General features: G+C 72.3%; 49 protein-coding genes and 1 tRNA gene (1 of these 50 only partly in view). 21 read left to right on the top strand and 29 right to left on the bottom strand.

Translation table 11 applies throughout. The features are described 5' to 3' along the window. Positions 1 to 1,785, top strand: partial view of a S41 family peptidase gene (locus ACFZAX_RS08220; protein ID WP_390960163.1) — the 3' portion only. 1,818 nt of this gene lie to the left of the window's left edge; 1,785 of the gene's 3,603 nt are visible here — the last part of the coding sequence; its start codon lies beyond the left edge, outside the window; the stop codon is at positions 1,783 to 1,785. 150 nt (positions 1,786 to 1,935) lie between these two features. Here ACFZAX_RS08220 and ACFZAX_RS08215 read toward each other — a convergent pair whose 3' ends face one another. From ACFZAX_RS08215 to ACFZAX_RS08200, 4 genes are all read right to left on the bottom strand, one after another. Continuing rightward, positions 1,936 to 2,124, bottom strand: a complete 189-nt coding sequence (locus ACFZAX_RS08215; protein WP_390960162.1) for a hypothetical protein — start codon at positions 2,122 to 2,124, stop codon at positions 1,936 to 1,938. A 142-nt stretch (positions 2,125 to 2,266) separates the two neighbouring features. After that, positions 2,267 to 3,151, bottom strand: coding sequence for a short-chain dehydrogenase/reductase (locus ACFZAX_RS08210; protein ID WP_390960161.1), 885 nt, complete (start codon positions 3,149 to 3,151; stop codon positions 2,267 to 2,269). Continuing rightward, the gene (locus ACFZAX_RS08205) at positions 3,148 to 4,086 is read right to left on the bottom strand and encodes an alpha/beta fold hydrolase (protein WP_390960160.1); all 939 of its coding nucleotides are present in this window, start codon (positions 4,084 to 4,086) and stop codon (positions 3,148 to 3,150) included. The genes ACFZAX_RS08210 and ACFZAX_RS08205 overlap by 4 nt, the downstream gene beginning before the upstream one ends. Then, complete coding sequence (locus tag ACFZAX_RS08200) at positions 4,083 to 5,699, bottom strand: NAD(P)-binding domain-containing protein (protein ID WP_390960159.1); 1,617 nt, start codon at positions 5,697 to 5,699, stop codon at positions 4,083 to 4,085. The genes ACFZAX_RS08205 and ACFZAX_RS08200 overlap by 4 nt, the downstream gene beginning before the upstream one ends. 259 nt (positions 5,700 to 5,958) lie before the next feature. Here ACFZAX_RS08200 and ACFZAX_RS08195 point away from each other — a divergent pair, with 259 nt between their 5' ends. Beyond that, on the top strand, positions 5,959 to 6,612 hold the full coding sequence (locus ACFZAX_RS08195) for a MerR family transcriptional regulator (protein ID WP_390960501.1): 654 nt from the start codon (positions 5,959 to 5,961) through the stop codon (positions 6,610 to 6,612). Positions 6,613 to 6,817: 205 nt separating this feature from the next. On the opposite strand, the gene ACFZAX_RS08190 is transcribed toward ACFZAX_RS08195, so the two are convergent. Beyond that, positions 6,818 to 7,633 carry an exodeoxyribonuclease III gene (locus ACFZAX_RS08190; protein WP_390960158.1) on the bottom strand — a complete coding sequence of 272 codons (816 nt, stop codon included), beginning with the start codon at positions 7,631 to 7,633 and terminating at the stop codon, positions 6,818 to 6,820. A gap of 49 nt (positions 7,634 to 7,682) precedes the next feature. On the opposite strand from ACFZAX_RS08190, the gene ACFZAX_RS08185 reads away from it, so the two are divergent. Then, positions 7,683 to 8,168, top strand: a complete 486-nt coding sequence (locus tag ACFZAX_RS08185; protein ID WP_390960157.1) for a GNAT family N-acetyltransferase — start codon at positions 7,683 to 7,685, stop codon at positions 8,166 to 8,168. Between the two features lie 307 nt (positions 8,169 to 8,475). On the opposite strand, the gene ACFZAX_RS08180 is transcribed toward ACFZAX_RS08185, so the two are convergent. The 8 genes from ACFZAX_RS08180 to galU all read right to left on the bottom strand — a co-directional run bounded on the left by ACFZAX_RS08180 (position 8,476) and on the right by galU (position 14,923). Further along, complete coding sequence (locus ACFZAX_RS08180) at positions 8,476 to 8,691, bottom strand: hypothetical protein (RefSeq protein WP_390960156.1); 216 nt, start codon at positions 8,689 to 8,691, stop codon at positions 8,476 to 8,478. A gap of 598 nt (positions 8,692 to 9,289) precedes the next feature. Next, positions 9,290 to 9,363, bottom strand: a tRNA-Ala gene (locus tag ACFZAX_RS08175). A 128-nt stretch (positions 9,364 to 9,491) separates the two neighbouring features. Next, on the bottom strand, positions 9,492 to 10,796 hold the full coding sequence (gene glpR / locus ACFZAX_RS08170) for a gephyrin-like molybdotransferase receptor GlpR (RefSeq protein WP_390960155.1): 1,305 nt from the start codon (positions 10,794 to 10,796) through the stop codon (positions 9,492 to 9,494). A 132-nt stretch (positions 10,797 to 10,928) separates the two neighbouring features. Then, positions 10,929 to 11,540 carry a GNAT family N-acetyltransferase gene (locus ACFZAX_RS08165; protein WP_390960154.1) on the bottom strand — a complete coding sequence of 204 codons (612 nt, stop codon included), beginning with the start codon at positions 11,538 to 11,540 and terminating at the stop codon, positions 10,929 to 10,931. Positions 11,541 to 11,557: 17 nt separating this feature from the next. Then, entirely contained in the window at positions 11,558 to 12,085 is a 528-nt protein-coding gene (locus tag ACFZAX_RS08160) for a molybdenum cofactor synthesis domain-containing protein (RefSeq protein WP_390960153.1), read from the bottom strand. Further along, a complete protein-coding gene (gene moaC / locus ACFZAX_RS08155; protein ID WP_390960152.1) occupies positions 12,082 to 12,582 on the bottom strand; it encodes a cyclic pyranopterin monophosphate synthase MoaC in 501 nt (166 codons plus the stop codon). Before moaC ends, ACFZAX_RS08160 begins: the two co-directional genes overlap by 4 nt. A 123-nt stretch (positions 12,583 to 12,705) precedes the next feature. Continuing rightward, a complete protein-coding gene (gene glp, locus ACFZAX_RS08150) occupies positions 12,706 to 14,016 on the bottom strand; it encodes a gephyrin-like molybdotransferase Glp (RefSeq protein ID WP_390960151.1) in 1,311 nt (436 codons plus the stop codon). Between the two features lie 4 nt (positions 14,017 to 14,020). Continuing rightward, a complete protein-coding gene (gene galU / locus ACFZAX_RS08145; protein WP_390960150.1) occupies positions 14,021 to 14,923 on the bottom strand; it encodes a UTP--glucose-1-phosphate uridylyltransferase GalU in 903 nt (300 codons plus the stop codon). Between the two features lie 94 nt (positions 14,924 to 15,017). On the opposite strand from galU, the gene ACFZAX_RS08140 reads away from it, so the two are divergent. Continuing rightward, on the top strand, positions 15,018 to 15,683 hold the full coding sequence (locus tag ACFZAX_RS08140) for a 5-formyltetrahydrofolate cyclo-ligase (RefSeq protein WP_390960149.1): 666 nt from the start codon (positions 15,018 to 15,020) through the stop codon (positions 15,681 to 15,683). 27 nt (positions 15,684 to 15,710) lie between these two features. Here ACFZAX_RS08140 and ACFZAX_RS08135 read toward each other — a convergent pair whose 3' ends face one another. Continuing rightward, positions 15,711 to 18,470, bottom strand: a complete 2,760-nt coding sequence (locus ACFZAX_RS08135; protein ID WP_390960148.1) for a penicillin acylase family protein — start codon at positions 18,468 to 18,470, stop codon at positions 15,711 to 15,713. A 278-nt stretch (positions 18,471 to 18,748) separates the two neighbouring features. Here ACFZAX_RS08135 and ACFZAX_RS08130 point away from each other — a divergent pair, with 278 nt between their 5' ends. The 5 genes from ACFZAX_RS08130 (at position 18,749) to ACFZAX_RS08110 (ending at position 24,852) form a co-directional block, all read left to right on the top strand. Then, positions 18,749 to 20,641: a potassium/proton antiporter gene (locus ACFZAX_RS08130; protein WP_390960147.1), complete on the top strand. Its 1,893-nt coding sequence runs from the start codon at positions 18,749 to 18,751 to the stop codon at positions 20,639 to 20,641. 404 nt (positions 20,642 to 21,045) lie between these two features. Further along, positions 21,046 to 22,326 (top strand): MFS transporter, encoded by a 1,281-nt coding sequence (locus ACFZAX_RS08125; protein ID WP_390960146.1) that lies wholly within the window; start codon positions 21,046 to 21,048, stop codon positions 22,324 to 22,326. 66 nt (positions 22,327 to 22,392) lie between these two features. Then, the gene (locus ACFZAX_RS08120; protein ID WP_390960145.1) at positions 22,393 to 22,740 is read left to right on the top strand and encodes an FmdB family zinc ribbon protein; all 348 of its coding nucleotides are present in this window, start codon (positions 22,393 to 22,395) and stop codon (positions 22,738 to 22,740) included. Positions 22,741 to 22,981: 241 nt separating this feature from the next. Beyond that, positions 22,982 to 23,872: an S-methyl-5'-thioadenosine phosphorylase gene (locus ACFZAX_RS08115; RefSeq protein WP_390960144.1), complete on the top strand. Its 891-nt coding sequence runs from the start codon at positions 22,982 to 22,984 to the stop codon at positions 23,870 to 23,872. A 455-nt stretch (positions 23,873 to 24,327) separates the two neighbouring features. Next, complete coding sequence (locus ACFZAX_RS08110; protein WP_390960143.1) at positions 24,328 to 24,852, top strand: hypothetical protein; 525 nt, start codon at positions 24,328 to 24,330, stop codon at positions 24,850 to 24,852. 74 nt (positions 24,853 to 24,926) lie between these two features. Here ACFZAX_RS08110 and ACFZAX_RS08105 read toward each other — a convergent pair whose 3' ends face one another. From ACFZAX_RS08105 to ACFZAX_RS08080, 6 genes are all read right to left on the bottom strand, one after another. Beyond that, positions 24,927 to 25,220, bottom strand: a complete 294-nt coding sequence (locus ACFZAX_RS08105) for a hypothetical protein (RefSeq protein WP_390960142.1) — start codon at positions 25,218 to 25,220, stop codon at positions 24,927 to 24,929. A gap of 83 nt (positions 25,221 to 25,303) precedes the next feature. Continuing rightward, complete coding sequence (locus ACFZAX_RS08100; RefSeq protein ID WP_390960141.1) at positions 25,304 to 25,684, bottom strand: hypothetical protein; 381 nt, start codon at positions 25,682 to 25,684, stop codon at positions 25,304 to 25,306. Beyond that, on the bottom strand, positions 25,681 to 26,556 hold the full coding sequence (locus ACFZAX_RS08095; RefSeq protein ID WP_390960140.1) for a Rieske 2Fe-2S domain-containing protein: 876 nt from the start codon (positions 26,554 to 26,556) through the stop codon (positions 25,681 to 25,683). The genes ACFZAX_RS08100 and ACFZAX_RS08095 overlap by 4 nt, the downstream gene beginning before the upstream one ends. Next, positions 26,553 to 27,155: a 4Fe-4S dicluster domain-containing protein gene (locus ACFZAX_RS08090; protein ID WP_390960139.1), complete on the bottom strand. Its 603-nt coding sequence runs from the start codon at positions 27,153 to 27,155 to the stop codon at positions 26,553 to 26,555. Before ACFZAX_RS08090 ends, ACFZAX_RS08095 begins: the two co-directional genes overlap by 4 nt. 6 nt (positions 27,156 to 27,161) lie before the next feature. Continuing rightward, positions 27,162 to 29,519, bottom strand: coding sequence for a molybdopterin-dependent oxidoreductase (locus ACFZAX_RS08085; protein WP_390960138.1), 2,358 nt, complete (start codon positions 29,517 to 29,519; stop codon positions 27,162 to 27,164). Beyond that, complete coding sequence (locus tag ACFZAX_RS08080; RefSeq protein WP_390960137.1) at positions 29,516 to 30,685, bottom strand: MFS transporter; 1,170 nt, start codon at positions 30,683 to 30,685, stop codon at positions 29,516 to 29,518. Before ACFZAX_RS08080 ends, ACFZAX_RS08085 begins: the two co-directional genes overlap by 4 nt. A gap of 458 nt (positions 30,686 to 31,143) precedes the next feature. Here ACFZAX_RS08080 and ACFZAX_RS08075 point away from each other — a divergent pair, with 458 nt between their 5' ends. Next, the gene (locus tag ACFZAX_RS08075) at positions 31,144 to 31,887 is read left to right on the top strand and encodes a DUF6227 family protein (RefSeq protein ID WP_390960136.1); all 744 of its coding nucleotides are present in this window, start codon (positions 31,144 to 31,146) and stop codon (positions 31,885 to 31,887) included. Positions 31,888 to 32,154: 267 nt separating this feature from the next. Here the strand turns inward: ACFZAX_RS08075 and ACFZAX_RS08070 are convergent, their stop codons facing one another. Further along, entirely contained in the window at positions 32,155 to 33,153 is a 999-nt protein-coding gene (locus tag ACFZAX_RS08070) for a sigma-70 family RNA polymerase sigma factor (protein WP_327177369.1), read from the bottom strand. A 148-nt stretch (positions 33,154 to 33,301) separates the two neighbouring features. Between ACFZAX_RS08070 and ACFZAX_RS08065 the strand changes: the two genes are divergently transcribed. Continuing rightward, the gene (locus ACFZAX_RS08065) at positions 33,302 to 33,835 is read left to right on the top strand and encodes a GNAT family N-acetyltransferase (protein WP_390960135.1); all 534 of its coding nucleotides are present in this window, start codon (positions 33,302 to 33,304) and stop codon (positions 33,833 to 33,835) included. 67 nt (positions 33,836 to 33,902) lie between these two features. Here the strand turns inward: ACFZAX_RS08065 and ACFZAX_RS08060 are convergent, their stop codons facing one another. Next, positions 33,903 to 34,685: a dioxygenase gene (locus ACFZAX_RS08060; RefSeq protein ID WP_390960134.1), complete on the bottom strand. Its 783-nt coding sequence runs from the start codon at positions 34,683 to 34,685 to the stop codon at positions 33,903 to 33,905. Between the two features lie 91 nt (positions 34,686 to 34,776). Here ACFZAX_RS08060 and ACFZAX_RS08055 point away from each other — a divergent pair, with 91 nt between their 5' ends. Continuing rightward, on the top strand, positions 34,777 to 35,280 hold the full coding sequence (locus tag ACFZAX_RS08055; RefSeq protein WP_390960133.1) for a MarR family transcriptional regulator: 504 nt from the start codon (positions 34,777 to 34,779) through the stop codon (positions 35,278 to 35,280). A gap of 217 nt (positions 35,281 to 35,497) precedes the next feature. On the opposite strand, the gene ACFZAX_RS08050 is transcribed toward ACFZAX_RS08055, so the two are convergent. Then, on the bottom strand, positions 35,498 to 37,033 hold the full coding sequence (locus ACFZAX_RS08050) for a DHA2 family efflux MFS transporter permease subunit (protein WP_390960132.1): 1,536 nt from the start codon (positions 37,031 to 37,033) through the stop codon (positions 35,498 to 35,500). A 466-nt stretch (positions 37,034 to 37,499) separates the two neighbouring features. After that, positions 37,500 to 38,156, bottom strand: a complete 657-nt coding sequence (locus tag ACFZAX_RS08045) for a TetR family transcriptional regulator (RefSeq protein WP_390960131.1) — start codon at positions 38,154 to 38,156, stop codon at positions 37,500 to 37,502. A 265-nt stretch (positions 38,157 to 38,421) separates the two neighbouring features. Between ACFZAX_RS08045 and ACFZAX_RS08040 the strand changes: the two genes are divergently transcribed. Continuing rightward, positions 38,422 to 39,699 (top strand): M6 family metalloprotease domain-containing protein, encoded by a 1,278-nt coding sequence (locus ACFZAX_RS08040; RefSeq protein WP_390960130.1) that lies wholly within the window; start codon positions 38,422 to 38,424, stop codon positions 39,697 to 39,699. 64 nt (positions 39,700 to 39,763) lie between these two features. On the opposite strand, the gene ACFZAX_RS08035 is transcribed toward ACFZAX_RS08040, so the two are convergent. Then, complete coding sequence (locus ACFZAX_RS08035; RefSeq protein ID WP_390960129.1) at positions 39,764 to 40,414, bottom strand: FCD domain-containing protein; 651 nt, start codon at positions 40,412 to 40,414, stop codon at positions 39,764 to 39,766. A 266-nt stretch (positions 40,415 to 40,680) separates the two neighbouring features. Between ACFZAX_RS08035 and ACFZAX_RS08030 the strand changes: the two genes are divergently transcribed. From ACFZAX_RS08030 to ACFZAX_RS08020, 3 genes are all read left to right on the top strand, one after another. Beyond that, the gene (locus ACFZAX_RS08030) at positions 40,681 to 40,899 is read left to right on the top strand and encodes a hypothetical protein (RefSeq protein ID WP_390960128.1); all 219 of its coding nucleotides are present in this window, start codon (positions 40,681 to 40,683) and stop codon (positions 40,897 to 40,899) included. Continuing rightward, positions 40,860 to 42,002, top strand: coding sequence for a glycosyltransferase (locus tag ACFZAX_RS08025; protein ID WP_390960127.1), 1,143 nt, complete (start codon positions 40,860 to 40,862; stop codon positions 42,000 to 42,002). Before ACFZAX_RS08030 ends, ACFZAX_RS08025 begins: the two co-directional genes overlap by 40 nt. Positions 42,003 to 42,149: 147 nt before the next feature. Further along, positions 42,150 to 42,806, top strand: a complete 657-nt coding sequence (locus ACFZAX_RS08020) for a GPP34 family phosphoprotein (protein ID WP_390960126.1) — start codon at positions 42,150 to 42,152, stop codon at positions 42,804 to 42,806. Between the two features lie 206 nt (positions 42,807 to 43,012). Here the strand turns inward: ACFZAX_RS08020 and ACFZAX_RS08015 are convergent, their stop codons facing one another. After that, positions 43,013 to 43,774 carry an SDR family NAD(P)-dependent oxidoreductase gene (locus tag ACFZAX_RS08015; protein ID WP_390960125.1) on the bottom strand — a complete coding sequence of 254 codons (762 nt, stop codon included), beginning with the start codon at positions 43,772 to 43,774 and terminating at the stop codon, positions 43,013 to 43,015. A gap of 199 nt (positions 43,775 to 43,973) precedes the next feature. Between ACFZAX_RS08015 and ACFZAX_RS08010 the strand changes: the two genes are divergently transcribed. Next, on the top strand, positions 43,974 to 44,885 hold the full coding sequence (locus ACFZAX_RS08010; RefSeq protein WP_390960124.1) for a helix-turn-helix domain-containing protein: 912 nt from the start codon (positions 43,974 to 43,976) through the stop codon (positions 44,883 to 44,885). 579 nt (positions 44,886 to 45,464) lie between these two features. Here ACFZAX_RS08010 and ACFZAX_RS08005 read toward each other — a convergent pair. Next, positions 45,465 to 46,883, bottom strand: a complete 1,419-nt coding sequence (locus ACFZAX_RS08005; protein ID WP_390960123.1) for an MFS transporter — start codon at positions 46,881 to 46,883, stop codon at positions 45,465 to 45,467. 172 nt (positions 46,884 to 47,055) lie between these two features. Here ACFZAX_RS08005 and ACFZAX_RS08000 point away from each other — a divergent pair, with 172 nt between their 5' ends. Both ACFZAX_RS08000 and ACFZAX_RS07995 read left to right on the top strand, forming a co-directional pair. Continuing rightward, complete coding sequence (locus ACFZAX_RS08000) at positions 47,056 to 47,976, top strand: helix-turn-helix domain-containing protein (protein ID WP_390960122.1); 921 nt, start codon at positions 47,056 to 47,058, stop codon at positions 47,974 to 47,976. Between the two features lie 209 nt (positions 47,977 to 48,185). Continuing rightward, the gene (locus ACFZAX_RS07995; RefSeq protein WP_390960121.1) at positions 48,186 to 48,536 is read left to right on the top strand and encodes a hypothetical protein; all 351 of its coding nucleotides are present in this window, start codon (positions 48,186 to 48,188) and stop codon (positions 48,534 to 48,536) included. Positions 48,537 to 48,615: 79 nt separating this feature from the next. Here the strand turns inward: ACFZAX_RS07995 and ACFZAX_RS07990 are convergent, their stop codons facing one another. Next, a complete protein-coding gene (locus tag ACFZAX_RS07990) occupies positions 48,616 to 50,217 on the bottom strand; it encodes a hypothetical protein (protein ID WP_390960120.1) in 1,602 nt (533 codons plus the stop codon). Positions 50,218 to 50,571: 354 nt separating this feature from the next. On the opposite strand from ACFZAX_RS07990, the gene ACFZAX_RS07985 reads away from it, so the two are divergent. Beyond that, on the top strand, positions 50,572 to 53,916 hold the full coding sequence (locus ACFZAX_RS07985; protein ID WP_390960119.1) for a BTAD domain-containing putative transcriptional regulator: 3,345 nt from the start codon (positions 50,572 to 50,574) through the stop codon (positions 53,914 to 53,916). Positions 53,917 to 53,919: 3 nt separating this feature from the next. On the opposite strand, the gene ACFZAX_RS07980 is transcribed toward ACFZAX_RS07985, so the two are convergent. Continuing rightward, complete coding sequence (locus ACFZAX_RS07980; RefSeq protein WP_390960118.1) at positions 53,920 to 54,924, bottom strand: beta-ketoacyl-ACP synthase 3; 1,005 nt, start codon at positions 54,922 to 54,924, stop codon at positions 53,920 to 53,922. Positions 54,925 to 55,111: 187 nt separating this feature from the next. Between ACFZAX_RS07980 and ACFZAX_RS07975 the strand changes: the two genes are divergently transcribed. Then, positions 55,112 to 56,626 (top strand): DHA2 family efflux MFS transporter permease subunit, encoded by a 1,515-nt coding sequence (locus ACFZAX_RS07975; RefSeq protein ID WP_390960117.1) that lies wholly within the window; start codon positions 55,112 to 55,114, stop codon positions 56,624 to 56,626. Positions 56,627 to 56,802 lie beyond the last annotated feature (176 nt).

Raw genomic sequence — 56,802 nt, 5'->3', positions numbered from 1 at the left:
GGCTTCGACCCGGTGTACGACGTGCACACCGGCGACCTCTCCTTCCCGCTGGGCTGCCGCCCGTACCTGGTGCCCCTCTCCTCCGCCACCCCGTCGCCGTTCGCGCTCTCGCCGGACGGCCGCCCTGCGGCGGGCGGGCTCGACCCGCTGGACCTGCCGGACACCACGACGAACGAGGGCACCGCCCCGGTCACCGTCGAGTTCGAGGGGCTGGAGAACCGGGTGGCACCGTTCCCGGTCGCCGCGTCGAAGTACTCCGCGCTGCGCCCGGTCAGCGGGGGCGGACTGGTCTGGCTGCGGTGGCCCATCTCCGGGGCGCTCGGCGAGACCTTCGCCAACCCGTCGGACATGTCGGGCCGCCCGACACTGGAGCACTTCAACATCGCGAAGGCCCGCAAGACCGAACTCGTCGACCACCTCGACTGGTTCGCGGTCAGCGGCGACGCGACCCGGCTGGTCGTCATGGACGACGGGGAGCTGCGGGCCGTCCCGTCCAACGAGTCCGGCGACACCGACTCCACCACCTATCTCGACCTGCGGCGCATCCTGCACGAGGTGGACCCGGCGGCCGAGTGGCGGCAGGCGTACGACGAGGCGGGGCGCATCATCCGCTCGTACTTCTGGGAGCCGGACATGTGCGGGATCGACTGGCCGGGAGTGCTCGACCAGTACCGTCCGCTCCTCGAACGCGTCTCCTCCCCCGACGAGTTCGCCGATCTGCTCCGCGAGGTCCTGGGCGAACTGGGTACCTCGCACGCGTACGTCTCCCCCGCCCGCCGCAACGAGGGCCCCCCGCACTACCAGCGCGCGATCGGCCTGCTCGGCGCCAACCTCGTCTGCCGGGACGGGGCCTGGACCATCCAGCGGGTCCTGCCCGGCGACTCCTCCGACTCCAAGGCCCGTTCCCCGCTCGCCGGTTCGGGCATCCGGGAGGGCGCGGTCCTCACCCACGTCGACGGCCGCCCGGTCGACCCGGTCACCGGCCCGTACCCGCTGCTGACGGCGGCGGGCGGCACGACGGTCGAGCTGACCTTCCTCCCGCCGGGCGGGCAGGGCCGCCCGCGCCGCGTCGCGATCATGCCGCTGGTGGACGAACGCCCGCTGCGCTACCAGGACTGGGTGGCCAAACGGCGCGAGGTCGTACGGGAGTTGAGCGGCGGCAAGTGCGGCTATCTGCACATCCCGGATCTCGGCGGCTCCGGCTGGGCGCAGTTCAACCGCGACCTGCGGATGGAGGTGTCCCGGCCCGCGCTCATCGTGGACGTACGCGGCAACGCGGGCGGCCACATCAGCGAGCTGGTGGTGGAGAAGCTGACCCGCAGGATCCTCGGCTGGGACCTGACCCGCAACGCGCAGGCCGTCTCGTACGCCTCGAACGCACCGCGCGGTCCGGTCGTGGCGCTCGCGGACGAGGCCACCTCCTCCGACGGCGACATGATCACCGCCGCGTTCCGGCTGCTGAAGCTGGGCCCGGTGGTCGGTCAGCGCACCTGGGGCGGGGTGGTCGGCATGACCGGGCGCCACCGGCTGGGCGACGGCACGGTGATCACGGTGCCGATGAACGCGGCCTGGTTCGACACGTACGGCTGGTCGGTCGAGAACCACGGGGTCGAGCCGGACATCGAGGCCCTGCGCACCCCGCTCGACTGGGCGGAGGGCCGGCACGCGGTACTGGACGACGCGGTGCGGCTCGCGCTGGAGCTGCTGGACAAGCACCCCGCGGCGACCCCGCCGACGTACGACGCGGTGCCGGACCTGCGCAGGCCCCCGCTGCCCCCGAGGTAGGCCCCCGGGTCACCCGAGACCGGGTCACCCGAGACCCCGAGGCGGGGGGCAAGGCTGCGGAAGAAGGCGCGCGGAAGAGGCGCATCCTGTCGTCCGGATGCGCCTCTTCCCACGTGCCCACCGGCCGGGGCCGGTCAGGACCTCAGGCCGTCAACGGTCAAAGCGCTCGCGGGCCTTGTCGGCCGCGTCGTCGGCACGGTCCTTCAGGCCCGACGTGTCGTCGCGGTCCCCGGCGTCCTTGGCGCGGTCGCGCGCGGCATCCTCACCCTCGCCCGACTTCTGCTTGGCCTGGTCGGCGAGTTCCTGCGCCTTGTCCTTGAACTGGTCTGCGATACCCATGCTGTTCACTCCTGTGGGGTGCGTGGGGTCTGGGGAGTCCGCCCCGTGAGGGGCGCCTCACCCAGGCTCGCACGGTCGGACAAACCGCGCATTTTGATCATTGGCGCAGCGTGCCGACCGGCGTGTCACCCCTGCGGACCGGTCAACGACGGGGCGTGCGCGCCTCCGTGTCCGCCGCTCCACCGGCTCCCACCAGCCCCTTGGGGATGGCGTCGAGCCGTGAGGCGAACCGTTTCATCTCTCGCGCCCCGACCGTACCGATGAGGGTGGGCAGGTAACCCCGCACCGACTGCATGCCGCGCAGCCACCACTGGGCGTAGACGTGCGAGGAGCGCCGTTCGATACCGGACACGATCCGGTCGACCGCCGGGCCCAGCGGGTAGGTCCGGTTGGCGGGCCAGGGCAGCCGGCCCCGCAGCTCCCGCATGACCTCGTCCTGGTCCGCGCCGCGCACCATGTCGGTGTCGGTCCAGGAGAGGTAGCCGACGCCCACCCGTACGCCCCGGTAGCCGACCTCGGCCCGCAGGCTGTGGGCGAACGCCTCGACGCCCGACTTCGAGGCGCAGTACGCGCTCATCATCGGCGCCGGGGTGATCGCGGCGAGTGACGCTATCTGAAGGAAGTAGCCGCGGCTCTCCATCAGTACGGGCAGGAACGCCCGGCCGGTCACCGCGCTGCCGATCAGGTTGACCTCGATGACCCGGCGCCAGGCCACCGGGTCGGAGTCGACGAACGGCCCCCCGGTGGCGACCCCGGCGTTGGCGACGACCACGTCCACCTTGCCGAAGCGGGCCTTCACCTCCTGGGCCACCTGCTCCATCGCCTCGTGGTCGGTGACGTCCGCGTACCAGTGGGCGCTCTCGCCGTACAGCCGCTCCGAGACCTGCTTCAGCTCCTCGGGCTCCAGGCCGACCAGGGCCAGCGTGGCGCCGCGCGCCGACAGCTTGCGGGCGAGCAGCTCGCCCACACCGCGGGCCGCGCCGGTGACGACGACGACCTGTCCTTCGAGGCTCCGTCCGGCGCTCATACGGCGTCCTCCTTCTCGTTCGTGGCGGTTCCGGTGAGGTGACCGGCGACAAGTTCGCGAATCTTCGCGGTGACGGCTTCCGGCGCTTCGAGCGGCGTCATGTGCCCCATGCCGGGCAGCTCGGTGAGGCCCAGGCACTCCGGCAGGGCCGCCGCGAGCGCGCGGGCGTGCGAGGGCGGGGTCATCCGGTCCTCCAGGCCCACCAGTACGGCGGCCGGCACCCGCAACTCCGCCACGTCCAGGTCCAGATCGAGCTCCGAGAGCACGCGCCCCCAGGACGCACGGGCCTGCCGGGGGCAGGCGTGCACGATGCGCGCGCAGGTGTCGACCCGCTCGGGCGACGAGCCGGGGCCCATCGTGGCGTACTTGAGCAGGCCCCGGGTGACGGGCGTGACCGGTCCCAGCGGGAGGGCCGCCAGCAGGAGGGCCCGGGTCCCGCCGGTCCGCACGGCCTTCGGCCCGGCGAACACCCGTGCCTCGTCGGCCAGTCGCCCGCTGCCGGTGCTGCACAGCAGGACGGCGGCGGCGTGCTCCCGGAACCGGGGGCGGCGGGCGGCGGCCATCAGGGTCATCCCGCCCATGGAGTGCCCCGCGAGCACGGCCTTACGGCCGGGCGCGAGGGTCGCGGCGAGCACCGCCTCCAGGTCGTCGGCGAGGGCGTCCGTACTGTGCCCGCCGGGCCCGACGTCGGGGCTGCCGCCGTGTCCGCGCTGGTCGTAGGCGATGACCCGGTGGTCGGTGGCGAGGTCGGCGATCTGGGCGGCCCAGAACCGGGTGCTGCACGTCCAGCCGTGCGCGAGGACGACGGCGGGCGCCTCCTCGGGGCCGTGCAGCTCGACGTGGACGCGGGAGCCGTCGGCGGAGACGGCGAAGAGCGTCCGCGCGGGTACGGGCACGAGGTTCCCGGAACGCCGCCGTGCGGGTCGTGCACTCATCGGGCCGCCTCCTCTGTCACGGGCCGGTCCGGCCCGGCGGGCTTCGTGTCCTGTGCTGCCGTCGGTGCCTTGGGAGCCCGGGAGGGCTTCCCGGAGCCGCCGGACCTCTGGGCGACCACCGTAGGGGGCCGTGCGGTCGCGGGGGCGCGGATCACGTCGTACTCCGCCAGATCGACTGACCTGGTGGCGCGGCGGAAGTCCGCCGTGGTACCGGGCCAGACGGTGGTGTTGCGGCCGTTCTCGTCCAGGTACCAGCTGGTGCAGCCGCCCGTGTTCCACACGGTGCGCTCCATCCGCCGCTGGACGCGGTCGTTCCATCCGTCGACCGCGGCGGGGCGCGCGGCGAGCGCGGTGCCGGTGCCGAGCACCTCCAACTGCCGCAGGTAGTCGGCCATGTAGTTCAGCTGGGACTCGATCATGAGGATCATCGAGGAGTTGCCGAGCCCGGTGTTCGGGCCGATGATGGTCATCCAGTTGGGGAACCCGGCGGCGGTGGCGCCGCGCAGCGAGCGCATGCCGGTCTTCCAGCTCTCGGCGAGGGTGATGCCCTCGGCGCCGACGACCCGTTCGGCGATCGGCATGTCGGTGACGTGGAAGCCGGTGCCGAAGATGATGGCGTCGACCTCGGTCTCCGTACCGTCGGAGGCGACGAGCGTCGACCCGCGCACCTCGGCGAGGCCGGAGGCCACCACGTCGACGTTGGGGCGGGCGAGCGCCGGGTAGTAGGTGCTGGAGAGCAGGATGCGCTTGCACCCGATGCGGTACGACGGGGTGAGCTTGGCGCGCAGCGCCGGGTCCTTGATGGCCCGCGCCATGCCCGCCTTCGCCAGGGACTCGATCAGACCGAGCCCGTCCGGGTACTTCGTGAAGGCGCTGACCTGCAACTCCCTTATTCCCCAGAGCAGTCCGCGCCGCGCGGTGCCGGTGGCGGGGACGGTGCGGTGCAGCCATCGCTCGGCCTTCCCGATGGCCCGGTCGACGCGCGGCATCACCCAGGGCGGTGTCCGCTGGAAGAGCGTCAGGCGTCCCACTTTCGGCTGGATCGCGGGCACTATCTGGATGGCCGAGGCGCCGGTGCCGATCATCGCGACGCGCTTGCCGGCCAGGTCGTAGTCGTGGTTCCAGCGGGCGGAGTGGAAGACCTCGCCCGGGAAGGTGCCGAGCCCGGGGACGTCCGGCACCTTCGGGTCGGAGAGCGGCCCGGTCGCGGAGACGACGACGTCGGCGACGATCGTCGTCCCGTTGGCGCACTCGATCACCCAGTTGAGCGCTTCGGTGTCCCAACGCATCACCTCTACCTCGTGGTTGAGCCGGAGGTGCGGCCGGATGCCGAAGGTGTCGGCCACCCGCTCCAGGTACGCGCGTATGTGCTCCTGGCCGGAGAAGGTGCGCGGCCACTCGGAGTTGGGGGCGAAGGAGAAGGAGTACAGGTGCGAGGGCACGTCGCAGGCGCACCCGGGGTAGGTGTTGTCGCGCCAGGTGCCTCCCACGGACCCGGCCCGCTCCAGGACGACGAAATCGGTGATGCCTTCGCGGCGCAGCCGGACCGCGGCCCCGAGGCCCCCGAATCCGGATCCGATCACCGCCACCCGTACGTGCTCGTGCTGGGCCATGCTGCCGCCTCCCGCGGTACGTCACACGACACTGCCAGCAATCACTGGCACCTTTCGGAGGGTAGAGCAGGCGCGTACTGATGGGTAGAGGGCAGAGCAAGGAAGTTACCGGCGGTAGAACACGGCGCCGGAGCGCACGCCCGCGCCCGCGCCACCGCCCGCGCCGCCGTCACGGAGCACTGCCGGCCCTGCTCACCATCGGGTGCGAAGTCGTAAGGTTCGCTCTGTGGCCGAAGGACATGAGCAACGCGAATACCGCATGGAGGAGCTGGCCGAGGAGGCCGGCATCACCGTGCGGACCCTGCGCTTCTACCGCGAGCGCGGTCTCATCCCACCGCCCCGCCGCGAGGGGCGCATCACCTGGTACGACAGCCACCACTTGGCACGACTGCGCACCATCACCGGCCTGTTGGAGCGCGGCCACACCCTCAACGGCATCGCCGACCTCGCCGCCACCTTCGAGAGCGGCCGCGACGTCGCCGAAGTACTGGGCCTGGGCGAGCCCACCGAGGAGACCCCGGTCCGGCTGACACCGGAACAGCTCGCCGACTACTTCGAGGGCGAGGTCACCCCGGAGAACCTCGCCACCGCCCTCGATCTCGGCTATCTCGCCACCGACGGCGACGAGATCGTCCACATCAGCCGTCGCCTGTTGGAGGTATCGGCCGAACTGGTTCGCGAAGGCGTCCCGTTGGCCACCGTGCTCTCCACCGGCCGTCGCATTCGCGAGCACGCCGAGGCGCTGGCCGAGATCTTCGTCCGCGTCATCCAGGTGCACGCGGCGGACAGCCCCATCGAGAAACTCCGCCCACTGGCCCGCGCGGTCGTGGACGCGGAGCTCTCGATGGCCCTGGACCGGCGGCTGCGCGAGGAGGACGAGGACGAGCGGCGGCCCGGCGCCGCGCCGGAGTAGCCATCGCCACCACGGCCGTGGGACAGGCTCGCCCGACGACCTGCGACATGTCGCTCGTGCGGGTGGAGCCGGGCCCGACACTCCAGGGAGCGTCCGGCCCCTCTGACACCGACGGCAGCACCGTGCGGGCACACCCGATCTTTTTCCCCGAGAAGGTGCCGGAGTCCGATCCTGCCCTGCCGGCGTCGGCGGCGGGATCCCGCGCTCAGCGCTCGTACACCACCGTCACCGGCGCGTGGTCGCTCCACCGCTCCGGGTGGGCCCCGGCGCGCTCGACCCAGGCCTTGACCGCGCGGGCCGCGAGGCCGGGCGTCGCCACCTGGTAGTCGATCCGCCAGCCGGCGTCGTTGTCGAAGGCGCGACCCCGGTAGGACCACCAGGAGTAGGGGCCCTCCTGGTCCGGGTGGAGGGCGCGCACCACGTCCACGTACGCGGCCTCCTGGAAGACCCGGGTCAGCCACTCCCGCTCCTCCGGGAGGAAGCCGGAGTTCTTCCGGTTCGACTTCCAGTTCTTCAGGTCGGCCTCCTGGTGGGCGATGTTCCAGTCGCCGCAGACGACGACCTCGCGCCCCTCGGCGGCGGCCCGGGCCTTGAGCCCGACCAGGTAGGGGAGGAAGGCCGCCATGAAGCGCTCCTTCTCGTCCTGCCGCTCGGTGCCGACCTCGCCGGAGGGCAGGTACAGGCTCGCGACGGTGACGCCCGGGAGGTCGATCTCGGCGTACCGGCCGCTCGGGTCGAACTCCTCGGCGCCCTCGATCCCGAACCCGCCGAAGCCGATCTGTACGCGCTCCGGCGCACGCCGTGAGTAGAGGGAGACGCCCGCGCGGCCCTTCGCGGCGGCCGGCGCGTGCACGACGTGCCAGCCCTCGGGCTGCCGCACCTCCTCGGGGAGCTGGGCCGCCTCGGCGCGTACTTCCTGGAGGCACACGACGTCGGCCCCGGTCTCCGCGAGCCAGGGGACGAAGCCCTTCTTCGCGGCGGCGCGGAGCCCGTTCACGTTGACAGAGGTGACGGTAAGCACCAAGGAACAGTACCCAAACACAGCCCCGTACATATGTACGCTTAACCGCGTGAATATCCAGCGCCGGTCGTACGACCACCCTGACGCCGTCAAGCTCAACGACGAGGTCCAGCTCGAATACATCGAGCGGTACCAGGACGGCGGCGACCAGACCCACCTCGATCCCACCATGTTCGAGCCCCCCAACGGCCTGTACCTGCTCGCCTACGACGAGCGGGAGCGCCCGGTGGCGACCGGCGGCTGGCGCGCCATGGAGCGGGACGAGGAGGGCTACTCCGACGGCGACGCCGAGGTCAAGCGGATGTTCGTCATACGCGAGGGACGTGGCCAAGGTCTCGCTCGCCGCATCCTCGGCCTGCTGGAGGAGGACGCCCGCACCGCCGGCCGCACGCGCATGGTCCTGGAGACCGGCGACAAGCAGCCCGAGGCCATCGCGCTGTACACGTCGAGCGGGTACACGGTCTGCGAGAAGTTCGGCCACTACCGGACGTACGAGAACAGCATCTGCATGGCCAAGCCGCTCCAGGAGTCCTGACCACCACGCCCGCCCCGCGCTTTCGGCCACGGGGCCGGAACGGCCGGTCCGGCAGGGGCACCCGCCCCAGTCTGTCGGGGTTGCGGACGCCCCGGATGCCCACGGCGCCGTCCGGGCCCGTCTCCAGCACGAGGACGTCGTCGGTGACCCCCGCCACGGTGATCCAGCGGTCCTGGCTCTCCGTTCACGTCGACCCGGTGGTACCCCGTGTCGGGCAGCGGCGCGGACATCACGCCGAGGAGCCGGCGGCCCATCTCGTCCGCGCCCCGGACCGGCCGCAACGCCGGTGATCCCGTCCGCGACCCGGTCACCTCCCCCGTCCCCCCAAGGCCCCTCCGCTCTCCCGGCAGTGCTGCTCCGCCACCATCGCGTCGTACTCCTCGTCGGACATGATGACCGTCCCCGGCTCGTCCTCCGGAGGACCGATCGGTGGAGCGGCCTGCGCGCCCTGTGCGGAGAGCAGAACGACCACGATCGCCCAGCCGACCGCCGGACAGAGGCGAGCCCTGTGGAACTTTCGCACCAGAACCTCCCGAACATCGAGTGACCGACCACGCTGGCAGAGACTTCCGCCTCCCTCGGGTCCGACTCGCCGGACCTCGCTCCGGCGAGTCGGCACGGACGCCGGAATGCCGCCCGGGCTCCAGACCGGACGGGATCCGGTGACGTTCACGAGAGCTACTCGCGCGCTGTCGTCCGGGGGGCGTTCACGGGTGGGGGCCGAGCTGGAAGCACGGGGACGTCCACGGAGGCTTCCAAGGTCGAGAAGGTCTCCGAGAAGGTCTTCTCCCAGCCGGCTGCACGGCACATGCGGTGGCCCACGCCCCGCAGACCGGCCCGGCAGTCATCACGTGCGTTGCGACGCCCGACGCCCATGGCCAACAGCGCGGCACGAGCACCGCCACAACTCCACACCGCTTCTTCCCGCCGCCAGTACCGCCACAGGGCTCCTGGTTGCCGAGGTCGAGGCCGGTGGTCGCGCTCCGCTTGCTCGCGGCCAGGCGCTGCTGGAGCTCCTCGATCGTGTGGAGCACGACGGTCAAACGCCAAGATCCCGCCCGGTCTTCCGACCGGACGGGATCTTGTGACGTTCACGAGAGCTACTCGCGAACTGTCGTCTGTGGACCTGTGGGGATTTGAACCCCAGACCCCCTCGATGCGAACGAGGTGCGCTACCAGACTGCGCCACAGGCCCTTGCGACGAGTGAAACTCTAGCACCCTCCAGGGGGTGCTAGGAAATCCGTTCCCCGCTGGTCAGGGGTGTCGGGCTTCCAGGACCTCGGGCCCGGGCACCCCCGGGCCCAACTCCCGTGCCGCGGCCGTCATTCGTTGGCGGCACGGGGTCGGTCCTCCTCGTCGTCGTACTGGTCGAAGAGAGGGGTACGGCCCCGGTCGCGGGTGCGACGGGCGTCGGGCCGGCGGTGCGGGGTCTGGTCCACGTCGGGGACGGCCGGGTCCGGCAGGGCGGGCTCGGCCGTGCTGGAGCGGGCGGCACTCCACGTCTCCGGGTCGTTGACCTCGACGCCGCCGGAGGCGCGCGGGGCGACCGGGGCGGTGACGTAGGTCGGCAGCGGCACGGGGACCGGCTCCCAGCTGTCGCCCTGGACCCGGCCGCGTTCGCGCTGCTGGTCCACCCACTCCGCGTGGTCCGTCTGCTCGACGAGCGCCCGGCGGCCGGCCTCCTGCGGAGACACGGTCGGTACGGGGACCGGGTCGGCCGGGTGGTGCGCTTCGGGCTCCTCGTCGGGCTCCACCGTGGGCGCCGCCGGCTGCTGATGGCGGCGCGGGCGGTTCTCGCGCAGCCGCTGCGCCGCGTCCTCGGCCCGGCGGCGGTCCATGGTGAAGGCGAACCGCCTCCGCTCCTGGACACGCAGGTGCACGATGTAGGCGCTGAGCATCACGGCCGGTGCGGCGGGCGCCCAGAGGAAGGCGAGGCCGCCGACCGCCGCGACGATCGCGCCGGCGGTGAAGACGAGGAAGAGCACGCTGGTGGTGCGCCTGCGCCGGGCCAGTACCTGGGATCGCTGGGCGCGGCGGACGCGCTCGGCGTCCTCGGCGCCGCCCCGGGCGCGCTGCCCGGAAGGCGCAGCACGCTGCTCCGGGGGCCGCCCGGCGGACGGGCGTTGCGCCGCGGCACGGTTCCGGGGGTCGCTCCGCTCGTGGCCCGGATGTGCCGAGTGGCCCGGATGTACCGAGTGGTTCGGATGTGCCGGGTGGTTCGGATGTGCCGGGTGGGCCGAGTGCTCCACCGCCGGGCGTCCGGACGCGCGCTCGTGGGCGTGCGCCGGATCGAGAATCCTGGCTTCGGTGTGCGCTCCGGGCGCGGCGAAGGCCCGGACGTCGACGGAGTCCATTCGGTCCGTCTCGGCGTCCGGGTCGACGACCGGTCCCGCCTCCTCGGCGCCGCGTTCCCGCAGCTCCTTGGCGTAACGACGCTCCATCGCCGCCCGTCCGGACAGCAGCCGGATGGCGGTGCTGAAGCGTTCCGTCGGACGGGCTTCGTTGAGTTCGTCCTGCCTTCGGAGCCACATCGGCACCAAGTAGGCGGCCCAGGCCCCGACGATGACTGCGTAGATGAGGCCGCTGCTGCTCACGCTCACACCGTAGAGGGGTTTGCACGGCGGCATCCGCCAATTGCCACGGTGTGTCGCACGATCAGGCTGATATCGCGGGCCTTTTTTGTGATTGTTCAGACCAACGAGTGACGCCACAGGTGCTTAATGCGACGACGGAGCGCTTAATTCGAACACGCATATGATTTATGGAGGCGGGGGGTTCGATCCCGGCCGCGACCTGCGCCAGCGCCGGAGCAGACCGTCCATGGCCTCCTCCGACGTGAGGGCGTAGATGAGGTGGTCCCGCCAGGCGCCGTCGATGTGCAGATAGCGCGGCCTCAGCCCTTCCTCACGGAATCCGAGTTTCTCCACGACCCGGCGGCTCGGCCGGTTCTCGGGGCGAATGCAGATCTCGATGCGGTGCAGCCCGACCCGGTGGAAACAATGGTCGGCGGCGAGTGCGACGGCGGTGGGCATGACGCCCCGGCCGGCCACTTCCCGGTCGACCCAGTAACCGATGTGCGCCGAACACATCGAGCCCCAGGTGATGCCCGCGACGGTCAACTGGCCGACGAGACGGCCCTCGTACTCGATCGCGAAGGGCAGCATCCGGCCGGCTCTCGCCTCGGAGCGCAGGTGGCGGACCATCTGCCGGTACGTGGGCCTGCGGATCACCGGCCCTCCGGGGACGGGCGGCGGGACGGTGGCCTCCCAGGGGCGGAGCCAGTCGCGGTTGCGGCGGTTGACCTCGCGCCAGACGTTCTGGTCCCGCAGCCGTATCGGCCGCAGCGTCACCTCGCCGTCCTTCAGGAGCACCGGCCAGAGGGGCGCGTTCAGGACGGGCTCCCGGGACGGGGGTGGTCGCCGCCGCGCAGCTGGTCGACGGCGTGCACCAGGATCCGGCCGAGGACGGCGAGCCCGTCGCGCACCCCGCCGGTCGAACCGGGCAGGTTGACGACGAGCGTGCGCCCCGCGACGCCGGCGAGGCCCCGGGAGAGCGCGGCGGTCGGTACGGCGGCGCGGTTCTCGGCGCGGATCGCCTCGGGGATTCCGGGCACCTCGTGGTCCAGCACCCGGCGGGTCATCTCAGGCGTGAGGTCGGTGGGCGAGATGCCGGTGCCCCCGGTGGTCAGGACGACGTCGTAGCCACGGGCGATCCCGTCCCGCAGGGCCTGCTCCACCGGCTCGCCGTCCGGCACGACCTGCGGGCCTTCGGTGGCGAAGCCGAGGGCGGTGAGCCCGTCCACGAGGATCGGTCCGCCCTTGTCGGCGTAGACGCCCGCGGCAGCGCGGTTGGACGCGGTGACGACGAGTGCGGTGTACGGGGCCGGACGCCCCTCACCACCGGTGACGGCACTCATGCGTCCGCTCCCGCCCGCTCCGGGCGCTCCCAGTCGCCGGACTTGCCGCCGGACTTGGCCTCGACCCGTACGTCGGTGATGACGGCGGCCTTGTCGACCGCCTTGACCATGTCGATCACCGTGAGCGCGGCGACGGTGACCGCCGTCAGCGCCTCCATCTCGACGCCGGTCCGGTCCGTGGTCCTGACCGTGGCGCTGATCTCGACCGCGTCGTCGGCCACGCGCAGGTCCACCTCGACGCCGGAGACGGCGAGCGGGTGGCAGAGCGGGATGAGGTCGGGGGTGCGCTTGGCCCCCATGATCCCCGCGATACGGGCGGTGGCGAGGGCGTCGCCCTTGGGTACTCCCTCGCCCCGCAGCAGCTCGATCACCCGCGGCGAGACGAGGACCCGGCCGCCGGCCCGGGCGACGCGCGCCGTGACGTCCTTCGCCGACACGTCGACCATGCGGGCCGCGCCCGCCTCGTCGATGTGCGTCAGCCTGTTCTGCGTACTCAACTCACTCCGCCTAGCGGTAGGGCGCCGGTCGCCCGCACGGTCCGCACCGGGGTGCGGGCCGGGGGCCCGGGGTACGTCCCCCGGTGAGGCAGCGGCAGATACCGTACCGCCACCGTGCGTGTCTCAGCGGAGCAGGACCACTTCGGTCTCCGTGCCGGGCTCCATGGAGGTGACGTCCTCGGGGATCACGATCAGCGCGTCCGCCCGTGCCAGGGCGCCGATCAGGTGCGAGCCGGAGCCGCCCACCGGGACGACGGTGCCCGACACCTCGTCGTACGTGCCGCGCAGGAACTGGCGCTTGCCCGCCGGTGAGGAGAGCGCCCCGGTGGTGGTGAGGGCGGCGCGGACGGTGGGCCGGTGCACCTCTTCGAGACCCATCAGCGCGCGGATCGCGGGGCGGACGAAGAGTTCGAAGGAGACGTAGGCGGAGACCGGGTTGCCCGGGAGGGCCAGCAGCGGGGTGTGATCGGGGCCGATGGAGCCGAACCCCTGGGGCTTGCCGGGCTGCATGGCGAGGGTGCGGAAGTCGATGCCGCCGCCGGGCTCGTCCTCGTCGCCGACCGAGGAGAGCGCCTCCTTGACGACGTCGTACGCGCCGACGCTGACACCTCCGGTGGTGACCACCAGGTCGGCCCGGATGAGCTGGTCCTCGATCGTGGCCCGGAGGGTCTCGGCGTCGTCGGTGACCGCGCCGACGCGGTAGGAGATGGCTCCGGCGTCCCGGGCGGCGGCGGTGAGCGCGAAGCTGTTGGAGTCGTAGATCTGCCCGCCGGTCAGCTCCTCGCCGGGCTGGACGAGTTCGCTGCCCGTGGAGACGACGACGACGCGGGGACGGGGGCGGACCTTGACCGTGGCGCGGCCGATCGCGGCGAGCAGGCCGATCTGCGGCGGGCCGACGACCGATCCGGCAGCGAGGGCCAGGTCCCCCGGCTTCACGTCGCTGCCCGCGGCCCGGACGTGGGCGCGGGCCCCGGGGGCGCGGTAGATCCTGACCTCGCCGCTCGCACCCTCCGGTGCGTCCCGGTGGGCGCGCATGGTGGCGGCGGGGCCCTCGCCGGCGCCGCCGTCCGTCCACTCGACGGGGACGACGGCCTCGGCGCCCTCGGGCAGCGGAGCGCCGGTCATGATGCGGGCGGCCTGGCCGGGGCCGACCTTCCCGCCGTCGGGGAGTCCGTCGCTGCCGGCGGCCACGTCGCCGACGACGGTGAGCACCGAGGGGAACTCCTCGCTCGCCCCGGTGACGTCGGCGACCCGGACCGCGTAGCCGTCCATGGAGCTGTTGTCGAAGGGAGGCAGCGCGATCCGCACCACGACGTCCTCGACCAGGACGCACCCCTGGGCGTCGGGCAGTTGCAGCTCGATGGGTTCGAGCGGCCTCACCGCGTCCAGGATGTCGGCGAGGTGCTCGTCGACCGACCAGATCTCGCTGCTCAAGGTGTTACATCTCCTCGGTGACGTAACGGTGGAGCCAGGTACGGAAGTCCGGGCCGAGGTCCTCGCGCTCGCAGGCGAGGCGGACGATGGCCCGGAGGTAGTCGCCCCGGTCACCGGTGTCGTAGCGGCGGCCCTTGAAGACGACGCCGTGCACGGGGCCGCCGGTCTTCTCGTCGGCGGCGAGCAGTTGGAGGGCGTCGGTGAGCTGGATCTCGCCGCCCCGGCCGGGCTCGGTCCGGCGCAGTATGTCGAAGACGGCGGGGTCGAGGACGTACCGGCCGATGATGGCGAGGTTGCTGGGGGCTTCGGCCGGTTCGGGCTTCTCCACCAGGCCGGTGATGCGGACGACCCCGTCGTCGGCGGTGTCGTCCACCGCGGCGCAGCCGTACAGGTGGATCTGCGACGGGTCGACCTCCATCAGCGCGATGACGCTGCCGCCCTCGCGCTCCTGGACCTCCACCATCCGCGAGAGCAGCGCGTCGCGCGGGTCGATCAGGTCGTCGCCGAGGAGGACCGCGAAGGGCTGGTCGCCGACGTGCGGGGCCGCGCAGAGCACGGCGTGGCCGAGGCCCCGGGGGTCGCCCTGACGCACGTAGTGCATCGTGGCGAGGTCGCTGGACTCCTGTACCTTCTGGAGGCGTTCGGCGTCGCCCTTGCGGGTGAGCGCGGATTCCAGCTCGTAGTTCCGGTCGAAGTGGTCCTCCAGCGGGCGCTTGTTGCGTCCGGTGATCATCAGCACGTCGGAGAGACCCGCGGCCACGGCCTCTTCGACGACGTACTGGATGGCAGGCTTGTCGACGACGGGCAGCATCTCCTTGGGAGTGGCCTTGGTGGCCGGCAGGAAGCGGGTGCCGAGACCCGCGGCCGGAATGACGGCCTTGCTGATCCTGGAAGTCGACTCAGTCATGCGCAGAACCTTAACGGCTCGACATGGACGACCGATGATCCACTGCTTAACTTTGTACTCATATGCGCCCGTTTGAGCAGAGTGTGAGCTTCCTATGACCTGTGGCCAGGCCGACGACATCAGCGGAACCCCGGCGGACCAGCCGTCCGACGCCCCGAGCGGCCCCCCGGCCGACGCCGCGTCCCTGAAGGCGTCCCTGCGGCGCGAACTCCTCGCCGCGCGCGCGGAGCTGACGGCCGAGGAGCTCGCGGACTCCGCAGCCGCGCTGGCCCGCACCGCGCTCACCCTGCCCGAACTCACCGGCGCCCGGACCGTCGCCGCCTATGTGTCGGTGGGGCGCGAACCGGGCACCCGCGCGCTGCTCGACGCCCTGCGCGCCCGGCGTGTCCGCGTCCTGCTGCCGGTACTGCAGTCCGACCACGACCTGGACTGGGCGGTGTACGAAGGCACCGGCAGGCTGCTCAAGGCGGGGCGCGGGCTGCTCGAACCCGCAGGTCCCCGCCTCGGCGCTCCGGCCGTCCTCGACGCCGGCGCGGTGCTGCTGCCCGGCCTCGCGGCCGACACCCGCGGCATGCGGCTCGGCCGGGGCGGCGGGAGTTACGACCGGGTGCTGGCCCGGCTCGCCGCGGCGGGGGCGCACCCGGCGCTCGTGGTGCTGCTGTACGGGAACGAGGTGGTCGCGCGGGTCCCTTCGGAACCGCACGACCACCCCGTGGACGCCGTCGTCACTCCGGCCGGAACGCACCGCTTCGGCCGCTGAGCGGCCCGGGTGGTGTCCGGCCCCCGGTCAGCCGGTGGCCGCCGCCGGCTTGAGCGTCAGCGTGTCGACCGTGGACTCGCCGACCGCGTCGGCGCCGAACGACCAGTCGAGCAGTTCGCCGTCGACCCACTTGTCCGTCTGGTCGGTGTAGTGCGCGCTGAACGCGTGCCCCGAGGCGCCGGTGAGGTTGATCCAGCGGGACTTGTCCCAGTCGCCGACGTTCACCACCATCCGCATCGACGGCACCCAGATGACGTCGTAGCCGCCGGCCGCGTTCCAGCCGGTGGCGTCGACCGCCGCCTCGCCGCCGCCGAGGTTCCACGGGCCGCGGTTCAGCGCCCGCTGGAGCAGGCCCGGGCCCGAGGTACCGAGGGTCTGGTTCTTCAGGGTCAGCTGGTGCAGCCGGCCCCAGCTCCAGGTGGAGATGTCCTTGCCGAGCTTGGCGGTCAGCTCCCAGCGGGCGTCGTCCATGGCGCGGGCGAAGAGCTGGTCGCGGTTGTCGATGGCCTTCTCGCGACCCTGGGCGGGCACCTTCCACCAGGCGTTGTCCTCGTCGTCCAGGATCTTCTCGACGACGACGTTCCAGCGGTCGCCGCCATCCGGCTGCGCCGAGTCGGCGTCGCGCTGGCCGCATTCCCGTACGAGCTTGTTCTGCTCGTCGACGGGTGCGGTGGAGTCGGCGTGGGTGACGTTGATGCAGTCGCCCTCGACCCGCAGCTCCTTCGGCAGCTTGTTGCCGAAGGCCAGCATCAGGATGTTGCGCCAGACGCCGTTGAAGTACGCGGCGGCGGCCGAGTCGGAGTCCTGGGTGTAGTCCCAGCCCTCCAGCAGCTTCTGCGCCTCGCGGACGTCCTTGTCGGCGATGTTGATGCTCAGCAGCTTGGGCACCAGCAGCGCGGCGATCTCGCTGGTGTTGTCCATCTGCATCTTCTGCATGTCCTCGGTCGAGATCTTCTCGCCGCCCTTGATCTTCGACGCGATGAGGTCGTTGATGCGCTGGCTGCGGGTGCCGTAGCCCCAGTCCTTGGTAAGGAGCTCGGGGTACTTCTCGTCCACGACCGCCTGGTTCGCGGTGACGATGTAACCGCGCTCCGGGTTGTACTCGTACGGCAGCTCGCTGAAGGGGAGCGGGTCCTTCTCCCAGCCGTACTTCGAGGACCAGCCGGGGCTCGGCAGGGTGCCGTCGCCGGACTTGCGGACCGGGATCCAGCCGGGGGCCTGGTAGCCGATGTTGCCCTTGGTGTCCGCGTAGACGAGGTTCTGCGAGGGCACCTCGAAGTGCGCGGCGGCGTCGCGGAAGGACGCGAAGTCGTCGGCGCGGTCGAGCTCGAACACGGCGTCCATGGAGTGGCCCGGCTGGAGCGCGGTCCACTTCAGCGAGACGGCGTAGCCGGAGGCGCGGTCGGGCGCGGCGCCCGTCACCGGGGCCTTCTGGCCGACCTTCTCCAGCTCACTGCTGCGGTCGGAGACGAGCGGACCGTTGTTGGTCTCGCGGACGGTGATCTTCCGGCTCTTCCCGCCGGCGACCTTGATGGTCTCCACACGGGTGGTGAAGGGGACCGTCCTGCCGTCGTAGAGGTAGCCGTCGGCCGAGACCTTCTCCAGGAAGAGGTCGGTCACGTCGGCGCCGAGGTTGGTGAGACCCCAGGCGACGTCCTGGTTGTGCCCGATGATCACGCCGGGCATGCCGGAGAAGGTGTACCCGGCGGTGTCGTACTGGCACTTCGCCGAGACCGTGCGGCAGTGCAGCCCCATCTGGTACCAGAGCGAGGGCAGCATCGGCGCCAGGTGCGGGTCGTTCGCCAGCAGCGGCTTCCCGGTGGTGGTGTGCGCACCGGAGACGACCCAGGAGTTCGAGCCGATGCCGTTGCCGTTCGGGCCGAGCAGCGCCGGGATCTCGTCCAGGGTGTCGGAGAGCGCGCCGAGCTGGGTGTCGAGCCCTTCGGTGGCACCGGCGACGGTGTCCGCGTCGACGGTGGTGTCGGCCGGCTCGGCGTCCGGGTCGAACTCGCCGGTGGCGGAGGAGACCGCGCCCTCGCCGACGATCGTCTCGTGCTTGGCGTACGGGTACTCGGGGTACAGGTCCGCGATCTGCTTCGCCGAGAGCCTGCTGGTCATCAGCGAGCGGTCGATCTCGTCCTGCATGTTCCCGCGCAGGTCCCAGGCCATCGCCTTCAGCCACGCGACCGAGTCGACCGGGGTCCACTCGGTGGGCTTGTAGTCGTTGGTCAGGTCGAGCGCCGCGTACTCGACGGAGATGTCCTTCCCGTCCTTGCCCTTCAGGTACGCGTTGACGCCGTCGGCGTACGCCTGGAGGTTCTTCTTGGTGTCGGCGCTGAGGACCTTGTCGTACTCCTCCTGCGCGACCTTCCGCCAGCCGAGCGTGCGGAGGAAGGAGTCGGTCTCGACCTGGCTGGATCCGAACATCTCGGAGAGCCGCCCGGCCGTCATGTGACGGCGGACGTCCATCTCGTAGAAGCGGTCCTGCGCCTGGACGTAGCCCTGGGCGCGGAAGAGGTCGGCGTCGGTGTCCGCGTAGACCTGGGGGATGCCGTAGTCGTCGCGTTTGACCTCGACGTCTCCGGTCAGGCCCGGGAGCTCGATCGTTCCGGTGGTCTGCGGGTACGAGGCCCGGACCGTGGCGACGGACCAGTACGCGCCGTACCCGACACCCGCGACCAGCGCCAGGACCAGGACGATCACGATCAGGCGGGCGCGTCGCCCCTTCTTCCTGCCGGATTTCTTCGCAGCGGAAGGACCGGCAGAGACGGTTGTGTTGGCGGGCATCGCTGTCCTTCGAGGGGCAGGGTGGTCCTGGGAGTGCAAGGGCAACCATAGGCGCAGCGCCGATCCGACTCGGACGCGGTGGGGGGCTGCGGCCATCCGCACACAGGTCGTACACATACTCGAAGGCGTCAAGAAAGCGTTAAAGATTAGGTAAGGTAACGAAGTACCTGGTCGCCGGGAACCTGCCCGGCGGTCGTACGCGGGGAAGGAAACGCGCCCTGACTGTCCACACGCTCAACGAACTCCTGCTGGTCTCGTCGCTCGTTCTGCTCGTCGCGGTGGCGGCGGTACGGATCTCCTCGCGCAGCGGGCTTCCCAGCCTGCTCCTGTACCTCGGCATCGGCATCGCGCTGGGACAGGACGGCATCTTCGACGTCCAGTTCGACAACGCGGAACTCACCCAGGTGATCGGCTACGCCGCCCTGGTCGTGATCCTCGCCGAGGGTGGACTGGGCACGAAGTGGAAAGAGGTCAGGCCCGCGCTTCCGGCGGCGGCCGTGCTCTCGACCGTGGGCGTGGGCATCAGTGTGGGCGTCACGGCGGCGGGGGCGCACTACCTCGTCGGGCTGGAGTGGAAGCAGGCGCTCATCATCGGCGCGGTGGTCTCCTCCACGGACGCCGCCGCCGTCTTCTCCGTACTCCGCAAGGTGCCGCTGCCCTCCCGGATCACCGGCGTGCTGGAGGCGGAATCCGGCTTCAACGACGCCCCGGTGGTCATCCTCGTCCTCGCGTTCTCCACGATCGGGCCGGTCGAGCACTGGTACGTCCTGGTCGGCGAGATAGCCCTCGAACTCGCCATCGGCGCGGCCATCGGCCTCGCCGCCGGCTGGCTCGGCGCGTACGCGCTGCGCCATGTCGCGCTGCCCGCCTCCGGCCTCTACCCGATCGCCGTGATGGCCATCGCGGTCACCGCGTACGCGGAGGGCGCCATCGCGCACGGCAGCGGGTTCCTCGCCGTCTATCTGGCCGCCATGGTGCTCGGCAATTCCAAGCTGCCGCACTGGCCGGCCACCCGGGGCTTCGCCGACGGGCTCGGCTGGCTCGCCCAGATCGGCATGTTCGTCCTGCTCGGCCTGCTCGTCACCCCGCACGACCTGCTCGACGACTTCTGGCCCGCGGTGGTCGTGGGCCTGGTGCTCACCGTGGTGGCCCGGCCGCTCTCGGTCTTCCTGAGCCTGGCGCCCTTCCGGCTGCCCAAGCGCGAGAAGACCCTGATGTCGTGGGCGGGGCTGCGCGGCGCCGTCCCCATCATCCTCGCCACCATCCCGATGGTGGCCGGCATCGACGGCTCCACCCGTGTCTTCAACATCGTCTTCGTGCTGGTCATCGTCTACACGCTGATCCAGGGGCCGACGCTGCCCTGGCTCGCCAAGGCGCTGAAGATCGCCGAGGACCCCTCCGAAGCCGCCGACCTGGGCATCGAGTCCGCGCCCCTGGAACGGCTGCGCGGACATCTGCTCTCCGTCGCGATCCCGGCGAAGTCGCGGATGCACGGCGTGGAGGTGGGCGAACTCCGCCTCCCGGCCGGCTCCGCCGTCACCCTGGTGGTCCGGGACGGTACGAGCTTCGTCCCCGCCCCCGCGACCGTGCTGCGGCGCGGCGACGAACTCCTGGTGGTCGCCACCGACCCGGTGCGCGACGCGACCGAGGCCCGGCTGCGGGCGGTCGGCGAGGGCGGCAAGCTGGCCGGCTGGCTGCACGCGGGGCAGCGCCCCGGCGGCGCGGCGGACGACGACGCGGTGGCCCGACTCGCCCGCGCCACCCACCTGGACCGGCTCGCGCACACCATGCAGCGGCTCAGCGGAGCGACGGACGCCCCCGAGCCGGCGCCGAAGGCCCGGCGCGGCAGCGCCGCCGCGGCCCGCGCGGCGGGCGCCTCCCGGGCGGCGGACGGCTCCCGGGCGGCGGACGGGGCGGGGCGGCCCGAGCACGTGCGGGCGGACAAGAGCGGAGGTACGGAGAGGAGCGGGCTTACGGAGAAGAGCGGGCTTACGGAGAAGAGCGGGCGCTCCTCGAAGGCGGCGCCCGCGGGTGACCGGGAGCGCCCCGCGTCTCCGGAACGCCCCGACCGCACCGGCGGCCAGGACGGCCGGGACGGCCGGAACCGTCACGGGGGCGGGGAGCGGCCGGGGGCCGGGAACCGCTCGGACGGGCCGACCGCGCGACGCTGACCGGTGCGGGCGCGGGCCCGGCGCGGATCCTCGCGGGCCTGGCGCGGTGCCCACCTGGGGCTCGGGGCGTCCCGGGCTCGGGGTGTCCCGGGCTCGGGGCGCGCTCGCGGGCCGCGCCGAACCGTATACGACCGGGCGGGGACCCCGTCCGGCTTCCCTCTTCCCGTCCTGGACCCCGCACTGCCACGACTTCCGGCTGTAACATGGGGCCGACCTGATCGACCAACTCTGCCTGATGCAGAGCTGGCGCGACCGTATGGCGGTCGTGGCGTCGCTCCGCACCCCTTGAGCGGGACGCCCGGCATCTACCGCAGTTCCGCGCGAAGAGGACAGCTCTCGGCAGCTCCCGTACGCCTCCGCGGCGTCCCGGGCGCGGTGCCACCAGGCGGCAGAAAGGCACGGCCGTGGCATCCACGGTCCCCGTCCGTCCCGGATACGGGCAACTGCTGCGCACCCCCGGTGCGTGGACCTTCCTGCTCCCGGGCTTCGCCGCCCGGCAGCCCTTCGCGATGCTGACCATCGGCATCGTCCTGCTCGTCCAGCACACCACCGGTTCCTACGGCAGCGCGGGCGCCGTCGCGGCCGTCTCCGGCGTCTCGATGGCCCTGTTCGCCCCGCAGACCGGCCGGCTGGCGGACCGCTTCGGGCAGCGGACCGTGCTGCTGCCCGGCGTCCTGGTGCACGCGGTGTCGGTGGGCGTGCTCACGGCGCTCGCGCTGGCGCACGCGCCCCTGTGGGCGCTCTTCGCCGCCGCCGTACCGACCGGCGCCTCGATCCCGCAGGTCGGCCCCATGGTGCGCGCCCGGTGGGCGGCGCTGCTGGGGGCCGCACCCGGCCGCCCGGCCTCCCCGCTGATGGCGACCGCCGCCGCGTTCGAGTCGGTGACCGACGAGTTCACCTTCGTGCTGGGACCTGTACTCACCACCGCGCTCTGCACCGGCGTGCACCCGGCGGCCGGTCTGATCACCGAGGCCGCGCTGACCCTGCTCGGCGGGGTGCTCTTCGCGGCGCAGCGGTCCACCCAGCCCGCACCGCACTCCCCCGCCGCGGATTCCGCGCCCCGCACCTCGGCCCTCGGCGTCCCCGGTGTCCGGGTGCTCGCGATCACCTTCCTGGGTATCGGCGCGGTCTTCGGCGGCATGCAGGTCTCACTGACCGCGTTCGCCGAAGAGATCGGCCACCCCGGGGTGAACGGCCTGCTGTACGGGGTCTTCGCCTCCGGCAACATGCTGGCCGGGATCGTCTGCGGCGCCGTCGCGTGGAAGCACGGCCCCCGCCGCCGGCTGATCGTCGGGTACGCCGCACTGACCCTGACCGCGTCCGCGCTCTGGGCGGTGCACTCCGCACCGCTGATGGCCGGGCTCGGCTTCCTGGTCGGGCTCTCCATCGCTCCCGCGCTGATCAGCGGGTACACCCTGGTCGACGCCCTGGTCCCGCCCTCCGCCCGGACCGAGGCGTTCACCTGGCTGACCGGGGCGGTGGCCCTGGGTCAGGCGGCGGCCGTCACGGTGGCCGGCCGGCTCGCCGACGCACGGGGCGCGAGCAGCGGATTCGTCGTACCGCTGGTGGCCACGGTGCTCGCGCTGGCGACCCTGCTGGCACTGCGTTCGCGGCTTCTTCCGGCCGCGTCCGGGCGGACCGTGGCACGTGGGATCGGTCACCGGAAGCCGGTCACGGTGGACTGATTCCACGGAATACGTCAGTATGGAACGTCGTTAGCACTCACTGAGTGAGAGTGCCAGGAGGAGCAAGTGCCGACCTATCAGTACCAGTGCACCGAATGTGGCGAAGGCCTTGAGGCGGTGCAGAAGTTCACCGATGACGCCTTGACCGTGTGCCCGAACTGCAATGGACGCCTCAAGAAGGTGTTCTCCGCGGTCGGCATCGTCTTCAAGGGTTCCGGTTTCTACCGGAACGACAGCCGTGGATCGTCGTCGAGCAGCACGCCTGCTTCGCCGTCCACCAAGTCGTCCGACTCCGCTTCGAAGTCGTCCTCGACGTCGGACTCGGGCTCGTCCTCGTCCTCCGCCGCGTCGGCCTCGTCGTCGGCCGGTTCGTCGTCCACCGCCTCGACCTCGTCGAGCGGCTCGGCCGCCTGAGGCGCCGACCGGACCCCGCTTCACCGCTTCACCGCTTCACCGCGCGACAGTGTCACCACGTGCACGGCTTCGCCGCCGGCACGGTCTGACCGCTGACACGGCTTCACCGGGACTCCGCCGATCACCTCGGCGGAGTCCTCGTGCTGTCCCCCGGCGCCCCTTGCCGCCCCCGATAGCCTGACCGCATGGTGAACGCAGGCACGATCACGGACGCGGGTACCCGCGGGACCGGGGGGACGTCATGAGCGCTGGTACGGATACGGGTTCGGCGGCAGCGGCGGGTTCGGGCGGGGCCCCGGGGGCCGGCGCGGAGATCGGTGTCATCGGGGGTTCGGGCTTCTACTCCTTCCTGGACGACGTCACCGAGGTCCAGGTGAAGACCCCGTACGGAGACCCCAGCGACTCCGTCTTCCTCGGCGAGATCGCCGGGCGCCGAGTCGCCTTCCTGCCCCGGCACGGGCGCGGCCACCATCTTCCGCCGCACCGCATCAACTACCGCGCCAACCTGTGGGCGCTCCGTTCCCTCGGCGTGAGCCAGGTCCTCGGCCCGTGCGCGGTCGGCGGGCTGCGGCCCGAGTACGGGCCGGGCACGCTGCTCGTCCCGGACCAGCTGGTCGACCGCACCAAGGCGCGCACCCAGACCTACTACGACGGCGAACCGCTGCCCGACGGCTCGGTGCCGAACGTGGTGCACCTCGGGTTCGCCGACCCGTACTGCCCCCGGGGGCGCGCGGCCGCGCTCGCCGCCGCGCGCGGCCGTGCGTGGGACGCGGTGGACGGCGGCACGCTGGTGGTGGTCGAGGGGCCGCGCTTCTCGACCCGCGCGGAATCGCGCTGGCATGCCGCGATGGGCTGGTCCGTGGTGGGGATGACGGGCCACCCCGAGGCGGTGCTCGCCCGCGAACTGGGCCTCTGCTACTCCACGATGACCCTGGTCACGGACCTGGACGCGGGGGCCGAGGCGGGCGAGGGCGTCTCTCACGAGGAGGTCCTCCGGGTGTTCGCCGACAACGTGGACCGGCTGCGTTCGGTGCTCTTCGACGCGGTGGCCCTGCTGCCCTCCGAGGAGGACCGCAACTGCGTGTGCACGCGTGCGCTGGACGGGATGGACACGGGGATCGTGCTGCCGTAGAGCTGATTCCCGGCCTGTGGCGGCCGGCTCGGCAGCCTGTTTCACCCCTGCGGGTGGCGGAGTTGTCCACAACCTGGGGGCCGTCCACAGGCCGCGGCGGGATCGGCGCGCACGGGGCATCGTGAGGGGGTCCGACCGGGGCATCCGGCGGACTCCCGCACGCACGACCAGGTGGCGCCATGTTCACGAACGCGACGACCCGTCCGTCCTTCGACCGGGGCTCCGTCCCCGGCTCGGGCTCAGGCTCAGGCTCAGGCTCCGGCGACGGCCCGGACTGCGGCTCAGGCTCCGGCCCCCGCTCAGGGAACGGCTCCGATTCCGCCCCGGGCCCCGGTTCCGGCTCCGGGGACGGCCCCTCGGCTTGGTACGGATCCACCCCCGCCGGTCCCGCCCCCGGGTGGGCCCGCCCCGGGGGGACGGTCCGGCTGCCGTCGCCCGTGCCGCCCCGGTGCGCGGTGCCGGAATTCGCGCCCCTGCGGGTGCGGGGCGCCGGCGGCGCGCTGCGTTTCCGGCGCGCTCTCTACGGCCGGCAGCGCGCCCTGGCGGCCGGCTTCGCGCTCGCGGCAGCCGCTCTCGCCGCTTCGGGGCTCGGGGCGGCGGAGGGCAGGGCGGCAGGGGTGGCCGGGCCGGAGCGTACGCGCCCACCGGTGCGCCTGGTGTCGGCGCCGGTGCGGATCGCGGACGCGGCGACGGTGCGGCTGTTGCGCCCCGGCGACCGGGTGGACGTGATCTCCGCTCCGGCGTCCGGGGACGATGCGCGGGTGGTGGCGCGCGATGCGCGGGTCACCCGCGTTCCGGGTGCGCCCGCCGGGGGCGTACCCGGGCCGGAGGTGGCGCGGACCGATGGGCCGCCGCCCTCGGGCATCGGCGATCCGGGCGAGGGCGCGCTGGTGATGCTGTCGGTCCCCCGCGAGACGGCGGTGGCCCTGGCGGGAGCCCATGCGTCGGGCGAGCTGCTGGTGGCGGTGTCCGATGTGTGACGGCACGGCTCCCGCCCGTACGCGGCCCGGCGTACCGGGCGGGGGGCGGCCCGGCGGGGTGCCGGGCGGGCGGCTCAGATGTGGTGCGGGGGCTTCTCGTCGAGGAAGCGGGCGAGGTCGGCGGCGCTGCCCCCGGTCGCGGGTCGCTCTCCCCAGCCCCGGTCCGTGTCGTCGGACGACTGCTGGTCCAGCGGATCGCCGAAGTACAGCTTCGGGCGCGGCTTGGGCTGCTCCGGTGCGGCCTGCTGCGGTGCGGCCTGCTCCGGTGCGGCCTGCTGCGGTGCGGCCTGCTCCGGTGCGGCCGGCTGCGGTGCGGCCTGCGGCTCCGGGTGCGGCTCGCCGGGTCCGGCGGCGGGGGCGGTGCTCATGCCTCCAGGGTACGGCCGTCCCGCCACCGGCCCCGCCGGACCGTGCGGGCGCGGCTCCCGGCGGTCCGGCGACGGCGGGGCGGTCAACGGTCCTTCGGGTCCAGCCACCACAGTCCGAGGACCACCAGGAACGACAGGCAGAGGAAACCGGCGCCCCACCAGGCGGTGCCGGTGTTGCCCTCCATCCACTCGTCGATGATCACCAGCAGACCCCAGAGCTGGCCGACGACCACGGTCATCGCCAGTACCAGGCGGGCGGTCAGCTTGGCGGACCGCTCCGGTTCCTGGTCGGTGCCCGCTCCGGGCCCGGGCCCGGTGTGCCGGACGCGGGGGTCGCCGTAGCCGCTGGTGGGCCGGATCTGCGGATAGCGCTCCTTGACGGGCCGGTTGAGTTCGGGACGGGCGCTCCCCGGGTGGTAGTCGGGGTAGGCCGGGACCTCGGGCGACGGCTGTTCCTCGGTCATGCCGGGTCACCTCCCCGGCCCGCGTCCTTCCCGGCGCCCCCTCCGGCACCGCTCCCCGATCCCCGTCCGGCGCCACCGCCCGCACCGCTCCCCGCACCGCTTCCGGCCCCCCTTCCCGCGGCCCGTCCCGCGGCTCCGCCCGCGCCCCCGCCCGATCCGGCGCGGTGCGCGGACGCGGTCCCGGTACGAGCGGGCGCCTCGACGCCGCCGCTCCCGCTGCGGCCCGGTGCTTCGACGCCGTCGGTGGTGCCGGGGCAGTCGAGGCGGCCGGCCAGGCCGGGGTTGGTCTCCTCCAGCTGGCGGCAGACGCCCTCCTCGATGGACTCGCCGGAGCGGGTCGTGCCGATCGCCCACACGCTGCCGTCGGCCTCCTCGGTGACGACCACCTTGGGCAGCCCGCGCGGCGGCGGACCGGCCGTGACCTCGCCGGTGCGTGCGTCGAAGACGCCCTCGTGGCAGGGGCAGTACAGCTCGCCCTCGATACCCCGGTCCTTCCGCCACAGCACGGCGCAGGCGAGGTGGGTGCAGACGGCGGAGTAGCCGACGAGGGTGCCGTCGTCGAGCCGTACGGCCACCGCGCGGTCCTCCTCGCCCGGGTAGCGGAAGGCGAGGGATTCTCCGGGGAGGAGCTGGGAGGCGATCCTCTGGGGCCGGGCCGGCTTCCCGTCGTCGGTGTCGCCGTGGCGGTGCAGGATGCCGGCGGCCACCCCGATGCCGCCGACGGCCAGTCCGCCGGAGACGGTGGTGACGATCCGGAGGTAGTCGCGGCGGGTGGTGAGGGCGTCGGCGGAGATCCGGTCGTGCAGGGCTTCGCGCGGGTCTCCGCCGGCGGGCGGCCGGTCGTTGCCCGGCGGCTGTTCGGTGACGCTCATCGGCGGACGTCCTTACCGTTGATCTCGACGACGGGGAGCCCGCCGGGGACGGGCCACTGGACCTTGTCCGCGGGGACGACCATGGCGACCCCGGTTCGCACCTCGGTCGACCCGAACACGAAGGTGTCGGCGACCTGGACCCCGGGACGCTCCGCCTGGAGCTCCTCGACGGTTCCGTAGAAGAGGGCGCCGGTGGGGCAGACGGTGGCGCACATGGGGGCGAGGCCGTAGGCGGTGCGGTCGTAGCAGAGGTTGCACTTCAGCTGGAGCTTGGCTTCGAGGTCGATCTTGGGAACGCCGAAGGGGCAGGCGTTGACGCAGTTGGCGCAGCCGATGCAGCGGGTGGTGTCGGCCTGCTGCACCACGCCGTCGGCCGTCACGAGGATGGCGTCGGCGGGGCATACCTCGGCGCACGGGGCGACGGGGTCCTCGCAGTGCATGCAGACGGTCGGAAGGGAGGCGACGGACTGGCCCTCGTCGGTGTAGTCGAGGTGGATCATCGACGTGCCGCGGTGCGAGTCGCATTCGCGGCAGGCGGAGACGCAGGCCTGGCAGCCGATGCAGCGGCTGGGATCGATGAAGATCGTTCTGCCCATCACGGGGCGTCAGCTCCTCTCCGAGGTGCCACGGCCCTGCGGGGACGTGGGGGGCAGCGGGTCGGTCCGGGAGACCTGGGTCTCCGGGTACGCGACGTGCCCGGGTGCGACGGGCGGCGAGGGCACGATGTCGAGCTCGGCCGCGTGCTCGACGCGGCAGGCGCACACCTTGTACTCGGGGATCTTCGAACGGGGGTCGAGGGCATCGATGGTGAGGGCGTTGGCGGCGGTGGGCACCGGCCAGTGGTACGGCACGAAGACCGTGTCGGGCCGGATCGCCTCGGTGACGAGGGCGGGGAAGACCTCGCTGCCGCGCCGGGTGACGACCCGTACGGGCTCGCCGGTGCGGAAGCCGTGGGACGGGTGGACCTCCGCCCAGGGGCGGGGCGTCTGCTCCACGAGTGCGCCCAGCCGACGGGTCTGGTTGCCGGAGAGGAAGTGCGCGACGGTCCGCCCGGTGGTCAGGGACATCGGGAACTCGTCGCTGTACGGATCCATCGGCAGGTGCCACTCCACGGCCTGGAGGTGGATCCTGCCGTCCTCGTGATAGGTCCGGCCGTCCTCGAAGAGGCGCGGGGTGCCGGGGTGATCGGTGGAGGGGCAGGGCCAGGCGATGCCTCCGGTCTCCTCCAGCCGTTCGTAGGTGATGCCGTAGTAGTCGATGACGGTGCCCCGGGAAGCGGTGCGCAACTCCTCGAAGACCTCGCGCGAGTCGGCGAAGGCGAACTTGTCACCGGCTCCGAGGCGCCGGGCGAGCTCGCACATCACCCAGGTGTCGGTGCGTACGCCGGGGGGCGGTTCCTGGGCCTTGTTGTGCTTGACGACGCGGGCCTCCGCGTTGGCCATCACGCCGTCGTCCTCGGCCCAGGTGGTGACGGGGAAGACCACGTGGGCGTTGGCGGCGGTCTCGGAGAGGAAGAAGTCGAACTGGGCGTGGAACTCGATGGCGTCGTAACCCTCCTTGACCACGCGGTAGTTCGGGAGGGAGACGAAGGGGTTGTTGCAGATGCCGATCAGGCCGCGGATCTCGCGGCGCTGCATCTGCCAGACCATCTCCATCATGGAAGTTCCGGCGGTGGGGAGTTCGGACTCCTCGATGCCCCAGATCTCGCAGATCTGGCGTCGGTGCTCCTCGTTGAGGATGGAGCGTCCACCGGGCAGCAGATCGGCCTTCTGGCCGTGTTCACGGCCGCCCTGGCCGTTGCCCTGGCCGGTGAGGGTTCCGTATCCGGCGCCGGGTTTGCCGATGTGGCCGGTGGCGGCGCAGAGGTTGATCACGGTGAGGCAGTTCTCGACGCCCTGCGAGTGGTGCTCGATGCCCCGGGCATGCCAGGCCATGGCCTTGGGGGCGCGGGCGAAGGTCCGGGCGACCTGGACGATCTGTTCGGCGGGGACGCCGCAGATCCCCGCCGCGCGGGACGGCGGGTACTCCAGCACCTTGGCCTTCACCTCCTCCCAGCCGGTGGTGTGCTCGGCGAGATACGACTCGTCGGTGAGCCCTTCCTCGACGATCACGCAGAGCAGGGAGTTGAAGAACGCCGAGTCGGTGCCGGGCTTGAGCGCCACGTGGATGTCGGCGGTGCGGGCGACGGCGGTCTCGCGCGGGTCGACGACGATGAGGCCGGCGCCGCGGTCGCGGGCTCCCCAGACGTACTGGGTCAGCACCGGGAAGCACTCGCCGACGTTGGATCCGGCGATGAGCAGGCAGTCGGTGAGCAGGATGTCGGAGAAGGGGTTGCCGGCCCGGTCGATACCGAAGGCGAGTTTGTTGGCCCCGGCGGCGCTGACCATGCAGAGCCGGCCGTTGTAGTCGACGTGCTTGGTCCTGAGCGCGACCCGGGCGAACTTGCCGACCAGGTAGGTCTTCTCGGAGAAGAGGCTGGCGCCGCCGAGGAGGCCGAACGCGTCCTTCCCGTACATCTCCTGGATGCGGCGGATCTCGGAGACGGTGAAGTCGAGCGCCTCGTCCCAGGTGACCTCGGCGAACTCCTCGTCGCGCGAGCGGCGCATCAGCGGGGCGGTGAGCCGGTCGGGGTGGTTGACCTGCTGGTAGGCGTTGATGCCCTTGGGGCAGAGCCGCATCCGGTTGATGTCGTGGTTGCGGGGTTCGACGCCGAAGACCTTGCCGCCCCGGTCGACCCGCAGGTACATCCCGCACTGGACGCCGCAGAAGCAGCAATGGGTGGGGACGAGTGTCTCGCCGTCCTGGTCGGCGTGCCACTGGTCGGCGGGAATGCCTCCGGCGTCGCGGAAGGCGCGGGTGCCGGGCGGGGCGAGGGAGGGGTCGAGGGGGATGGCGGCGCGGTGGTCGGACGGGGCCGGAGAGGCGCCCCCGCCGTGGTCGGCTGCACGCGGGTCCGCGGTCACTTGAAGCCCTTCTTCACATGGGTGAGGTAGGCGCTGCCGCGCAGCACCCGCTTGCAGCGCGGGCAGTACTCGGTCCACTCGTCGAAGTCGAGCCGCAGGTCGCGCATGGTGCCGCGCAGGTTCTCGACGTAGGGCTCGGTGTCGATGGGCTGTCCGCAGCGGCGGCAGGCGAAGACCTCGTCCTCCTGGCGGGCGGTGTACTTGAACAGCTGCATGCCGACGGCGGCCGGGCGCTGGACGATGTGGAAGAACTTCCCGAACGGGATGTGGATGAGGGTGAAGACCACGGCGGCCATGTGGAGCACGGCGAGGAACTCGTAGCCTCCGCCGTGCAGGAAGATCGACGAGAAGGTGAGCAGCAGCCCGGTCACCGAGATGACGATCAGCGCGATCAGCGGGATCAGGTCGTAGCCGAAGCGCTGGCCGGTGCCGGCGCCGCGGTCCTTCATCCGGCGCCAGAGGAAGTACGAGGCGCCGGGGATGACGAGGACGGCCGCGAGGTCCAGGCCGTGGAACATCACCCAGCCGATGAAGCCGATCGAGTCGAAGCCGAGGATCTTGAAGCCCCAGATCCGCATCTCGTACCCGGGGCCCGACCCGGTCCCCGAGGTGAAGGTGAACCAGCCCCAGGTCAGCGGGAAGGTGATCAGGGCCGCCAGGATGCAGCCCCAGAAGATCAGCTGGTGGGCGGCCCAGCGGGCGTGCGAGCGGGCGCCGAGGAACTTCTGGAAGCCGAGGTAGGTGGCGATCATCTTCGGCAGGGCGGTGGGGGTCCTGCGGAAGTTCTCGGCGGAGAACAGGCTGCGCCAGCCCTGTTCGAAGAGGCGCGCGGCGCCGGGGGCGGAGATCCAGACCGTGTAGCGGTAGGCGACGCCGAAGGCCAGGAAGACGCTGGCGACGGCGTAGGGCAGCAGGGCGGAGTCGAAGTTCACCAGCAGTCGGCTGCCGAGGACGATCGCGAGGATCAGCAGGGCCGAGACGGCCGCGCCGACGAGCGTCGCCCGCGCGTTGACGGACCGGGGAAGGGCGTCCGCCGCCTTGGCCAGGGCCCTGCGCGGACCGGACGGGGCCGGCTCTTCGGTGGTCACCCGCGCCGAGACACCGGACGAGGAGGTCGGATCACCGGGCGTGGGTGGTACGGCGGAGGCTTCTGGGGGCTCGGTCACCCGACCACCGTAGGTAGCCATGGGTGCGTTTACCCTGTTTTGCCCCTCGCCTGGGTGAGCGCGTCCCCTGCATGGCGGGTCAGGGCGTCATACGGCTCACGGCTGCTTCGTACGGGGCGGAACGCGGTCGTACGAGGTGGGGCGCGCGGCACCGGGGACTCGGGGGCGGACGAACGTCCCGACGCTCACCGGACGCGGTCCGGCAGGAACCCTCCGGCCCGCGGAAAGGGCCGGCCCCATGGGCCCTCACCTGTCGTGGGGGTATCCGCGAAAGCGCGGGTGCGGGACCGCCCGCCGACTCGCCCCGCCCGGCGGGCAGTTCGGCGGAGCTTCCGGGCGGGGGCGGGAACTTTCCGTCGCCCTCCCACGTTTTTTCCAACCCCGGCGACGATGTCGGAGCCAGGGACTACGTTAAGCACGCACCACGTCACATGCGGCAACGGCCTGGAGAAAGCACCTTGAGCGATCCGTACGAGACAACCGAGCAGCACCTCGACCGACTCCTGCGACGGGCCCTCAACTCCTTCGACCTGCCCGACGGCACGGTCGAGCGGCTCGGCACGGCTCTCGCGCACAGCAGCACCCTGCACTCCTCGCACCACAGCGCGGAGCTGCACCGCGAGACGTACCGGCACACCTACCTGCTCGCCGACGGCAGCGCACTGAGCCTCTGGGAGCTGGTGCACGGCGGCGGCCGGGACGCTCCCACCGCGCGAGAGCACGAGCTGTACGACGAGGAGGCGGACGCGCACGTCGCCGCCGCCCGGGTCACCGGCGTGTTCGCGGACGCCCCGGCGTTCGCCGAGGACCTGCCGACCGTCGACCTGGACACCCTGAACGCGCTGATGGCCGCTCCCCCGGGCCCCCGGCCGCGGACGTACGCGCCGGACAACAGCGCCGACCACGCCCGCCGGGTGCTGCGCCGCGCGGAGAACCCGGACCGCCCGGGCGGGTCCACGGCCCGGCTGCTGCGCTCGGCCTTCGCCCACCACATCACCCAGATCTTCGGCCGGCAGTTCCGGGTGGGCGACCACGACGCCGGGTTCACCCTCTACGAGCACGCGTTCCTGCTCTTCGACGGCAGCGAGACCAGCCTCTGGGAGGTCGAGCACACCGCGACCGAGGACGGCCGCCACATGTGCGAGGTCTACACCGACGAGCAGACAGCCCGCGACGCCATGGAGCACCGCGCCCGCATCTGACGAGCCCTGGTGAGCGCCGGAAGAACGACGGGGCGGGGCCGCCGGGACACCGGAGACACCGGAGACACCGGACGACGGAGACACCGGGGAGAGCCGGGCAACCGGCCCCCGCACGACCCCGGACATGACCCCGGACACGACCCCGGACATGAGCGAGCCCCGACGCCGGGGGGGGTGGGCGCCGGGACTCGGTTCAGGGGACCGGTGCGATGACCGGTCGTCGGGCCGGTGCGAACCGGCTTGATGGGGAGATTACGGGTTATTGGCTCACGCCGCAGCGTCAAAGCCCGTGTCGCGCGCCATTCGCTTCAATTCGACCAACGCGTGCTTCTCGATCTGGCGGATCCGCTCACGCGTCAGACCGTGTTCCTTGCCCACTTCGGTCAGCGTCCGCTCGCGGCCGTCCTCGATGCCGTACCGCATCCGGATGATGGAGGCGGTGCGGTTGTCGAGCTTGCCGATCAGCTCCTCCAGCTCCTCGCTGCGCAGCAGCGACATGACGGACTGCTCGGGGGAGACCGCGGAGGTGTCCTCCAGCAGGTCGCCGAACTGCGTGTCGCCGTTGTCGTCGACCGGCATGTTGAGGCTGACCGGGTCGCGGGCCCAGTCCAGGACGTTGCTCACGCGCTCGGGGTCGGAACCCAGCTCGGCGGCGATCTCCGCGTGCTCCGGGTCGCGCCCGTGCTCGCGGTTGAACTCGCGCTGGACCCGGCGGATGCGGCCCAGCTCCTCCACCAGGTGGACGGGGAGACGGATCGTGCGCGACTGGTCGGCTATCGAGCGGGTGATGGCCTGGCGGATCCACCAGGTGGCGTACGTGGAGAACTTGAAGCCCTTGGCGTAGTCGAACTTCTCGACCGCGCGCACCAGGCCGGCGTTCCCTTCCTGGATCAGGTCGAGCAGCGGCAGACCCGCGCGGGGGTAGCGGCGGGCCACGGCGACGACGAGACGGAGGTTGGAGCGGATGAAGACGTCCTTGGCGCGCTCGCTCTCGGCGAAGAGCGCTTCCAGTTCCTCGGGCTTCGCCCCACCGGCGTCGCTCTCCACTTCACCGTCGAGGATCTTGCGGGCATAGACACCCGCCTCGATGGTCTGCGACAGCTCGACCTCCTTGGCGGCGTCGAGCAGGGGTGTTCGCGCGATCTCGTCGAGGTACATGCCGACCAGGTCGCGGTCGGCGATCTCTCCGCTTCCACCGCGAACACTGCGGGCCCGTTCGGTCCCACCGGTGGGTGACGAACGACGGGCGACGGCACGGGTTGCCATGCGTGCTCCCTTGCTGAGTAGGTCGCGACACCCTTTCGGGTGCCCTGCATCCGATGGAAACAACGACTGGAATCCGGACAGAATTCCCCAGCACCGGCCTCAGTTTCGCGATCATGCAGTACCCTGTCGGCCGCCGACAGGAGGACAGATGTCTCGCATACCCTCGGACACGCAGGTCAGACCCGGTACGGAGGGTGATCTGGAAGCGCTCACGGACATCTACAACCATTACGTCCGTGAGACCGCGCTCACATTCGACGTCACCCCCTTCGCCCCCGAGGAGCGCCTGCCCTGGCTGCGCGCCCACCCGGCCCACGGACCCCACCGCCTGCTCGTCGCCGAGGACACCCGTACGGAATCGGCCGACGGGCGCCGGGTGCTGGGGTACGCCACCAGCAGCGCGTTCCGGCCCAAGGCGGCGTACGGGACATCGGTCGAGGTCAGCGTCTACTGCGCGCCCGACGCGACGGGACGGGGCATCGGGACCCTGCTGTACACGGCGCTCTTCGAGGCGCTGGCCGGGGAGGACCTGCACCGCGCCTACGCGGGCATCGCGCAGCCGAACGAGGCGTCCGGGCGCCTCCACGCGGCCTTCGGCTTCCGCCTGCTCGGCACGTACACCGAGGTGGGGCGCAAGTTCGGGCGCTACTGGGACGTGAGCTGGTTCGAGAAGCCGCTGTAGGGACCGTCTGGTCCGAGAAGCCGCTGCAGAGACCGTCCGGGCGGGGGCGGCCCGGACGGTCGCCGGCTCAGCCGAACTGGACCGAGCGCTTGGCCAGCCCCAGCCAGAAGCCGTCGATCACACTGCGGCCCCGGTCGAGCTCCCCCTCGGAGGCGCCCAGGGTCACGAAGAGTGGCGCGAAATGTTCGGTACGGGGGTGGGCGAGGCGGCCGGCCGGGGACTTCCGCTCGAAGTCGAGCAGCGCGTCGACGTCCTGTGCCTGCAGGGCCCGGTTCCCCCAGTCGTCGAACTCCGCCGACCAGCCCGGGATGCCGCCCCCGGTGTGCCGGAGCGCGGCGAGGTTGTGGGTGAAGAAGCCGCTGCCCACGATCAGCACGCCTTCGTCGCGCAGCGGGGCGAGTTTGCGGCCGATCTCCATCAGCTTCCGCGGATCGAGGGTGGGCATGGAGATCTGGAGGACCGGGATGTCGGCACCGGGGAACATCTCCACCAGCGGCACGTACGCCCCGTGATCGAGGCCTCGCTCCGGGATGTCCTGGACCGGCGTGCCCGCCGCGCGCAGCAGCTTGCGGACGTCCTCGGCCAGCTTCGGGGCGCCCGGGGCCGCGTACTCCACCTGGTAGTAGTGCTCGGGGAAACCCCAGAAGTCGTACACGAGCGGCACGGTGGTGGTGGCGCCGATCGCGAGGGGGGCCTCCTCCCAGTGGGCGGAGACGATCAGGATCGCGCGGGGACGGGGCAGGTCGGCGGACCAGGCGGCCAGCTCACCGGTCCAGACCGGGTCGTCGGCGAGCGGCGGGGCGCCGTGGGAGAGGTAGAGAGCGGGCATGCGCTCGGCGGAGGTGGTCATGTCGCTCCCCATCCTTGAAACTTCAAGCTCTTATCGGTACGACCGTAACGCGATCTAGTTCAACTTTCAAGGAAAGTCGTACAGTGGGCTCATGACCACGGCACCCACGACCGGCACCCGGTGGCTCACCGACGACGAGCAGCGCGTCTGGCGCGCCTACATCCAGACCACCACGCTGCTGGAGGACCACCTCGACCGCCAGTTGCAGCGGGACGCCGGCATGCCGCACCTCTACTACGGACTGCTCGTCCAGCTCTCCCAGTCGCCCGGGGGGCAGCTGAGGATGACCGAGCTGGCGAAGGACGCCAAGATCACCCGCTCCCGCCTCTCGCACGCCATCGCCCGGCTGGAGAAGAACGGCTGGGTGCGCCGGGAAGACTGCCCGACCGACAGGCGCGGCCAGAACGCGGTGCTCACCGAGGAGGGCCACGCGATGCTGCGGCGCTCGGCGCCGGGCCATGTCGCCGCCGTCCGGCAGGCGGTGTTCGACCGGCTCACGCCCGAGCAGGTGCACAGGCTCGGGGAGATCATGGGGATCCTCGCCACCGAACTGCAGCCGGACCGCTCGGACGCGGACCTGCCCTGGCTCCGCTGACCCGGACGCGACGGGAACGGATACGGCGGAGCGGATACGGAACTGCCCCGGTCCCGCCGCACGAGCGGCGGGACCGGGGCAGGAGTGCCGGGCACTGATCGGCGATCAGCATCTCGGCCGACCAACGTCTCGACCGACCAGCGGTTCAGCTGATCAGCGTCTCGGCCGATCAGCGTCTCGACCGACCAGTGGTTCAGCTGACCAGTGGTTCAGCTGATCAGTGCGCGATCACCGGGATCTTGAACTCGTCCTCTTCGGCGTCACGCGTGCCGCCACCCTGGCTCACCGGGCCCATGTTGGGCTTGCCGGCGTTGATGAAGGTGAAGGCGATGGCGGAGGCGACGACGAGGATGCCGACCGCCCACCAGATCGCGCTGGTGTAGCCGTCCACCAGGGCCTGGAGCTGGAGCAGCTTCGGGTTGGTGGCGCCCGCCGCGTGGTCGGTGATGAACGCGGTGGTGGCGCTGGCGGCGATGGTGTTCAGCAGCGCGGTACCGATGGCGCCGCCGACCTGCTGCGAGGTGTTGACCATCGCGGAGGCGACGCCCGCGTCACGCGGCTCGATGCCGTGGGTGGCCATGGACATGGCCGGCATGAACGCCGTACCCATGCCGAGGCCGAGCAGGACCATGCCGGGCAGGATGACGCCGGCGTACGAGGAGCCGATTTCCAGGCGGGTCAGCAGCAGCATGCCGACGGCGGCGAGCAGGAAGCCCGGCCCCATCAGCAGACGCGGCGCGACGCGGGTCATCAGTCGGGCGCCGATCTGCGTGGAGCCCGTGATCATGCCCGCGACCATCGGCAGGAAGGCGAAGCCGGTCGACAGCGAGCTGTACCCCTTGACCACCTGGAGGTAGTAGGTGAGGAAGAGGAAGAGGCCGAACATGCCGATGACGGCGAGGCCCAGCGAGAGGTAGATGCCACCGCGGGTGCGGTCGGCGAGCACCCGGAGCGGCAGCAGCGGCGACTTCACGCGCGACTCGACCACGATGAAGGCGGCGAGCAGCACGACGGCCGCGACGAACGAACCGATCGTCAGCGTGTCCGACCAGCCGGCCGACTCGGCGCGGGTGAAGCCGTAGACCAGCGAGACCAGGCCGAGGGTGGAGAGCAGCACGCCCGGGATGTCGAGCGAGGAGCGGTTGCGCGTACCGGCGGGCTCACGGATGAAGAAGTACGCGCCGATCGCCGCGATGACCGCGAACGGGATGTTGACGAAGAAGGTCCAGCGCCAGTTCAGCGAGTCGGTGAGGAAGCCGCCGAGCAGCAGGCCGACGGCACCGCCACCACCGGCGATGGCACCGAAGATGCCGAACGCCTTGGCTCGCTCCTTGGCGTCGGTGAACGTCACGGCGAGCAGCGAGAGGGCCGCGGGCGCGAGAAGCGCACCGAAGACGCCCTGGAGGGCGCGGGAGCCGAACAGCAGCCCCTGCCCGGTGGCCGCGCCACCGAGCGCGGAGGCCAGCGCGAAGCCGATCAGGCCGATGGTGAAGGTCCGCTTGCGGCCGAACAGGTCGGAGATCCGGCCGCCGAAGAGCAGCAGCCCGCCGAAGGCGAGGGCGTAGGCCGTGATGACCCACTGCTTGTTGGCGTCGGAGATGCCGAGGTCCACCTGCGCCTTGGGCAGCGCGATGTTCACGATGGTCGCGTCGAGCACGACCATCAGCTGGGCGAGGGCGATGAAGGCCAGGGCCTTCCACCGCCCGGGGTCGGGAGCCGGGATTCCGGCGTTCTTCGGCAGGGTCTGGGACATGGGAGTAGCCACCTCGGGACATGCGCGGGATCGGCGGGACCGCCGATCGCGAAGGTTCGTGCAGTGCACGCGCGGGACGTGCGTGCGGTGCGGGCGTGGGACGTGCGTGCGGTGCACGCGCGGAATGCGATGGGCGCGCGCGAACGCACCCGTACACGGGCGAAGAAGACGAATCGTTCAGTAAAGCTGTCGGGACGGGCTCCACGGGACGCGGGGCGGGCGGTCGGGGGGGGGCCCGGTGCGGCGGGCGGGCACGGGTGCGGGAGCGGCGCCGCGCGGGCGCTCTCCCCCCGGGGTGCGGACCGTGCGCGGCCCGGCCCCGGTCACCGGCGACGTTGCCGGTCCCGTGGGAAGCGAAAAGAGATACAGGGAAGAACGGAAGGAAACAGGGGGAAAAAGTCGGGAAGCGGAAAAACGTCGGACATCAGGGGGTCCGGGTCGGCGGATCGGGGGGGTGCGCGCGCCGTCAGCGGCGCCGCAAATCCTCCAAGGTCGCTGCCGTCCCGGGGAGTTCGGAGCGGGCCGGGGTCCGCAGTCCGTCCAGGAACAGTTGAAGGTGACGGTGGGCGAACTGGTCGATCTCCACGCACGCGACGCCGGGGAGGGGCCGGGTGAGCTGGGAGAGGGCGATCATCAGGTCGCCGACCGCGATGTCGGTGCGCAACCGCCCGGAGGTCATGGCCTGACGCACGAGTTCCTCGACGGCCTCTTCGAGGTGCCGGCGTTCGGCGAGCAGTTCGGGGTGGGCTTTGTCGAACGTACCGGAGAGCAGGGGGCACAGGGCCCCGACCCGTTCGTCGGCCGCGGCGTGCACGAAGCGGCTGAGCGCCTCGAACGGGTCGCTCTCCTGGACCATGGCCTCTTCGGCCCGGTCGGCGGTACGGGACAGGACCGCGAGGACGACCTCGTGGGTCAGCGCGGCCCGGTCGGGGAAGTTCCGGTAGAGCGTGGCGTTGCCGACGCCGGCCCTCCGGGCGACGTCGTCGAGGGGCACGTCCGGCCCGAGTTCGACGAACATCTCCCGGGCGGCCGTGACGATCCGCTCGCGGTTGCGCAGCGCGTCGGCCCGCGGGCGGGACGTACGGCGCCGGCATTCCGGTGCGGTTCGAGCGACGGTTTCCACGACGTGGACCTTCTCCGTGTACGAGTACGGGCGGCCTTCCGGGGTGAACCGGGGACCACGTCCCCACTTCGCGGGGGACACACGTTCAAACGGGGAAGGGGTCCCCGGTTATTTCGCTCGAACAAGTGACCTGCGCCACAGCTCGCCCCGACCGGGAAAACCCTCCGATCGGCTTACCCAACGAGCGGGCCGGGGCCGCCGGACAGAGGCTGACGCCAGAGGCAGTCCGGGTCGGCCGACTGCCGGGTACCCCGGAGGCGCGCCCATGCAGCACCCTCGCCGAGGGATACGCAGCTGTCGCCGCCCGCTCGCACTCGCGGGGGCGACCGCCCTGGTCATCGCCTCGCTGGCCTCCGCGAGCACCGCCCTGCCGGACGCGAACCAGGCTTCGGCGGGCCCGGCCCCCCTCACCCGGGAGTCCGCGCTCGGCCCGTGCCGGATGTCGGCCGCCCTGGGCGTGCAGATGTCGGAAGGCCTGCCGACGCCGCCGGGATACGTCCACTCCACCGGCACGGTGCACGCCCTGAACCTCATGATCGACTTCCCGGACGCGCCGGGCAGCGGAAGCGCGGCGGACCGGATGGCGGAGTTCTTCCCGCAGACCTCGGACTGGTTCCACCGGAGCTCGTACGGACGGCTCGTCTACGTCCCCGAGGCGCCGGTGAAGGGCTGGCTGCGGATGCCGCTGCCGTTCGCGGAGTACGGCATAGAACGCGGTTCACCGTACGACCCCGGCTACCGGCAACTGGTGTCGGACATCGTCGAGGCCGCCGACGCGCGGGTGGACTTCTCCCAGTACGACCTGGTCAACATACTGGTCACACCGAACGCGGGCCCCTCGGCCCTCGACACCGTGCTCTCCGTGACCTTCCCCGACAACGACGAGGCACCGCGCGCCGACGGGGTACCGCTGGCCAACACCTCGTTCGTCTACAGCCGCCAGGACGACGGCTCGGGCTCCTACGCCCGGACCGGCTACCGGGTGCTCCCCCACGAGAACGGCCATGTCTTCGGTCTGCCCGACCTCTACACCGCGGAGGGCGGCGGCTCCGTCGGGCACTGGGACATCATGTCCGAGGACTGGGGCGCCAACAACGACTTCCTCGGCTGGCACAAATGGAAGCTGGGCTGGCTCGACAACGGGCAGATCGCCTGTGCGTCGGAACCCGGCACCATCGAGGAGAGGCTCGGACCGCTCGAAACGGACGGGGGCACGAAGCTCGCGGTCGTACCGGTGAGCGAGGAGTCCGGGTACGTCGTCGAGGTGCGCACCCCCACCGGGAACGACGAGGCGGTCTGCCGGCCGGGGGTGCTGATCTACCAGGTGGACTCGGACGTGGAAACGGGCCAGGGGCCGGTCTCCGTCGCCGACAGCACCGACGACAGCGGCGGCTGTACCCGGCGGCCCAATGTGCACGCCGAGCTCTCCGACGCACCGTTCCAGCCGGGCGAGACCTTCACCGACCGGGCCAACGGCATCCGGGTGTCCGTCCTCGGCGAGGACGGCGACGGCGAGTACCGGGTCCGGATCACCCGGTCCTGACCCGCCCAAGTCCGGCCGCCACACGGGGGCGGGCCCGGACGCCCCGTCCCGCCGAACATCCGGGTCAGTCGCGCAACACGTCGATCACGCTGCTGAGATGGGCGCGGACGGCCTCCTCGGCCGCCTGCGGTTCCCCGGCCACGATCGCCTCGATCACGGCCAGGTGCTCACTCAGGGACTGCTGGGGGCGGCCGGGCCTCAAAGCCAACTGGAACTGGTGACGCACCAGTTGACCGTTGAGGCGCTCCAGGAGCTCCACGGCGGTCCGCTGCCCCGAGAACTCCCGCACACAGGTGTGCAGTTGGTGGTTCAACTCGGAGTAGGTGAGAGGATCGCCCTCCGCCACCGCCTTGGCCATCGCCTCGCCCAGGCCGGTCAGCTCCTCGCGCTGCGCCCCGGTGGCCAGGACCGCCGCCTTGGCCGCGCACAGCCCTTCGAGCGCCATGCGGCACTCGGTGATGGCCACCGCCTCCTCCACGGTCACCACGCGTACCCGGGACCCACGGTTACGGATCCGCTCCACGAGCCCCTCCGCGGCGAGGTCGATCAACGCCGCACGGATGCTGGCCCGTGTCACACCGAACTGCTCGGCGAGCTCGTTCTCCACCAGCCGCTGTGCCGGTGCCATCTCGCCCCGCAGAATCGCCTGCCGGAGCCGGGACAGGGCCAGTTGCTTGGCCTGCTCCCCGCTGCCCGGACTGGCTTCGTTCGGCATTCGTGCCCTCCCTGGGTGAGTGCTTGTCGACGCTCAATCTAGGCCAACAGGATTGTCGTCAATTCTGTCACCGACAGGGCGGGGCGCGGGACGGGGAGCCGGGGCCGAAGAGGCGAGCCAGGAATCCCGACCCGCCGCGCGCCCCGGGGAACCCGGACGCGCCCTGCCCACCACCGGCACGGGGCCCTCGGCCGGACGGCGGACAGGGGTACGCGCTCACCCCGCGGCGGCTCGGCGAGGAGCCGCCCCCGCGTCTGCCGGAGGTGGTGGACCTCTACCGTGTGGGGTACGACGGGCGGCCCGCCTTCCCCGGCCACGAGAACCTCCGGCTCTCCACCGACCTGGCGTCCGGCGCCGACGGGGTCCTGCTCGTCCTGGGCGCGGCGGCCGGCGGGCCCCGCCGCGCTGCCGTTCCGGTGACCGTGCACGAGGGAGGGCGAAAGCCGTGGAACACCGCACCGCACACCGCCGCGCGCCACGGGTGACCGTGGTCTGCCCGACGTACAACCGGTCGGAGGCGATCACCCGGACCATCGATTCCGTCCGGGCCCAGACGGTCGAGGACTGGGAGCTCCTGGTCGTCTCGGACGGCTCCGACGACGACACCGAGGCGTGGGTGGCGCGGGCCGTCCGGGAGGACTCCCGGGTGCGGCTGATCCGTCTCGACCGGACCGGCCACCCGAGCGGCCCGCGGAACGCCGGACTGGCCGAGGCCCGGGGCGCGTACACCGCCTACCTCGACCACGACGACACCTGGTACCCGCACCACCTCAGCACCGTCCTCGAACTCCTGGAGAGCGGAGCCGACTTGGCGGCCACCGGGTGCGAGTACCAGGACGCGGCCGGGCGTGTCACCGCCGGCCTTCCGCCGCTCTCCTGCTGCTGGCACCCGCAACTCCAGTTGATGGGGCCGATGTTCGAGCCATCCCGGGTGGCGCACCGGAGCGGGATCGTGGAGTCGGTGGGCGGCTGGCTCACGGACCCGGGATTGGAGGACTGGGATCTCTGGCTGCGCCTCACCGACGCGGGCCACGCCTTCGCCACCGCGCTGGAGCCCTCCGCGGCCCTCCTCACGGACAGCGGCACCCGACGACACCTGATGGCCCGGCCCCACCGGATGCCGCTGGTCCACCTCGACGACGCCCGGGCCGCGCACGCACTGCTGGGGGAGTTGCGGACGGGGCTGCACGACGACACCTTCCGCGCCGCCTGCCGGGAGGACATGCGGGAGTGGTACGCACAGATGGTGCGGGACGGGGGCTTCGTACGTCCCGTGGACTGGCACGGCGACCTCGGGGACGAGATCGACCGGGTGGTCGGGGGGACGGGCAGACTCTTCGAGGAGCTGGTCCTCGTGCCCGACCGGGGCCGCTTCGCGCTCGCCCGCAACCTTCTCTGCGCCCGCCCCGAGCACGCCCGCCGCGCCACCGCCCTGCTGCCCGCCGTCCAGCCCCGTCGGATACGGCTGCTGACGGGGCTGGCGGAGAGGGCGGGACTCGCGGAAGGGGCGGGACGCGGAGAAGGAGGGGCGGGACGCGGAGAAGGAGGGGCGGGGCGGGGAGAAGAGGCCGTCCGGCAGCGGGACTGAACCCCTCCGATCCGGCCCTTGTCCCGGGCGAGCAGCGCGGCCTGGACGTGGGTGGCCGCGTCGAGGCGGTGGAGGTGCGCGTCGTCATGAGGGAAAGTCCGGGGCACGGCGCGAGCGCGTCGCGAGCAGCGAGGGAAGAGGGGCCCGATGGACACGGGACTGACGGTCGGCGAGCGGATCGTGCTGCTCGGACTGGACCAGCGGGACGGCACACCGCACGACCCCCTCCGGGTGGGCGCTGCGGTCGCGGCGGCTCCGCTCCTCCAACTCGTGCGCTGCGGTGGGGTGGTGGCCGAGGGCGGCGGGCTCGTCGCCGCCGGCCGTCCGGACCCCCGGGAGCCGCTCGCCGCCGCCGTGGCGGCTCAGGTCCGTGAACATCCCGAGGCCCGGCCGCAGGCCTGGCTGCTGGCCGTGCGCGACCAGGCGGTCACCGCCGCGTACGACGGGCTCCAGGCCAAGGGCGTGATCCGCCGGGAGGGCCGCAAGCTGCTCGGCGCCTTCGGCTCCTACCGCTACCCGGTCATCGACGCCTCGGTGCCGGAGGCCCTGCGCGGCGAGCTGGCCGGGGTGGTGCTCGACGGGGCGCCGGCCGGACCGGAGACCGGAGAGCTGATCACGCTCCTCCACCACGCCGGCCTGCACGCCCACGCCCTGCCGGACGTTGACCCCGCCGCGGTGAGGGAGCGCATGGGCGAGCCGGCCGCGAAGACGGGCGCGTCCGAAGCGGTGGGCGAGGCCGTCTCGGCGGCGCTCGCCGCCCTGACCACGCTGCTGGTGAGCATCCCGGGTATCGCGGCGGGCTGAACCGGCGGCTGCCCCCGTGACCCGCCCGCGGGATCCACCCCGTGATCCACTCCCGTGATCCACTCCGTGATCCACTCCCGTGGTCCACCCGCAGGATCCGTCGCCGGAATCGACGCGAGGACGGGGCTCGGCTAACGGTGGTCGGAGCTCGGCTCCCGTGGTCGGAGCTCGGCTCCCGTGGTGGGGCTCGGCTCCGGTGGTGGGGCTCAGCTCCGGCGGCCGGGGAGCATCGCGAGGGCCTGGGAGCGCTTCGCGACGAGGTCGTCGTACGTACCGTCGCGCTCGGCCCAACGGTGCGTGAGAACCCGCTCGACCAGGATCTCGTCGGGGGTGGGGTTCTGTGCGAGCAGGCCCATGACCTCGGTCGCGAAGGCGTCGAGCGGCAGCGCCTGGGGGTTCACCTTCTCCTGCCCCGCCGTGGCGACGGCCGGGGGGACGAGCTCGACGACACCGACGCCCGTGCCGTCCAGCTGTGCGCGCAGTGCCTCGGAGTAGGCGTGCACCGCGGCCTTCGACGCGGCGTAGCTGGGCATCGGGGGGAACGGCAGGAAGGCGATGCCGGAGGTGACGGTGACGAAGGTGCCGGCACCGCGCCCGACCAGGTGCGGGGTGAAGGCGTCGACGACCCGGATGGTGCCGACCAGGTTGGTGTCGATCGTCGTCCGCGCCGCCTCGAAGTGCGCCGGGTCGCGCAGGTCCTCCAGGAGCATGACGCCCGACATGGTCACCACGGTGTCCAGCCCGGGGTACCGGGCGAGTACGGCGTCGCGGGCGGCGGCCACGGAGGCACCGTCGGTGACATCGACGGCGAAGGTGCCGAAGCCTTCGTCGGAGAGTTCGGCGAGCGCCTCGGCGCTTCGCCCGCCGACGGCCACGGTGCTGCCCGCCGCGGCGAACCGCCGGGCCAGTTCCCGGCCGATGCCGGACGTCCCGCCGACGACGAGAACGGTGCGGTGGGAGAGATCCATGAGGTCGTCCTTCGGTTCGGGGCACCCGCGGTGCCACGGGGGGCAGAACACCCGCGGGGCCTTTCAGCAGTGGTTCCTGTCCTGGCGGACAGGGCTGCCGCAAGTCTTCGCGCCACCGGCCGGGCGGGGCAGTACCCCCGTCCTCCCTGGTCCTGCCAGGGCCCCCTCGGGGACGGGCGCCCCGCATTACGGTGGATCCATGAAGGACGAGGAATCCGGCAATCAGCTCGGCAGCTACCTCCGTGCCCGGCGTGAGCTGGTCTCCCCGGAGCTGGCGGGCATCCCGCCCGGCGGCAACCGCCGGGTACCCGGTCTGCGCCGCGAGGAGGTCGCCCTGCTCGCCGGGATCAGCCCCGACTACTACCTGCGCCTGGAACGGGGCCGCGACAGGAACCCGTCGCCCCAGGTCCTCGCCTCGCTCGCGCGCGTCCTGAGGCTCGACGACGTCGAGCGGACGTATCTGCTCGGGCTCTCGGCGGACCGCCCCAGGGCGCCGCGCCGCAAGCGCCCGGAGCACGTACCGGCGCGGGTGCACCAGCTCCTCGCGCACCTCACGGTCCCGGCGTTCGTGGAGGGACGGGCCTTCGACGTGCTGGCCTCCAACCCCATGGCCGTCGCCCTCTCCCCGCGCCTGCGGCCCGGCCACAACCGGCTGCTCTCGCTGCTCCTCGATCCCGAGGAGCAGGCGTTCCACCAGGACTGGACGAAGGCCACCGCCGACTTCGTCGCCGCCTTGCGCACCACCATCGGGGACGACACCGACAACCCCCGGTACGTCGAACTCGTCGGGGAACTCGCTCTGTCCAGCCGGCGGTTCCGCACCCTGTGGGCCCGGCACGACGTCCGCGCCCTCGACGGGGGCACCACCACCGTCCACCACCCCGTGGTCGGTGAACTCCGGCTGCACCGCGACAAACTCCCCGTCGACGACGTCATCCTCGTCGTCTACTACCCCGACAAGGACAGCGAGAGCGACGAGAAGCTGCGGCTCCTCGCCGCCCTCGGGGACGAGCCCGACGGCCCCGCGCACGAGCCCGGCAGTCCTGCGCACCGGCCCGACGGCCCCGCGCACGAGACGCCCTCCCGGAAGCCGCCCCCGCCGCGACCGTGACGCCCACGGCCGCGACGCTCACGGCCGCCCCGGGACCGGCACCGCCGCGGCGGAGCCGGGCCGCGACCGGTGCGGCTCGGGACTCCGTGGCGAGGCCGAAGGCGTCGGCCGGCAGCTCGTACGAGCGGTGGCGGTCGGCCAAGTCGGGCGCCAGGGTGCTGACGATCGGCGTGGGCTTTGCTTGAGGGTTCGGGAGCGGCCATGGTGGCTCCTTCGCCGAGTCGTGGTGGCGTGAGGGAGGGTGCGGGCGGTCAGGGCGTACTCGGCCGGGGCGTGCCGCCGTGCTCCGTGGCGGTGAGCCGGAAAAGGGCCGGGCCGGGCCGGTCGCGCAGCGAGGCGGGGGAGGGGGCCGGCCGGGGAGGGGATCCGTATCTCCCCGCCGTGCACCGGGACGGGTCCGGGGGTTCCCACGCCATTCGGTACCAGGGGCGTCGCCATCAGGAGTTCCTTCCTCCGGTGGGCGGGCGGGCGGCACCCGATGGCCGGGACACTTGGGTACGGGTACCGCCCGCCTGCGTACGTCCGTCGTCGGGGCGCCGCGCCACGAGGTGGTCGCGGCTGCTCGCCGTTGCTCCCGGCTCAGCCGAACTGGCCTTCCACGGCGGGCTTCCGGGTCCGCAGGAAGAGGAAGGAGGTCAGGATTCCGAGGACCACCACTGCCGTGTTCACGATCACCGCGGTCGTGATCCCGTCGTGGATGTCCGTGTTCGCCGCGGCGATGGCCGACATGATCGGGGTGCCCATCGTGATGCCGATCTGCTGGGTCATCGTCGCCAGACCGGTCGCCATGCCCTGTTCGTGGTCGGCGAGGCCGGTGGTGGCCGTGACCATGAAGCCGACGATCACCAGCATGTTCCCCACCCCGCCGGCGAAGGTCGCCGCCAGCAGCAGCCCCATCGAGCCGCTGGTCCCTCCGAGGCCGACCAGGGACAGGGTGGCCACCGCCTGGAGGACACCGCCGATCAGCAGCGTCGACCGGGTCGAGGTCGCGCCGATCACCCGGGGCGCGATCGAACCGCCCACCACCGTGCCGACTCCCAGCACGCCGAACGACAGGCCGGCGGTCAGCGGCGAGAACCCGAGCACCTCCTGGAGGTACAGGGTCATCAGGAAGACCAGGCTGGTCTCCGTGAGGAACGCGATGGCGCCCGCCACGTTCCCCCAGGCCACCGTCCGCTTCTTCAGCACCGACACCGGCAGCAGCGGCTCCGGCGCCCTGGATTCCACCGCGTAGAAGACCAGCAGCAGCACCACGCCCGAGGCCAGCCAGCCGAGCGCGGCGCCCGATCCCCAGCCGTGCTCACCGGCCTGCGTCAGCCCGAAGACCAGCGCCAGCAGCCCCAGTGTCACCGAGACCGCGCCGGGCACGTCCAGCTTCGGGCGGACGGCCGGACGGGACTCCTTGATGACCGTCGGGGCGATCGCCAGCACCGCGACTGCCACGGGCACGTTGATGAAGAAGGACCAGCGCCAGGAGAGGAGGTCGGTCAGGACTCCGCCCAGGATCGCGCCCGTCGTGAACCCCGCCGACATCAGGGCACCGTTCAGCCCGAGCGCCTTCTGCCGCAGCGGCCCCTCGGGGAACGACGTCGTGAGCAGCGAAAGACCAGCGGGCGTCACGGCGGCCGTCGCGAGGCCCTGGAACACCCGGGCCACGATGAGCATGTCGGGGCTCTGGGCCAGTCCGCCCACCAGGGACGAGAGCCCCAGCACGGCGAGGCCCACCAGGAACAGCCGCCGCCGGCCGAACAGGTCGGCGATCCGGCCGAACAGCAGCGTGAACCCGGCCGCGGCCAGCGCGAACGAGGTCGCGATCCACTGGAGGCCCGACAGCGAGAAGCCCAGCCCGTCGCCGATCACGGGCAACGCCACGTTGAGGATCGAGAAGTCCACCGCCAGCATGAACTGGGCGACCAGCAGCACCAAAAGGACGAGGCGGAGTCGCCCGTCCAGTCGGACCGGCCCCTCCCCCGCCCGTACACCCTCGGCTACGGCCATCACGCACATCCCTCCGTCGCCGACCACCGTCGGTGGTCGTCCTGGAGAGCGACTCTCGTCCTGTGCAAGGGAGTTACCCAGCCCCCTGGTTCTGCTGGCGTCGCGGAAGGTATCACTGGCAGGGCCACCTTCGGGGCCCCGCCGCGGCCGTCGCACGGGCACACTGGGACGCATGGACACTCCCACGGCCCTGGGCGACTTCCTCCGCAACCGCCGCGCGCGGCTCCAGCCGGAGGACGTCGGCCTGCCGAGTCACGGCACCCGCAGGCGGGTTCCGGGGCTGCGGCGCGAGGAGCTCGCCCTGCTGGCCGGGGTGAGCATCACGTACTACACGCATCTGGAGCAGGGGCAGAGCTCCAACGCCTCGGACAGCGTCCTCGACTCCCTAGCCCGCGCCCTGCGCCTCACCCCCGACGAGCACGCCCATCTGCGCGACCTGGCCCGCCCGCCGAAGGCGAAGCGGGCCACGCCGCACCGCCCGGAGTCCGTGCGCGCCACCACCCGGCGGCTGATCGACTCGATGCCGCTGGTGCCGGCCGTGGTGCTGGACGGGCGCAACGACGTCCTCGCCTGGAACGCGCTCGGCCACGCCCTGCTCGCCGGCCACCTGGACGTGCGGAGCCCGGACACCCCGGCGGACCGCCCCAACCTCACCCGGATGCTCTTCCTGGACCCGCACACCCGCGAGCTGTACACGGAGTGGACCAAGGAGGCACGGGTGGCCCTGGCCGCGATGCGCCTGGTCGCGGGCCGCAATCCCGAGGACAGCGCGCTCGCCGGGCTCATCGGCTCACTCATGCTGCAGAGCCCCGACTTCGCCGGCCTCTGGTCGAAACACCCGGTGCGGGACTGCACCGTGGGGACCAAGTCGCTGCACCACCCGGTGGTGGGCCCGATGACCCTGGACTTCGAGAACCTCCACCTCTCCGACAACACCGGCCACCGGATGCTGCTCTACACCGCCCCCGAGGGCTCCCCCTCCGAGGCGGCGCTGAGCCTGCTGTCGAGCCTGACCGCCGAGACGGACCGCGCCCGCCGCTCCGGGTCGCGGCAGACCGACGCGACGGAGACGGGCGCGGACGGGCTGCGGTAGGTACGGGCGGCGCTCCCCGGACCCCACCCGTCGCAGGCCCCCACCCCCGTCCCGGGCGGGCCGGGCAGCCTGTCCGTCCCTCCCCCGGCGGAGCAACGCACCGTGACCGGCCCTGCGTGCGGGCGTTCTACCCGTCGCCAGGATTTCCGGAATGCGACGAACCGCTCGTCCCCTGATGAGGACGCCGGCGCGAGGTGGGAGCGAGACACGTGCGACAGAAGTGCTGCGACCGTTGTGAGCTGGTCATCGGACTGGGCTGCTGCTGCCCGCCCGACGGCTCCGCGCCGGGGGAGCGCCCGGCCGCCCCGCCCCGGCAGGAGTGGCGGACCTTTCCCGCCGACACGATCCTCATCTCCCCGCGGCGGTACGCGCACCTCCCCGGAGCGTGTGCCCGTCTGACCGAGGAGCTGGTGACCGCCCCCCGCTGGGGCTGGATTCCCGCGCCGCCGACCGGGCTCTGGGACCGGTTGAGCAGCAGCTGCCCGGCGACCGCGACCGAGGGGAACACGGACCGCCAGGCGATCCGGCGGTGCGAGGAGTGCGAAGCCGCGGTGGGGTGAGTGCGGCCTCCCGAGCCTGCCCGGACGGCCGCGGTAAAAGTGAGCGCGGCCTCCCGAGTCTGCCCGGACGCGGGGAAGTTCAGCGACCGGCCGTGGGCGCCACGTACACCCGCAGGCCGGCCGTCCGGTGCGGCGTCCAGGACCGTGCGTAGCCGGGCGGTCCGCCGCCCGGTGCCACCAGCACGGCGGTGGGCAGCCGCTCGGCGGTCCGCCGGATACCGGCCGTCGTGGTGTTGGCGTCGTGGCCGCCGGCCGCCGCGGAGGAGCACCCCGCGTAGAACGCGATCGGGACGTACTCCTTGCCGGTGATCAGGCAGGGCGGGCGGACGCCGAGCCGGTGCAGCCCGTCGGCGACAGCGGCCCACTCCTGTCGGGCCGCCGTGGTGCGGCGCACGGTGTTGTGCAGCACCACGAGCTGCGCGGCCAGGTGCCCGGCCAGTACGAGGACCAGCAGGGTCACGGTCAGCGGCCGGCCCGTCCGCCCGGGCGTCCGCACCGCGTGCACCACCAGTCCGGCGACCGGCACGCTGAGCAGCGCGTAGGCCGGCATCAGGAAGCGGGGAGCCGCGTAGCCGATCAGGAAGAGGTACGGGAAGGCCGCCGAGGCGGCGCAGGCCAGCGGTACGAGCGTGACGGCCGGGCGGCCCGCGCGGACCGCGGCCCTGACCGCGAGGGCGGCGAGCAGCGGCAGGGCGAACCACCAGAGCGTCTCCGCGACGGGGGGAACCGCACCGGCGCACGGCCGGCACAGGGTGCGTCCGCCGAGTGCGCGCAGGTGGTCCACCACCGCGATGTTCCAGCCGAGGCCGCCCTGGATGCGGGACGCGTCGGCCAGGCGCTGCGCGAGCCCTCCGTGGGCGACGTACGCCTCGACCACCCACTCTGCCGCCCCTGCCGCGAGCCCGCCGCCCAGCGCCACCAGCAGGGCCGGGCGGCGCCACTGCCGTACGCACACCAGCAGGACGAGCAGGGGGAGCACCGCCCACACCGCGTCCATGGGCCGCATCCAGGCCATCAGCGCGGCGCTCAGGCCGATACCCCGGAGGGCCGCGCGGTCGGAGCGGTCCGCGCGGGCGCGCAGGAAACAGCCGGTACCGGCCAGGGCGCCGACGGCGACCCAGTAGTTGGGCATGGCCTGCGGACCGTAGAAGAGCGTCACCCACAGGGTGGCGAACAGGGCACCCGCGGTCGCGAGCACCCGCGCGGGGAGGACGCCCCGCCAGGCGCGGACCGCGAGGAAGAGGCCGAGGCCGGACAGGACGGCCAGGTAGACCCGGAGCAAGGCGGTCGACGAGGACCAGGTCGCGACCGGCGCCACCAGCAGCGGAACGCCCCGGGCCCGCGGGGCGCTGAAGAACGAGGCGGGAGCGTGGCCGGCGACCTGGCTGACGTAGACCGACTCGTCCCAGCCGAGGCCCATCCCCGGTCGTACGAGGAGGAGTTGGGCCAGCGTGAACGCACCGGCCACGACGGCGACCGCCACCTCGCCCCGGGGCCGGCGGGACCGGCGGTCCGACCGGTACCGGCGGGACGGCCGGGCGGAGCGGGCGGCGGCCGGTGGGACGGTGCCGCCTCGCGGGACCGCCTCCGCCCGCGGGGCCGGCTCTCCCTGCGGCACCGAGCCGCTCGGGCCGGCCGTCGTGACCCGCGCGCCGTCCGTGGTCTGCGGACCGTTGCTCATCGCTCTCCTCCGGAACCCTGCGGGCTGTGGGTTCCGGGGAACCTCCGGAACTCCGCCCGAGAATCCCCCACCCGCCGTGAGGTTTCAGCCGTGGCCGACGCGGGTCCGCAGGGATGAGCCGAAAGGCGTAACGCCGCTCCGCACGTCGGCCCACGAGCCGCCCCGGGTACGCGCGGGCAGGTGGAACGAGGCGGAATCCCTTATCCGCAGGACCTGCGGACCCCGGCGTTACGTTCACCACACAAAGCACAAAGTTCCCACCCTCCTCCATACGTTCGACAAGTCTTGGCCATGCACCGCGCATCCGCCTTGGCAGCCACTTGGCGACCGTCGACCTCTTGAGTGGAGTCCACTGTGATCGACCTGCGGGTTCTGGGACCGGTACGTGCATTGGCCGGAGAGCGCGATCTCGACATCGGACACGCGCGGCAGCGCAGCCTGCTGGCCATGCTGCTGGTGGATGTGAACAACGTGGTGCCGAGCAACCGGCTCGCCGAGTTCGTGTGGGACGACCACCCGCCACGGCAGTCGCGCAACACGCTCGCCGGTTACGCCACCCGGTTACGCAAGGTCCTTGCCTCCGCCCCCGGACGTCCCGCGCTGCTGTCCCAGGCCGGTGGATACGTGCTGCGGGTCGACCCGTCGGCCGTGGACCTGTACCGGTTCCGTTCCCGCGCCTCCCGGGCCGCCACGGTCCGGGACGACGAAGAGCGCTGCCGGCTCCTGCGGTCGGCGCTCGCGCAGTGGTCCGGCGCCGCGCTGGGCGACCTGCTGGGAACCTACGTCGAAGCGCTGCGCACAACCCTGGACGGCGAGCGGCAGGCCGTCCTGCTGGACTACTTCGACGCCCAGTTGAGCCTCGGCCGATCCCACGAGATCCTCGACCAGCTCCAGCGGATGACCGAGGAACGTCCGTACGACGAGGAGCTGACGCTCCGGCTGGTCCTGGCCCACCGGGACATCGGAAACCCGGCCGCCGCTCTGCGGACGTACGAGGCGGCGCGGGAGCGACTGGCCAGCGAGCTGTCGACGCGTCCCGGCGAGGCGCTGCGCAACGCCGGTGAACGGCTGCTGAACCCGGAACGGCCGTCGGAGAGCTGGGACAACGCCCGCCCCGGCGCCACGCGGGCCCGCGACAGGCTGCGCATGCCCCGGTTCGCCGGGTACTTCGCGGGCCGGGAGCATGAACTGCACGAGCTGGACGTGATGTTGACCCCTCAGCGGTCAGCCGCCGGAACCGCCGCGACCACTGCCACCACCGCACCGCAGGGCAGCAACCTCGCCGTGATCAGCGGCATGGCCGGGGCCGGGAAGACGACGCTGGCGCTGCAATGGGCGCAGCAGGCCCAGGCGTACTTCCCCGACGGGCAGTTCTTCGTGACGTTGCGGGGCTACGAGCCGCATCTCCCGCCCCTCGAACCGGTCGAGGCGCTCGCCCAGGCGCTGCTCGCGCTGGGGCTTCCGGCCGCGGACATCCCGTTCGGCCTCGGCGAACGGGCCGCCCTGTACCGGACGTTACTCGTCACCCGCCGGGTGCTGATCGTGCTGGACGACGCGGCGGGGCCCGACCAGGTGCGCCACCTGCTGCCGCCCAGCGTCGACGGCAGTGCGGTCGTGGTGACCTGCCGGGAGCGGATGCCGGGGCTGACCGCGGCCTACTACGCCGGTGAGGTGCTGCTGGACGCGCTGGACACCCCGTCGGCGCTCGCGCTGCTGGCTTCGCTGGTCGGCAGCGCCCGCGTGGCGAGCGAGCCGGAGGCGGCGGCCGGCATCGTACGGGCCTCCGGGCAGCTTCCGCTGACCGTGCGGCTCAGCGGCGCCTACGCCGCGAACCATCCCGACGAGCGGCTGGACCAGGTGCTCGCGCGGGTTCCTCCCGGCAGCAGCCCGGACACGCGTGGGGCGATGGACCTGTCGTACGGCAAGTTGGGGGCGCACCAGCGGCAGCTGTTCCGACAGCTGGGCGTCCTTCCGGGTACCGAGTTCGGGCGGGACACGGTGGCGGCGCTGGTGGAAAAGTCGTTCGCCCTGCTGGAGGAGCACATCGACGCGCTGGTGCGGGCCAACCTGCTGTCCGAGTACGCCCCGCGTCAGTACCGCATGCACACCATGGTCAAGGAGTACGCGGTCGAGCGCGCGTCCGACGAGGACCCGTGGGCGGTGCGCCGGGACGTCCTGCTGCGACTTCTGGAGTGGTACAGGCAGTCGGTGGAGCGGGTCAGCAGCGCCGGCGGCATCCAGATGTCGGAGGTGCACCGGGGTGAGGGCGCCGCCTCCTTCCTCCCGGCCGGTCCGCCGCCGCCGGAACCGGACCCCGTGGAGACCGGCCCGTACGGCCCGGACCGCCCCGGCCGCCCGGACAGCGGCGACAGCGAGGACGTCATGGCCTGGCTGGACCGGGAGAAGTCCAATCTCTGCGCCGCCGTCAAGCTCGCGTCCGAGCTCGGTCTCGGTCCTGCGAGCTGGCGGCTGGCCGACACGATGGTCGGCTACATCCGGCTGCATCCGGGCGGCGACGACTGGTCGGCGGCCGTGGAGGCGGCGCAGAGCGCAGCCGCCAAGCTGGGGAACGAGCGGGCGAACACGGCGATGCTGCTCAACATCGCGGACACGCGGTACCGCAAGGGCCGGTTCTCCAGCGAGCAGAAGCTGGCCCGGGAGGCGCTCGCCGTCAGCCGGGGCGCGTCCTGGCAGGCGGGGGAGGCGCTCTCCCTGGCGGTTCTCGGCCGGTCGTACTGGTCGGTCGGGGCGATCGGGCTGGCGAACCGGTACCTGGGCGCCGCGCTGCACATTCACGAGAGCCTCGGCGACCTGGCGGGGCAGGCCAACATTGTGGGCCGGCTGGCCCGTAACGACTACGACGCGGGCGACCCGGTGTCCGCCCTGCGCGGTTTCCGCCGCTCCCTCGAACTGGCGGAGCGGGCGGGCTCCCGGTTCGGGCAGATCCGTCTGCCCGTCTACATCGCCCTGTCGCTGCGCCAGCTGGGGCAGTACGCCGAGGCCGGCCAGTGGTGCGAACTGGCGATTCGCACAAGCCGTGACGTGGACTTCCTCGAGGGCGTGGCCATGGCGCTGACCTGCCGGGCGGCGCTCTTCAGCGACCTCGGGGAGCACGCCCGGGCGGTGATCGCCGCGCGGGAGGCGCATGTCGCCATCCCGTACCTGTCGGACCCCCGCATCGAGGCGGACTGCCTGATCCGGCTGGGCGTGGTCGAGGCCGCCGCCGAGCACACGGACGTGGCCATGCGCAGCTTCGGCAAGGCGCGGCTGCTCGCGGACCGGATCAACTACCGGCAGGGCTCGGCGCGTGCCCAGGCCGCGAGCGCGGAGACGTACATACGGCTCGGCCTGTACGAGGAGGCGCTGGCAGCCGGCCGGCGTACCAGGCGGATCCTCCAGGAGTGCGACATGCGCCTGGTCACGGCGCAGTTGCTCGTCCTGGAGGCGGACTGCGCACTGGCGTCCGGGCGGTGCGCGGCGGCCATCGCCAAGTACCGCAAGGCCTCCGCGCTGTACCGGGCGGCGGGCCACCCCCTGGGTGAGGTGCGGGCCCTGCTGTCCTGGGGCCGCGCCGCCGACACCGTACCGGGGCACGGCCGCCCGGACCGCCCCTGGCACCGGGCGCTGCGGCTGGCCGGGCCCCTCGCCGTCCCGGAGGCGGACACCCTGCGGACCCTGCTGGGTACAGGGCGCAGGTGACGCTCAGACGCGCACCACCATCCCGGCGTACGTGAGGCCGGCCCCGAAGCCGATCAGTACCGCCAGGTCGCCCTTCCGCAGGGCCCCGGAGGTGCGCATGCGGTCGAGGGCGAGGGGGATGGACGCCGCCGAGGTGTTCCCCTGGTCCACGATGTCGCGGGCCACGGCGACCTCGGCGGGGAAGCCCACGCTCTCCGTGACCGCCTCGATGATGCGCAGGTTCGCCTGGTGCGGGACGAACGCCTGGACGTCGCCGGGTCCGAGACCGGCACGGTCCAGCACCTCCTCCACCAGACCGGGCAGTTGCGTCACCGCCCAGCGGAAGACCGAGGAACCCTGCATGCGGATGACGGGCCCGCCGTACTCCGGCTCCTCGCGTACGGTGATCGCCTCGCGCAGCGCGGGATCCGTGCCCCACACCACGGGCCCGATGCCCGGCTCCGTACCGCGTCCCACCACGGCCGCGCCCGCCCCGTCCGAGAACAGGAAGGCGGTGGAGCGGTCCTGCGGGTCGACGATGTCCGACATTCGCTCCACTCCGATGATCAGGCAGGTGCGGGCCTGACCCGTCGCGACGGACGCGGACGCCATGGCGATCCCCACGGCGAATCCGGCACAGGCGGCGGCGACCTGCCAGGCAGGACCCGGCACGCCGAGGCGGCGGCCTATCTCCGCGGCGAGCGTGTTCGCCGCCGCCCCGGTGCCCGCCCCGCCGATGTCCGACATGGTGGCGACCAGCACCTGGTCGACCTCGTCCGGTGCGATGCCGGCGTCGGCGAGTGCCTTCCCCGCCGCGGCGGCCCCCATCTCCGCCAGCGTCTCGTCAGGACCGGCGAAGCAGCGTGTCCGGATGCCGCTGCGGCGCAGGATCCAGTCGGGTGACGAGTCCAGGGTGCGGCAGATCTCCTCGTTGGTGACGATCCGTCGGGGCCGGTAGCCCCCGATGCCGAGCAGGACCGCATGGTGACGGTCCGGCCCGGGGACGTGCGCGGCGTGCGTGGTGTTCACACGGGACTCCTGTCGTCGCTCGCAACTGCGTCCTTGCCTGCTCCTTACTCCTTCGCATGGGTTACGCGCCGGACGGCGCCACCCCGCGTGACAACGCGACAACCGCATGCGCGGTTTCCGCTTGACAGTCACATACTGATGGTATGTACTCACATACTCACGGAATGTTAATTGGAAGGATCGACAGGTGACCTCAGTACCGCTTGCGTCTCGCGCCGAGCAGTCGACTGCGGGGAAGACACTGCTGCTCACGTCGGCAGCCACGTTCATGGCCTTCCTCGACACGACGATCGTCAATGTGGCCTTCCCGGCCCTGCGCGCGGACTTCCCCAAGGAGTCCGTCACCGACCTGACCTGGGTGGTGACCAGTTACGGCATCCTGTTCGCCGCCCTGCTGACCCCGGCCGGGCGCTTCGCCGACATCCTGGGCCGGCGCAAGCTGTTCCTGTGGTCGGTCGGGCTGTTCACCCTGGCGTCCCTCGCCTGCGCCCTCGCGCCGAACGTGGAACTCCTCATCGCCGCCCGTGCGATCCAGGGCATCGGCGCGGCCGGCATGATCCCCTCCGCACTCGGACTCGTCCTCTCCGAGACGCCCGCGGAGAAGCGTTCCGAGGCCATCGGCATCTGGGGAGCGGCCGGTTCCCTGGCCGCCGCCGCCGGACCCGCGCTGGGCGGTCTGCTGGTCAGTGAGATCGACTGGCGCGTGGTGTTCTTCCTGAACATCCCGATCGGCCTGTTCGTGATCTACGGCGCCATGAGCCTGCCCAATCGCGCGACGGAGCCGACCAAGATTCCCGACCTGGTCGGCACGGCCACCATCACCCTCGGTATCGCCGGTGTCGTCATCGGCCTCACCAAGGCCGGCGACTGGGGCTGGGACGCGGCCACGACGTGGATCTGGATCGGCGTCGGTCTCCTCCTCATGGCCTTCTCGCTCCAGCGCTCCGGCAAGCACCCCGCCCCGGCCGTGGAGACCGGGCTGTGGCGTACACCGATGTTCGCGGCGGCCAACCTCACCGCCTTCTTCCTGGGTGCCGGCCTGTTCGTCTGGTTCCTCTCCGGGCCGCTGTACCTCACCACGATCTGGCACTACTCCGTGCTCAAGGCCGGTCTCGCCGTCACCCCCGGCGCGGTGCTCTCCGCGGTCGCCGCCATCACGATCGGCCGCCGCCTGAAGCCCGAGAAGCAGCGTCCGGTGGTCATCGTGGCCGCCGTCGTCTTCCTCGCGCTGAGCATCTGGGCGTACACCGGCCTCGGCTCCGACCGGGAGTTCCTGGCCCTGTGGCTGCCGTACGGCGCACTCGGCGGCGCGGTGATCGGTGCCGGGCTCACCAGCGTGACGACCGCGGCGTCCATCTCCGTGCACCCGCTGAAGTTCGCCACCGGTACCGGTATGGCCACCACCGCACGGCAGTTCGGCGGCTTGGTCGGTGTCGCCGCGATGGCGGCGGTGTTCGCCGCGGGTGACCTGAGCACGCCGCAGCCGTACCTCAACGCCTTCCTGCTCGCGGGCATCTTCATCGCCGCGTCCGGGGTGCCGGCGTTCTGGATGTTCACCAAGAAGTCGATGGCGCAGATCGCCGAGACCCAGGCGCAGATCCAGGCCTACATGCGGGCACAGGCCGAGGCCGCCGCCAAGGCCGCCTCCACCGAGGCGGGCACGCCGTCCGCCGAGGGCGTCCCCGCTGCGGACCGCGGCTGACCCGACGCTCCACCCCGAGCTCCGACCGCGGTTCTCCCTACCCCGTGGCCGCGGCCGGCCCCGGCGGGGGGGGGGGGGCCCCCCCGCCCCCCCCCCCCCGGGGGGGCCCCCCCCCCCGCCCCCCCCCCCCCGCCGCCCCCCCCCCCCCGCGCCCCCCCCCCCCCCCACAAACGCCC

Source organism: Streptomyces sp. NPDC008125 (genome assembly GCF_042957125.1).
Lineage (GTDB): Bacteria > Actinomycetota > Actinomycetes > Streptomycetales > Streptomycetaceae > Streptomyces.
This window is presented reverse-complemented; position numbering and strand designations above follow the sequence as displayed.

Excerpts from the sequence above, each read along its gene's own strand:
- ACFZAX_RS08215 (WP_390960162.1), bottom strand. The coding sequence starts at position 2,124 with ATGGGTATCGCAGACCAGTTCAAGGACAAGGCGCAGGAACTCGCCGAC.
- ACFZAX_RS08210 (WP_390960161.1), bottom strand. The coding sequence starts at position 3,151 with ATGAGCGCCGGACGGAGCCTCGAAGGACAGGTCGTCGTCGTCACCGGC.
- ACFZAX_RS08205 (WP_390960160.1), bottom strand. The coding sequence starts at position 4,086 with ATGAGTGCACGACCCGCACGGCGGCGTTCCGGGAACCTCGTGCCCGTA.
- ACFZAX_RS08200 (WP_390960159.1), bottom strand. The coding sequence starts at position 5,699 with ATGGCCCAGCACGAGCACGTACGGGTGGCGGTGATCGGATCCGGATTC.
- ACFZAX_RS08195 (WP_390960501.1), top strand. The coding sequence starts at position 5,959 with ATGGAGGAGCTGGCCGAGGAGGCCGGCATCACCGTGCGGACCCTGCGC.
- glpR (WP_390960155.1), bottom strand. The coding sequence starts at position 10,796 with ATGCCGCCGTGCAAACCCCTCTACGGTGTGAGCGTGAGCAGCAGCGGC.
- ACFZAX_RS08160 (WP_390960153.1), bottom strand. The coding sequence starts at position 12,085 with ATGAGTGCCGTCACCGGTGGTGAGGGGCGTCCGGCCCCGTACACCGCA.
- galU (WP_390960150.1), bottom strand. The coding sequence starts at position 14,923 with ATGACTGAGTCGACTTCCAGGATCAGCAAGGCCGTCATTCCGGCCGCG.
- ACFZAX_RS08140 (WP_390960149.1), top strand. The coding sequence starts at position 15,018 with ATGACCTGTGGCCAGGCCGACGACATCAGCGGAACCCCGGCGGACCAG.
- ACFZAX_RS08135 (WP_390960148.1), bottom strand. The coding sequence starts at position 18,470 with ATGCCCGCCAACACAACCGTCTCTGCCGGTCCTTCCGCTGCGAAGAAA.
- ACFZAX_RS08115 (WP_390960144.1), top strand. The coding sequence starts at position 22,982 with ATGAGCGCTGGTACGGATACGGGTTCGGCGGCAGCGGCGGGTTCGGGC.
- ACFZAX_RS08105 (WP_390960142.1), bottom strand. The coding sequence starts at position 25,220 with ATGAGCACCGCCCCCGCCGCCGGACCCGGCGAGCCGCACCCGGAGCCG.
- ACFZAX_RS08100 (WP_390960141.1), bottom strand. The coding sequence starts at position 25,684 with ATGACCGAGGAACAGCCGTCGCCCGAGGTCCCGGCCTACCCCGACTAC.
- ACFZAX_RS08095 (WP_390960140.1), bottom strand. The coding sequence starts at position 26,556 with ATGAGCGTCACCGAACAGCCGCCGGGCAACGACCGGCCGCCCGCCGGC.
- ACFZAX_RS08070 (WP_327177369.1), bottom strand. The coding sequence starts at position 33,153 with ATGGCAACCCGTGCCGTCGCCCGTCGTTCGTCACCCACCGGTGGGACC.
- ACFZAX_RS08065 (WP_390960135.1), top strand. The coding sequence starts at position 33,302 with ATGTCTCGCATACCCTCGGACACGCAGGTCAGACCCGGTACGGAGGGT.
- ACFZAX_RS08060 (WP_390960134.1), bottom strand. The coding sequence starts at position 34,685 with ATGACCACCTCCGCCGAGCGCATGCCCGCTCTCTACCTCTCCCACGGC.
- ACFZAX_RS08055 (WP_390960133.1), top strand. The coding sequence starts at position 34,777 with ATGACCACGGCACCCACGACCGGCACCCGGTGGCTCACCGACGACGAG.
- ACFZAX_RS08050 (WP_390960132.1), bottom strand. The coding sequence starts at position 37,033 with ATGTCCCAGACCCTGCCGAAGAACGCCGGAATCCCGGCTCCCGACCCC.
- ACFZAX_RS08040 (WP_390960130.1), top strand. The coding sequence starts at position 38,422 with ATGCAGCACCCTCGCCGAGGGATACGCAGCTGTCGCCGCCCGCTCGCA.
- ACFZAX_RS08035 (WP_390960129.1), bottom strand. The coding sequence starts at position 40,414 with ATGCCGAACGAAGCCAGTCCGGGCAGCGGGGAGCAGGCCAAGCAACTG.
- ACFZAX_RS08020 (WP_390960126.1), top strand. The coding sequence starts at position 42,150 with ATGGACACGGGACTGACGGTCGGCGAGCGGATCGTGCTGCTCGGACTG.
- ACFZAX_RS08015 (WP_390960125.1), bottom strand. The coding sequence starts at position 43,774 with ATGGATCTCTCCCACCGCACCGTTCTCGTCGTCGGCGGGACGTCCGGC.
- ACFZAX_RS08010 (WP_390960124.1), top strand. The coding sequence starts at position 43,974 with ATGAAGGACGAGGAATCCGGCAATCAGCTCGGCAGCTACCTCCGTGCC.
- ACFZAX_RS08005 (WP_390960123.1), bottom strand. The coding sequence starts at position 46,883 with ATGGCCGTAGCCGAGGGTGTACGGGCGGGGGAGGGGCCGGTCCGACTG.
- ACFZAX_RS08000 (WP_390960122.1), top strand. The coding sequence starts at position 47,056 with ATGGACACTCCCACGGCCCTGGGCGACTTCCTCCGCAACCGCCGCGCG.
- ACFZAX_RS07990 (WP_390960120.1), bottom strand. The coding sequence starts at position 50,217 with ATGAGCAACGGTCCGCAGACCACGGACGGCGCGCGGGTCACGACGGCC.